The sequence below is a fragment of the Pseudomonas sp. RSB 5.4 genome (assembly GCF_037126175.1).
Classification (GTDB): Bacteria; Pseudomonadota; Gammaproteobacteria; order Pseudomonadales; family Pseudomonadaceae; genus Aquipseudomonas; species Aquipseudomonas fluorescens_H.
Genome location: NZ_CP146986.1, coordinates 1,190,877 through 1,246,662, shown reverse-complemented (window position 1 = coordinate 1,246,662; position 55,786 = coordinate 1,190,877). Strand labels below are relative to the sequence as shown.

57 protein-coding genes, 1 tRNA gene and 1 pseudogene (2 of these 59 only partly in view) are annotated in these 55,786 nt (G+C 60.2%); 19 read left to right on the top strand and 40 right to left on the bottom strand.

Going from position 1 to position 55,786, the window contains the following annotated elements; translation table 11 throughout:
• From V9L13_RS05555 to V9L13_RS05545, 3 genes are all read left to right on the top strand, one after another.
• Positions 1–770: the 3' portion of an HAD family hydrolase gene (locus V9L13_RS05555; protein WP_338801779.1), read on the top strand. Its footprint begins 253 nt before the window's first position; 770 of the gene's 1,023 nt are visible here — the last part of the coding sequence; its start codon lies beyond the left edge, outside the window; its stop codon occupies positions 768–770.
• Positions 771–841: 71 nt separating this feature from the next.
• Positions 842–2,431, top strand: a complete 1,590-nt coding sequence (locus tag V9L13_RS05550; protein ID WP_338801778.1) for an arylsulfatase — start codon at positions 842–844, stop codon at positions 2,429–2,431.
• Between the two features lie 193 nt (positions 2,432–2,624).
• The gene (locus V9L13_RS05545; protein ID WP_338801777.1) at positions 2,625–5,129 is read left to right on the top strand and encodes a fused MFS/spermidine synthase; all 2,505 of its coding nucleotides are present in this window, start codon (positions 2,625–2,627) and stop codon (positions 5,127–5,129) included.
• Positions 5,130–5,264: 135 nt separating this feature from the next.
• Here the strand turns inward: V9L13_RS05545 and V9L13_RS05540 are convergent, their stop codons facing one another.
• On the bottom strand, positions 5,265–5,942 hold the full coding sequence (locus V9L13_RS05540) for a DUF3313 domain-containing protein (RefSeq protein ID WP_338801776.1): 678 nt from the start codon (positions 5,940–5,942) through the stop codon (positions 5,265–5,267).
• Positions 5,943–6,158: 216 nt separating this feature from the next.
• On the opposite strand from V9L13_RS05540, the gene V9L13_RS05535 reads away from it, so the two are divergent.
• Positions 6,159–8,528 carry a tetratricopeptide repeat protein gene (locus V9L13_RS05535; protein ID WP_338801775.1) on the top strand — a complete coding sequence of 790 codons (2,370 nt, stop codon included), beginning with the start codon at positions 6,159–6,161 and terminating at the stop codon, positions 8,526–8,528.
• A 145-nt stretch (positions 8,529–8,673) separates the two neighbouring features.
• On the opposite strand, the gene V9L13_RS05530 is transcribed toward V9L13_RS05535, so the two are convergent.
• The 4 genes and pseudogenes from V9L13_RS05530 to V9L13_RS05515 form a co-directional block, all read right to left on the bottom strand.
• Positions 8,674–9,648: a hypothetical protein gene (locus tag V9L13_RS05530; protein ID WP_226501365.1), complete on the bottom strand. Its 975-nt coding sequence runs from the start codon at positions 9,646–9,648 to the stop codon at positions 8,674–8,676.
• 284 nt (positions 9,649–9,932) lie between these two features.
• Positions 9,933–10,412, bottom strand: coding sequence for a DUF934 domain-containing protein (locus V9L13_RS05525; RefSeq protein ID WP_338801773.1), 480 nt, complete (start codon positions 10,410–10,412; stop codon positions 9,933–9,935).
• Entirely contained in the window at positions 10,409–12,082 is a 1,674-nt protein-coding gene (locus V9L13_RS05520) for a nitrite/sulfite reductase (protein WP_338801772.1), read from the bottom strand. Before V9L13_RS05520 ends, V9L13_RS05525 begins: the two co-directional genes overlap by 4 nt.
• A 39-nt stretch (positions 12,083–12,121) precedes the next feature.
• Positions 12,122–12,211 (bottom strand): annotated as a pseudogene (locus tag V9L13_RS05515) (metal ABC transporter ATP-binding protein); the annotation flags it as partial.
• A gap of 225 nt (positions 12,212–12,436) precedes the next feature.
• On the opposite strand from V9L13_RS05515, the gene ccoN reads away from it, so the two are divergent.
• Positions 12,437–13,864, top strand: a complete 1,428-nt coding sequence (gene ccoN / locus V9L13_RS05510) for a cytochrome-c oxidase, cbb3-type subunit I (protein WP_262142636.1) — start codon at positions 12,437–12,439, stop codon at positions 13,862–13,864.
• A 15-nt stretch (positions 13,865–13,879) separates the two neighbouring features.
• On the top strand, positions 13,880–14,101 hold the full coding sequence (locus V9L13_RS05505) for a cbb3-type cytochrome c oxidase subunit 3 (protein WP_338801771.1): 222 nt from the start codon (positions 13,880–13,882) through the stop codon (positions 14,099–14,101).
• 132 nt (positions 14,102–14,233) lie between these two features.
• On the opposite strand, the gene V9L13_RS05500 is transcribed toward V9L13_RS05505, so the two are convergent.
• A complete protein-coding gene (locus V9L13_RS05500; RefSeq protein ID WP_103485599.1) occupies positions 14,234–14,725 on the bottom strand; it encodes a hypothetical protein in 492 nt (163 codons plus the stop codon).
• Positions 14,726–14,930: 205 nt separating this feature from the next.
• Here V9L13_RS05500 and V9L13_RS05495 point away from each other — a divergent pair, with 205 nt between their 5' ends.
• Positions 14,931–15,623 carry an aspartate/glutamate racemase family protein gene (locus V9L13_RS05495; protein WP_338801770.1) on the top strand — a complete coding sequence of 231 codons (693 nt, stop codon included), beginning with the start codon at positions 14,931–14,933 and terminating at the stop codon, positions 15,621–15,623.
• A 19-nt stretch (positions 15,624–15,642) separates the two neighbouring features.
• On the opposite strand, the gene V9L13_RS05490 is transcribed toward V9L13_RS05495, so the two are convergent.
• The 15 genes from V9L13_RS05490 to V9L13_RS05420 form a co-directional block, all read right to left on the bottom strand.
• A complete protein-coding gene (locus V9L13_RS05490; RefSeq protein ID WP_338801769.1) occupies positions 15,643–16,152 on the bottom strand; it encodes a GNAT family N-acetyltransferase in 510 nt (169 codons plus the stop codon).
• Positions 16,153–16,344: 192 nt separating this feature from the next.
• The gene (locus V9L13_RS05485) at positions 16,345–17,325 is read right to left on the bottom strand and encodes a LysR family transcriptional regulator (protein WP_338801768.1); all 981 of its coding nucleotides are present in this window, start codon (positions 17,323–17,325) and stop codon (positions 16,345–16,347) included.
• 160 nt (positions 17,326–17,485) lie between these two features.
• On the bottom strand, positions 17,486–18,433 hold the full coding sequence (locus tag V9L13_RS05480) for a peptidylprolyl isomerase (protein ID WP_338801767.1): 948 nt from the start codon (positions 18,431–18,433) through the stop codon (positions 17,486–17,488).
• Positions 18,430–18,900 carry a YbjN domain-containing protein gene (locus V9L13_RS05475; protein WP_003224470.1) on the bottom strand — a complete coding sequence of 157 codons (471 nt, stop codon included), beginning with the start codon at positions 18,898–18,900 and terminating at the stop codon, positions 18,430–18,432. The genes V9L13_RS05480 and V9L13_RS05475 overlap by 4 nt, the downstream gene beginning before the upstream one ends.
• A 21-nt stretch (positions 18,901–18,921) precedes the next feature.
• Positions 18,922–19,551 (bottom strand): DNA repair protein, encoded by a 630-nt coding sequence (locus tag V9L13_RS05470; RefSeq protein WP_338801766.1) that lies wholly within the window; start codon positions 19,549–19,551, stop codon positions 18,922–18,924.
• 18 nt (positions 19,552–19,569) lie between these two features.
• Positions 19,570–21,267 carry a putative porin gene (locus V9L13_RS05465; protein ID WP_338801765.1) on the bottom strand — a complete coding sequence of 566 codons (1,698 nt, stop codon included), beginning with the start codon at positions 21,265–21,267 and terminating at the stop codon, positions 19,570–19,572.
• Positions 21,268–21,320: 53 nt separating this feature from the next.
• Positions 21,321–22,025 carry an energy transducer TonB gene (locus tag V9L13_RS05460; RefSeq protein WP_103522227.1) on the bottom strand — a complete coding sequence of 235 codons (705 nt, stop codon included), beginning with the start codon at positions 22,023–22,025 and terminating at the stop codon, positions 21,321–21,323.
• A gap of 3 nt (positions 22,026–22,028) precedes the next feature.
• The gene (locus tag V9L13_RS05455) at positions 22,029–22,454 is read right to left on the bottom strand and encodes a biopolymer transporter ExbD (protein ID WP_003224462.1); all 426 of its coding nucleotides are present in this window, start codon (positions 22,452–22,454) and stop codon (positions 22,029–22,031) included.
• 11 nt (positions 22,455–22,465) lie between these two features.
• Positions 22,466–24,265: a DUF2341 domain-containing protein gene (locus tag V9L13_RS05450; protein ID WP_338801764.1), complete on the bottom strand. Its 1,800-nt coding sequence runs from the start codon at positions 24,263–24,265 to the stop codon at positions 22,466–22,468.
• Between the two features lie 12 nt (positions 24,266–24,277).
• The gene (locus V9L13_RS05445) at positions 24,278–25,876 is read right to left on the bottom strand and encodes a ShlB/FhaC/HecB family hemolysin secretion/activation protein (RefSeq protein WP_338801763.1); all 1,599 of its coding nucleotides are present in this window, start codon (positions 25,874–25,876) and stop codon (positions 24,278–24,280) included.
• 74 nt (positions 25,877–25,950) lie between these two features.
• Positions 25,951–26,562 (bottom strand): transposase, encoded by a 612-nt coding sequence (locus V9L13_RS05440; protein WP_338801762.1) that lies wholly within the window; start codon positions 26,560–26,562, stop codon positions 25,951–25,953.
• 245 nt (positions 26,563–26,807) lie between these two features.
• Complete coding sequence (locus tag V9L13_RS05435; RefSeq protein WP_338801761.1) at positions 26,808–27,242, bottom strand: hypothetical protein; 435 nt, start codon at positions 27,240–27,242, stop codon at positions 26,808–26,810.
• Positions 27,243–27,416: 174 nt separating this feature from the next.
• Complete coding sequence (locus tag V9L13_RS05430; RefSeq protein ID WP_338802834.1) at positions 27,417–28,625, bottom strand: DSD1 family PLP-dependent enzyme; 1,209 nt, start codon at positions 28,623–28,625, stop codon at positions 27,417–27,419.
• 74 nt (positions 28,626–28,699) lie between these two features.
• Positions 28,700–30,028, bottom strand: a complete 1,329-nt coding sequence (locus V9L13_RS05425; RefSeq protein WP_226501519.1) for a D-arabinono-1,4-lactone oxidase — start codon at positions 30,026–30,028, stop codon at positions 28,700–28,702.
• Positions 30,029–30,104: 76 nt separating this feature from the next.
• Positions 30,105–30,467 carry a c-type cytochrome gene (locus V9L13_RS05420; RefSeq protein WP_103522074.1) on the bottom strand — a complete coding sequence of 121 codons (363 nt, stop codon included), beginning with the start codon at positions 30,465–30,467 and terminating at the stop codon, positions 30,105–30,107.
• 372 nt (positions 30,468–30,839) lie between these two features.
• Between V9L13_RS05420 and V9L13_RS05415 the strand changes: the two genes are divergently transcribed.
• From V9L13_RS05415 to V9L13_RS05405, 3 genes are all read left to right on the top strand, one after another.
• Positions 30,840–32,465, top strand: a complete 1,626-nt coding sequence (locus V9L13_RS05415) for an NADP-dependent glyceraldehyde-3-phosphate dehydrogenase (RefSeq protein WP_338801760.1) — start codon at positions 30,840–30,842, stop codon at positions 32,463–32,465.
• 46 nt (positions 32,466–32,511) lie between these two features.
• A complete protein-coding gene (locus V9L13_RS05410) occupies positions 32,512–33,552 on the top strand; it encodes an FUSC family protein (protein WP_338802833.1) in 1,041 nt (346 codons plus the stop codon).
• A gap of 80 nt (positions 33,553–33,632) precedes the next feature.
• Positions 33,633–35,522, top strand: coding sequence for an acyltransferase family protein (locus tag V9L13_RS05405; RefSeq protein WP_338801759.1), 1,890 nt, complete (start codon positions 33,633–33,635; stop codon positions 35,520–35,522).
• Here the strand turns inward: V9L13_RS05405 and V9L13_RS05400 are convergent.
• A complete protein-coding gene (locus tag V9L13_RS05400) occupies positions 35,509–36,405 on the bottom strand; it encodes a DMT family transporter (protein WP_338801758.1) in 897 nt (298 codons plus the stop codon). The two genes, V9L13_RS05405 and V9L13_RS05400, sit on opposite strands and share 14 nt — an antisense overlap.
• Positions 36,406–36,555: 150 nt before the next feature.
• Between V9L13_RS05400 and V9L13_RS05395 the strand changes: the two genes are divergently transcribed.
• Together V9L13_RS05395 and V9L13_RS05390 are read left to right on the top strand one after the other, a co-directional pair.
• Positions 36,556–36,993: an Lrp/AsnC family transcriptional regulator gene (locus V9L13_RS05395; protein WP_201137806.1), complete on the top strand. Its 438-nt coding sequence runs from the start codon at positions 36,556–36,558 to the stop codon at positions 36,991–36,993.
• 58 nt (positions 36,994–37,051) lie between these two features.
• Entirely contained in the window at positions 37,052–37,378 is a 327-nt protein-coding gene (locus V9L13_RS05390; RefSeq protein WP_338801757.1) for a YceK/YidQ family lipoprotein, read from the top strand.
• A gap of 72 nt (positions 37,379–37,450) precedes the next feature.
• Here the strand turns inward: V9L13_RS05390 and V9L13_RS05385 are convergent, their stop codons facing one another.
• Entirely contained in the window at positions 37,451–38,122 is a 672-nt protein-coding gene (locus V9L13_RS05385; RefSeq protein WP_003224442.1) for a Bax inhibitor-1/YccA family protein, read from the bottom strand.
• Positions 38,123–38,244: 122 nt separating this feature from the next.
• On the opposite strand from V9L13_RS05385, the gene V9L13_RS05380 reads away from it, so the two are divergent.
• Positions 38,245–38,332 (top strand) — tRNA-Ser (locus tag V9L13_RS05380).
• Between the two features lie 200 nt (positions 38,333–38,532).
• Complete coding sequence (locus V9L13_RS05375) at positions 38,533–38,742, top strand: hypothetical protein (RefSeq protein ID WP_064587351.1); 210 nt, start codon at positions 38,533–38,535, stop codon at positions 38,740–38,742.
• Between the two features lie 61 nt (positions 38,743–38,803).
• Here the strand turns inward: V9L13_RS05375 and V9L13_RS05370 are convergent, their stop codons facing one another.
• A complete protein-coding gene (locus V9L13_RS05370) occupies positions 38,804–39,043 on the bottom strand; it encodes a hypothetical protein (protein ID WP_338801756.1) in 240 nt (79 codons plus the stop codon).
• A 162-nt stretch (positions 39,044–39,205) separates the two neighbouring features.
• Here V9L13_RS05370 and V9L13_RS05365 point away from each other — a divergent pair, with 162 nt between their 5' ends.
• Together V9L13_RS05365 and V9L13_RS05360 are read left to right on the top strand one after the other, a co-directional pair.
• A complete protein-coding gene (locus V9L13_RS05365; RefSeq protein WP_338801755.1) occupies positions 39,206–39,931 on the top strand; it encodes a hypothetical protein in 726 nt (241 codons plus the stop codon).
• A 23-nt stretch (positions 39,932–39,954) separates the two neighbouring features.
• Positions 39,955–40,635, top strand: coding sequence for an SOS response-associated peptidase family protein (locus V9L13_RS05360; protein ID WP_338801754.1), 681 nt, complete (start codon positions 39,955–39,957; stop codon positions 40,633–40,635).
• Here V9L13_RS05360 and V9L13_RS05355 read toward each other — a convergent pair whose 3' ends face one another.
• Positions 40,636–40,866, bottom strand: coding sequence for a hypothetical protein (locus V9L13_RS05355; RefSeq protein ID WP_338802832.1), 231 nt, complete (start codon positions 40,864–40,866; stop codon positions 40,636–40,638).
• Positions 40,867–41,256: 390 nt separating this feature from the next.
• Between V9L13_RS05355 and V9L13_RS05350 the strand changes: the two genes are divergently transcribed.
• A complete protein-coding gene (locus V9L13_RS05350; protein ID WP_338801753.1) occupies positions 41,257–41,583 on the top strand; it encodes a hypothetical protein in 327 nt (108 codons plus the stop codon).
• A 126-nt stretch (positions 41,584–41,709) separates the two neighbouring features.
• Here V9L13_RS05350 and V9L13_RS05345 read toward each other — a convergent pair whose 3' ends face one another.
• The 11 genes from V9L13_RS05345 to V9L13_RS05295 all read right to left on the bottom strand — a co-directional run bounded on the left by V9L13_RS05345 (position 41,710) and on the right by V9L13_RS05295 (position 50,210).
• Positions 41,710–42,219, bottom strand: coding sequence for a lysis system i-spanin subunit Rz (locus V9L13_RS05345; protein WP_338802831.1), 510 nt, complete (start codon positions 42,217–42,219; stop codon positions 41,710–41,712).
• Entirely contained in the window at positions 42,219–42,767 is a 549-nt protein-coding gene (locus V9L13_RS05340) for a glycoside hydrolase family 19 protein (RefSeq protein WP_338801752.1), read from the bottom strand. Before V9L13_RS05340 ends, V9L13_RS05345 begins: the two co-directional genes overlap by 1 nt.
• A gap of 58 nt (positions 42,768–42,825) precedes the next feature.
• The gene (locus tag V9L13_RS05335; protein WP_338802830.1) at positions 42,826–43,155 is read right to left on the bottom strand and encodes a phage tail protein; all 330 of its coding nucleotides are present in this window, start codon (positions 43,153–43,155) and stop codon (positions 42,826–42,828) included.
• Between the two features lie 386 nt (positions 43,156–43,541).
• On the bottom strand, positions 43,542–44,126 hold the full coding sequence (locus V9L13_RS05330) for a hypothetical protein (RefSeq protein WP_338801751.1): 585 nt from the start codon (positions 44,124–44,126) through the stop codon (positions 43,542–43,544).
• A 37-nt stretch (positions 44,127–44,163) separates the two neighbouring features.
• Positions 44,164–44,847, bottom strand: a complete 684-nt coding sequence (locus V9L13_RS05325) for a hypothetical protein (RefSeq protein ID WP_338802829.1) — start codon at positions 44,845–44,847, stop codon at positions 44,164–44,166.
• Positions 44,844–45,149: a hypothetical protein gene (locus tag V9L13_RS05320; RefSeq protein ID WP_338801750.1), complete on the bottom strand. Its 306-nt coding sequence runs from the start codon at positions 45,147–45,149 to the stop codon at positions 44,844–44,846. Before V9L13_RS05320 ends, V9L13_RS05325 begins: the two co-directional genes overlap by 4 nt.
• A gap of 15 nt (positions 45,150–45,164) precedes the next feature.
• The gene (locus tag V9L13_RS05315) at positions 45,165–48,437 is read right to left on the bottom strand and encodes a host specificity protein J (protein WP_338801749.1); all 3,273 of its coding nucleotides are present in this window, start codon (positions 48,435–48,437) and stop codon (positions 45,165–45,167) included.
• 58 nt (positions 48,438–48,495) lie between these two features.
• Positions 48,496–49,056 carry a tail assembly protein gene (locus V9L13_RS05310; protein WP_047297557.1) on the bottom strand — a complete coding sequence of 187 codons (561 nt, stop codon included), beginning with the start codon at positions 49,054–49,056 and terminating at the stop codon, positions 48,496–48,498.
• A gap of 71 nt (positions 49,057–49,127) precedes the next feature.
• Positions 49,128–49,526 carry a hypothetical protein gene (locus V9L13_RS05305; RefSeq protein WP_338801748.1) on the bottom strand — a complete coding sequence of 133 codons (399 nt, stop codon included), beginning with the start codon at positions 49,524–49,526 and terminating at the stop codon, positions 49,128–49,130.
• Between the two features lie 57 nt (positions 49,527–49,583).
• On the bottom strand, positions 49,584–49,925 hold the full coding sequence (locus V9L13_RS05300) for a hypothetical protein (RefSeq protein ID WP_226501396.1): 342 nt from the start codon (positions 49,923–49,925) through the stop codon (positions 49,584–49,586).
• Between the two features lie 96 nt (positions 49,926–50,021).
• Positions 50,022–50,210 (bottom strand): hypothetical protein, encoded by a 189-nt coding sequence (locus V9L13_RS05295; protein ID WP_177434780.1) that lies wholly within the window; start codon positions 50,208–50,210, stop codon positions 50,022–50,024.
• A gap of 204 nt (positions 50,211–50,414) precedes the next feature.
• Here V9L13_RS05295 and V9L13_RS05290 point away from each other — a divergent pair, with 204 nt between their 5' ends.
• Positions 50,415–50,675 (top strand): protein L, encoded by a 261-nt coding sequence (locus V9L13_RS05290; protein WP_338801747.1) that lies wholly within the window; start codon positions 50,415–50,417, stop codon positions 50,673–50,675.
• A gap of 131 nt (positions 50,676–50,806) precedes the next feature.
• On the top strand, positions 50,807–51,382 hold the full coding sequence (locus tag V9L13_RS05285; protein WP_338801746.1) for a hypothetical protein: 576 nt from the start codon (positions 50,807–50,809) through the stop codon (positions 51,380–51,382).
• Between the two features lie 219 nt (positions 51,383–51,601).
• On the opposite strand, the gene V9L13_RS05280 is transcribed toward V9L13_RS05285, so the two are convergent.
• The 4 genes in view from V9L13_RS05280 to V9L13_RS05265 are tightly spaced (at most 9 nt apart) and all read right to left on the bottom strand, a layout consistent with a single transcriptional unit that may run on beyond the window.
• A complete protein-coding gene (locus tag V9L13_RS05280) occupies positions 51,602–52,357 on the bottom strand; it encodes a C40 family peptidase (RefSeq protein ID WP_338801745.1) in 756 nt (251 codons plus the stop codon).
• Between the two features lies 1 nt (position 52,358).
• Positions 52,359–53,108: a phage minor tail protein L gene (locus V9L13_RS05275; RefSeq protein ID WP_338801744.1), complete on the bottom strand. Its 750-nt coding sequence runs from the start codon at positions 53,106–53,108 to the stop codon at positions 52,359–52,361.
• A gap of 9 nt (positions 53,109–53,117) precedes the next feature.
• Complete coding sequence (locus V9L13_RS05270) at positions 53,118–53,456, bottom strand: phage tail protein (RefSeq protein ID WP_338801743.1); 339 nt, start codon at positions 53,454–53,456, stop codon at positions 53,118–53,120.
• Positions 53,456–55,786: the 3' portion of a phage tail tape measure protein gene (locus V9L13_RS05265; RefSeq protein WP_338801742.1), read on the bottom strand. It continues 999 nt past the right edge of the window; the window shows 2,331 of its 3,330 coding nt (coding positions 1,000–3,330); its start codon lies beyond the right edge, outside the window; its stop codon occupies positions 53,456–53,458. The genes V9L13_RS05270 and V9L13_RS05265 overlap by 1 nt, the downstream gene beginning before the upstream one ends.

The following is a 55,786-nucleotide window of genomic DNA, read 5'->3' as shown; positions in this document are numbered from 1 at the left end:
TGTTCGCCCTCGACGAGGTCAAGCGCAATTCGCCGCAGCACCCGGAATGGAAAACCACCCAGCCATTCAAAGCCGTGCTGGAAAACGACCACAACGCACTGGCCGCCAGCGGCATGGACGGCATCCTGAAGATCTTCGGCGCCACCCACACCGGCATGACCACCGAGGCTTTCGACGACTACGCCAAGACCTGGCTGAGCCAGGCGCGGCATCCGAAAACCGGCAAGCCCTACACCGAAATGATCTTCCAGCCGATGCTGGAAATGCTCGACTACCTGCGCAGCCAGGACTTCAAGACCTACATCGTTTCCGGCGGCGACACCGCGTTCATGCGCGCCTTCGCCGAGAAGGTCTACGGCATCCCGCCGGAGCAGGTGATCGGCACCACGTTCGTCACCGCGTTCCAGTTCAAGGATGGCAAGGCTTCCATTCTGCGTACGCAAAAACTGGCGCACAACGACGATGGCCCGGGCAAACCGGAGAGCATCGACGCAGTGATCGGCAAGCGCCCGATCCTCGCGTTCGGCAACTCCGACGGCGACCTGCAAATGCTGCAGTGGACCGCCGCCGGCCCCGGCAAACGCTTCATGGGGCTGGTGCACCACACCGATGCGAAGCGCGAGTGGGCCTATGACCGAAAATCCGATATCGGGCGGCTGGACAAAGCCCTCGACGAAGCGAATTCCCGTGGCTGGACCGTGGTGGACATGGCGACCGAATGGCGCCGGATCTACCCGTTCGATCCACCGGCAACCGGGCAGGTGCAATAAGAAAAAGCGTGATGCAGGACTGCAAGAAACGTAAGTCGCAACAACGACCCCCGCGATAAGGAGCAAGTCAGATGACTCGCATACGCAAGTGGCTACCGAAACTCGCCCTGGTGGCAACCTCGGTGATGGCGCTGTCGGCAACTGCCACAGCGGCTGAGAAACCCAACATTCTGGTGATCTTTGGCGATGACATCGGCCAGACCAACATCAGCGCCTATTCCATGGGCGTGGTTGGCTACAAGACCCCGAACATCGACCGGATTGCCAAAGAAGGCATGATGTTCACCGACTACTACGCGGAGAACAGCTGCACCGCCGGACGATCCTCGTTCATCACCGGTCAGACGCCACTGCGCACGGGCCTGTCGAAAGTCGGCATTCCGGGTGCACCGGTTGGCCTGCAGAAACGCGACATCACCATCGCCCAGGCGCTCAAGGGCCTGGGCTATGCCACCGGGCAGTTCGGCAAGAACCACTTGGGCGACAAGGATGAATACCTGCCGACCAACCATGGTTTCGACGAATTCTTCGGCAACCTGTATCACCTCAACGCGGAAGAAGAGCCTGAGCGTCCGTATTGGCCGAAAGACGATGCCGAATTCGTCAAGGCCAACACCCCGCGCGGGGTGATTCACAGCTTCGCCGACGGCAAGATCGAAGACACCGGTGCCTTGACCACCAAGCGCATGGAAACCATCGACGACGAAACCACTGCCGCCGCGCAAGCGTTCATCGAGAAACAGGCCAAGGCCGACAAACCGTTTTTCGTCTGGATGAACACCACCCGCATGCACGTGTTCACCCACGTGCGTGATTCGATGAAGGGCCAGAGCGGGATGCCCGGCAACGAATACGCGGACGGCATGCTCGAGCACGACGCCGACGTCGGCAAACTGCTGAAAACCATCGACGACCTGAAAATCGCCGACAACACGATTGTCGTCTACACCACCGACAACGGCCCGAACCAGTTCTCCTGGCCGGACGCGGCGACCACGCCGTTCCGCAACGAGAAGAACTCCAACTGGGAAGGCGCGTATCGCGTTCCGGCCATGATTCGCTGGCCGGGCAAGATCAAACCGGGTGAGGTGTCCAACGAACTGTTCTCGGGCATGGACTGGTTCCCGACCCTGCTCGCCGCTGCCGGCGATACTGACGTCAAGGAAAAACTGCTCAAGGGCTGGGCACCGACTTCCGGCGGCACCAACTTCAAAGTGCATCTGGATGGCTTCAATCAGCTGCCCTACCTGACCGGCCAACAGCCTAAAGGCGAGCGCAAGGAGTTCTACTACTTCAACGACGACGGCGTGCTGGTGTCGATGCGCTTCGATAACTGGAAAGTGGTGTTCTGTGAGCAGCGCGAGCCGGGTGGCTTCAGAGTGTGGAGCGAACCGTTCGTATGCCTGCGCGTGCCGAAAATCCTCAACCTGAGGATGGACCCGTACGAACGTGCCGACGTGGTTTCCGATCAGTATTACGACTGGCAGACCAAAAACGTTTACCTGGCGGCGCAAGCGGTGCAGAAGTCAGCAGCGTTCCTGCAGACCTTCATCGAATACCCGCCAAGCCAGAAACCGGCGAGTTTCAGCATCGACCAGATCCGTGCTGCAGTTGACGCAAAAATCGCTGAAAAAATGAAAGCGGCACCGGCTGCTCAGTAACACCGTTGAACCGCCGCCCGCCCTCATCGGCGGGCGGCCCTGTTTCCAACTTGGAACCGTGTCGGCCCATTCGCGAGCAAGCCCGCTCCCACAGGGGATTTGTGGAGGACACAAGTCCACTGTGGGAGCGGGCTTGCTCGCGAAGAGGCCAGCACCGTCACAGCACTTTCTGAACTGAAATAAGGCAAACCGCATGTCCTCACGTATCGCCAGCAAGCCGTCGGCCATACCCACCGTGCAAGCCGCCACCCCGGCGCGGCTGATCCCCGCCCTGCTGTTGTGCCTCTCCGGCGCTGCCGCGCTGGTCTATCAGGTGCTGTGGATCAAGCAGCTGTCGCTGGTGGTCGGCGTCGAGGTCTATGCCATCACTGCCGGCATCAGCGCGTTTTTTGCCGGGCTGGCCATCGGCGGCTGGCTGTTCGGGCGTTGGGCCGATCGCTTGCAGCAACCGGTGTTACTCTATGCCGGGCTGGAAGTGCTGGTGGCGATACTCGGTGTTGGCGCGACGGTTGCGATGAGCCTGGCGGCGAGCCCGTTTGCCTGGCTACAAGGCCATGTCGGCATTCTCGCCTGGTTATTGCCGTTCACGCTGGTGGGGATTCCGGCGGTGTTGATGGGCGGCACGCTTCCGGTACTGGTGCGCTCGCTGGCGGCTGACCCGGGCAAGGCCGGCGGTCAGCTGTATGCGGCCAACACCCTCGGCGCGATTGTTGGCACCCTGCTCGCCGCGTTCGTGCTCATTGCCACCCTCGGTGTGCGTGGCAGTGCGTTGTTTGCGGCGATGCTCAATCTGCTGGCCGCAGCGGGTGCGCTGTGGTTGCAGCGTCAGGTTCCGACGCCGATTACGGCTGCGGTCAAACATCACACCGAGAAAGCTGCGGACCATACCGCACTGTGGCTGTACTCCATCGCCGGCGGCGTGGCGCTGGGTTATGAAGTGGTCTGGTCGCAGTCGATCGTGCAGTTCATGAGCACCCGCACCTACGCGTTTGCCGTGGTGCTCGCCACTTATCTGACCGGGCTGTTCATCGGCAGCGCTCTGCTCGCCCGTCGCGTCGAGCGCATCCGTGATCCCTGGGGCGTGTTCGGTCTGTTGATTGCCGGTGCCGGGCTGATCGCCTTGCTGGAAATCGCCCTGCTCGGTCGCTGGCTGGTGTTGGCCCAGAGTCATGCCGAGAGCTGGGTGCTGGCCTTGGGCGCCAGCGAGCTGGCCGGCATGAGCGCACGTTTTGCAGTGGCGGCACTGAGCATCGTATTCGTGCCGACGCTGTTGCTCGGCGCGGCGTTTCCGCTGGCGCTGCGCTTGAGTGTGGGGCGTGAGCGCGTCGGTCGCGACGTCGGTGCCGTGGTCGCGTTCAATACCCTGGGCGGCATCGTCGGGGTGATGCTCTGCGGTTTTCTACTGATCCCGCTGTTGGGGCTGGTGCGCACGCTGGGCTTGCTGGCGGTGATCGCTGCCAGCATCGGCTACGTGGCCGTACGCAAGGGCCACCACGTCAAGAAAGGTCGGCGTCAAGCCGTGGTCGCGCTAGGGCTGGTGTCGGTCGCACTTGCGCTGCTGACCCCGGTGGACAAACTCGCGAGCCTGCTGCCCGGGGCGCGCAACGGCACGCTGGCGTTCTACGAAGAAGGCCGTGGCGGCACCGTGGCCGTGGTCGCTCAGGGTCGTGGTGAAAACACGTTCCACCGTTTGTACATTCAGGGCGTGTCCAATACCGGCGATGCCATGCCATCGCTGCGCTACATGCGCATCCAGGCGCTGCTGCCACTGCTGATCCACAATGGCGAGCCGCGTTCGACGCTGGTGATCGGTTTCGGCACCGGGATCACTGCCGGCGCCATGCTGCGCTATCCGGGGCTGGAACATCGGGTGGTCGCCGAGCTGCTGCCATCGGTGGTCAGGGCAGCACCCCTGTTCAAAGGCAACTTCAACGCCGCCAGCGATCCCGGCGTCGATGTGCGCTTGCGCGATGGCCGTCAGGAACTGCTGCGCAGCCCGCAAACCTACGACCTGATCACCCTCGAACCGCCCCCGCCGTCGGCGGCCGGTGTGGTCAATCTGTACTCGCGGGACTTCTATCAGTTGGCCGCCAGTCGGTTGCAGCAGCAAGGGATCGTCGCGCAATGGCTACCGTTGCCGACCCAGAATATCGATGACTCGCGCTCATTGGTGCGCAGCTTCCTCGACGTGTTCCCGTATGCCTCGCTGTGGACCAGCGAGTTCCACGAGATGCTGCTGGTCGGTTCGCTGCAGCCGATGGAACTGGACGCGACGAAAATCACCGAGCGCTTCCAGCAGGCCAGCGTACGCAGCGCTTTGCAGGATGTCGGGATTGGCTCGGCGCCAGCGTTGCTCGCGACCTGGGTCACCGACCGCGCAGGCCTTGAGCGCTTCGCGGCAAACGCCCCGGCGGTGACTGACGATCAGCCCCGGATCGAGTACGCGCCGTGGGTGCGCAGCAAGGAAATTACCCGGGTGCTGCCGGCGCTGCTGGATTTGTATGTGCCGCCGCCGCTGGTGAATGCCGATACCGGGTTCACTGAGCGAATGGAGACCCACCGCCAGCGTCTGATGCAGTTCTACCGCGCGAGCCTGCATGCGTATGACGGGGATCGGGATGCCTGGGGGCGGGATATGCGTGACGTGATGCGTTGGGATGGCGGCAACCCGTACTTCCGTTGGTTTACCGGGCAGTAATGGGGTGCCTGAAAGACCGCTTTCGCGAGCAAGCCCGCTCCCACAGGGGATCTACAGTGGACACAGGCTGAGTGTCCGGCGCAGATCTCAAGGTGGGAGCGGGCTTGCTCGCGAATGGGCCCACGCCTCGCTGGATTATTTGGAGCTGGCCTTGAGCTTCAGGTACATCTGATGCATGTCATTCGCCCAGCCATCAATCACCGGTTTGACGTCGGTGGCCTTCATCGCCTGGGTGTCATTTTCCAGTGGTTTGCCAGTGCCTTTGCGCACCACTTGCGCCACGACCTTGTTGTTGCCGCCATCGAGGAACACCGCTTCGGTGGCCAGGGTGGTTTCCTGATCGCGGATACCGCTGGCGGTGCTGACTGCTGCCGCCACCAGGGCGACCGGGATCACTTCATACGCGTGCAGGCCTTCGGTCTTGCTGCTCACGGCGGTAATCGCCGCGCGCACCACAATCACGCCTGGGCCGGGGCCGTTCGCCAATGGCAGATCCTTGCTGATTTCACGCTTGAGGGCTTGATCGTAGTAGGAGGTGATGCCGTTGAGGGTCTGCTGGGAAATCTTCGCGGTCGGCTGCGGCTTTGGATAGAGCTGGGTCGGTTCGACGTACACGCTGGTGAACTTGCTGATGTCGACCTTCGGATCAATCCAGCGCATCACTTCTGCACCGGAAGGCGATTTGGCCTCCCTGAGCTGGCTGTAGTCCTTGAGAAAGCCGGAATACTCATCGGGAGCGACGGTTTTGCTGGAGCAGCCCACCACGCCGAGAGTGGCAATGCAGAGGGTGCCCATCATTACTGCTAGCTTCATGCTGTAACTCCTGTCAGAAGGCCTGAATATATTGCGTAGGGAGGAGTTACAGGTATAGCTAAAACCCCGGCGATTGCGATTGAAAAACCACAAAATTCACACAGCACCGGGCACTGCTTCACAAGCGTCAATTGACAGATGCCGGGCATCCGGCAAAGCTGCACCGAGCTTGAACGCACGCCAGCAGGCAAATGCACCTGGACCACGGAAGTCTTAATGCCCAAGCATAAAAATAAAGTCGTACAGCCTGATCCTGATTCGTCCCGACCGTCCCTTTCACGTTATCTGTTCCCCATCACCATCGGCGTGCTGCTGGCGGCAGTGGCGGGCATTGGCTGGTTTCTGTTCAGTCCCGCGCCCGCGCCGCAGAAGCCGCCGCTGATCAGCGCACCTGCAGCCGCCGCACCGGTTGCCAGCAAACCGCAGTCGCTGGCGCAGAAGCCCGCGACCATGGTCGATGAGCAACAATGCCAGGGCTGTCACACCGAGCAGGTCAAGGACTGGCAAGGCTCGCATCACCAATTGGCGATGCAGGCAGCGAATGCCGAAACCGTGCTCGGCGACTTCAACATCGTCAGCTTCAAGGCCGAAAACGAGACCACCCGGTTCTCGCGCAAGGGCGACGAATTCTGGGTCAATACGCCGGGCATCGATGGCCAGAGCGCTGACTTCAAAGTCGCCTACACCTTCGGCATCGCCCCGTTGCAGCAATACCTGATCGAGGTCGGCGAAGGCCGTTTGCAGGCGCTTGGCGTGGCGTGGGATACCGAGAAACACCGCTGGTTTCACCTCTACCCCGGCCAGGGCGTGAACTTCAAGAATCCACTGCACTGGAGCAAACCCAGCCAGAACGCCAACTTCATGTGCGTCGAGTGCCACACCACAGGCTTCAAGCGCAATTTCGATGCGGCCAGCAACACCTTCAACAGCCAATGGAACAGCCTCGGCGTCGGCTGTCAGGCTTGCCACGGTCCGGCGTCGAATCACCTGGAGTGGACGCAGAAAAAAGACGACCTGATCCACAAGGGTTTTGCCGTCGACCTCAAGGACAAGAACGCCACCGTCGAAATCGAGACCTGTGCCCGCTGCCACGCGCGCCGTGCGCCATTGGGCGATGGCTACACCGTCGGCAAACGGCTGATGGACGACTACCTGCCGAGCACCCTCACCCGCGAACTGTATGCACTGGACGGCAAGATCAAAGATGAAGTGTTCGAGCACGGCTCGTTTCTGCAGAGCAAGATGTTCGACAAGGGCGTGCGTTGCAGCAATTGCCATAACCCGCACAGTACCGAACTCAAGGCACCGGGCAACGCGGTGTGTCTGCAATGCCACAACACCGCTGGCAAGACTTCGGTCGCAGGCGTCGACGGCAAGGGCCTGCAAGCGAAAAACTACGATTCCATCGAACACACCCGCCACACCATGGGCCAGCCCGGCTCGCAGTGCGTGGATTGCCACATGCCCGGCAAGTTTTATATGGGCAACGACTTCCGCCATGACCACAGCTTCAGCATTCCCGACCCGGAGCGCGCGCAGAAACTCGGTACGCCGGACGCTTGCCTGAGCTGTCACCAGGGCAAGGCCGGCGACAAGGTCACCGCGCAGTTCAAGTTGTGGAAGGCTTCCGCGACTGCAGCGCAGGCGCCACGTTATGACGAAAGTTTGTGGCTGATCCGCAACGGCCAGCCGGGCGCGGCGGACGCTTTGCATGAGCAATTACAGCGCAGCAATCTGCCGGCGATTCAACGGGCGACGTTGCTGGCCGAACTGCCGCTTTACCCAAGCGATCAATCCCTGAAGCTGGCGACGCAGGACCTGAAAAATCCAGCGCCGCAGGTACGCGAAAGTGCGGTGCGGGCGATCAGTGCCTTCCTGCCGTCCGCGGAGCGCGCAGCGTTGCTGACGCCGATGCTCAATGATCCGGTGAAAGCCGTGCGCATTGTCGCGGCGCGGGATCTGCTCGGCGTTGCGCGCAACAACGGCCTCGGCGCCGCGCAGGACAATTGGGACGCGGCGATTGCCGAGTATGAGGCGGTGCAGAAAAGTCTCGCAGAACGGGCCGAGGCCAACCTGAACCTGGCGATGTTGTATCAAGCCAGTGGCCGCGCTGCCGAGGTCGAAGGATTGCTGCGCACGGCACTCAAGCGCGATCCGGACTTCTACCCGGCGCTGGTGACGCTGGTGCAATGGCTGGAGGCCAATGGTCGCGGTCAGGAAGCCCAGACCCTGCTGGACAACAGCCTCAAGGCGCACCCGGAGGCAGCGCTGTTGCAACACACCCGTGGCCTGTCATTGATCCGCGCCGGCAAGACCGCCGAAGCCATGAGCGCCCTGCACAAAGCCGCGCAACTGGAGCCGCAGAACGCGCAGTACGGTTATGTGCTGGCGGTAGCGTTGCACGACAGTGGCAAGGTAACCGAGGCGTGTGACGAGCTGGAGCGTTTGCTCAAGGCGCAACCGGCGAACCGCAATGCGCGGCTGTCACTGATCCAGTACTACCTGGAGAACGGCCAGGAGCCGAAGGCGCAGGTGCTGTTGCAGGGGTGGAAGAAGATGAACATGGGTGATCCGGCGCTGAAGTGACCGGTAAGGAATGACGCGGATCCCTTGTGGGAGCGGGCTTGCTCGCGAATGCATTCCCTCAGCCAACATCAAGGGTGACTGATGTACCGCATTCGCGAGCAAGCCCGCTCCCACAGGGTCAGTGATTGGACTCAAACACTGAGTGTTACCAGGAAGACGTCGCCCCACTCTTCAACGCCATCTCGCGCCGGCTGTTGGCGCGCATCGCCTTGATCAGCGACACCGAACCCACCAGCAGAATCGCCGCGCCGAACAGGAAGTCGATGTTGTACAGCTGGAAGTCCTGCACCGGCCCCACCAGCAGCACCCGCACCACGGCAATCGCCACCAGCGTCGCGAGGAAGTCGATCCCCGGCTCATCGCGATAGAACACGTGTAGCAACGGCAGGCACAGCACCAGCAGCAACAACAGCACCACGACCTTGAACGAGCCTTTGCGCTCGACGCTGAACGCGCATTCGTGCGGGCCGTAGGCCTTGTAGTCCTCGTCGCGAATCATCGAGTTTTTCTCGTTGATGTACTCGACGCGGTTGTACTTCTGGATCGGCGTGAAGGTGTTGGACAGGTCCATCAGCGTGGTGATGTTCTTGAAGCGCAGGTCGATGCGCTCGCTGCCCTTGAGATAATACAGCACCGGCTTGTAGCCGTAGCGATAGGTGTCGAACGGAAAGTCGGTGACCTGGCCCTGCACGCCGATCGGGCGAGGTTCAAGCTCGGCGTAGGCGCTTTTGGTCGGTGAGGCGAGGTTGCGGCTCAGCGGCTGGACCTTGACCTGTTCGAGGAAGATCGGCGTGACGCCGTACGACCACTGCAACGGTTCCAGGCGCAGACGCAGTTCGTTGCGGCCCAGATCGTAGCGGTTGAAGGTGCGTTCGGAGACCACCAGCGAGCCACTGAGCATGAACTCGCCGCGCAGGTTGTTGGTGACGCGCAAGGTCAATTGATCCTTGCCCAACAGCGCCGCTTCGGTGGACGGCGGCGCGCCGCACCACGCGGTGCTTTCACCGGCGCCGCCCAACTGGCCGTCGCGGTTTTCCTTGAAAACATAGAAGTAACTGGCCCACAGCGTCAGCATCAACAGCAACGCCGTGAGGCCCAAAATTTTTTTGCCCGCACTCACTACCCAGACTCCCTTCTTCGTTCCGTCGTCCAGCCGAAAACCCGCTGGCGACGGGGACTCTACCAAAAGGCCAGCATCGACCCAAGGAAAAATCCGGGAATGCTGCGGGATGTAAGGGTTTCCCTTGCATGTCACCGCAAAACACCTGTGGCGAGGGAGCTTGCTCCCGCTGGGTGGCGAAGCCGCCCCAAACCAGACAACGCGATTTATCTGACGGATCGCATCATGCCTGTTTGGGAGTGCTGCGCACTCCAGCGGGAGCAAGCTCCCTCGCCACAGAGTCTTCAGCGTCTACGGAACAAGGGGCGAGGTTCTATGACCGAGCGGCCATACAGCACGCTCATCCCCGCCAAGCCCTTGAGCGCATCTTCGGCCGATTTGTCCTCGCGCACCGCAAAGCTGTCGAACCCGCACTGACGCATATGGCTGAGCTGATCGCGCAACACATCGCCAATCGCCCGCAACTCGCCGGCCCAGCCAAACCGGCTGCGCAGCAGATACGCCTGACTGTAGGCGCGACCGTCGCGAAAGCTCGGGAAGTCCAGGGCAATCAACGGCAACGAGGCCAGCCACGGCACCACGCTTTCGACCTCGTCATCCGGCCCCAGCCACACCGCGTGGGTCGAGGGCGATTGCAGCCAGTGCGCCAGCGGCAGGATCAGCAACCCCGCAGGCCTGCCCTGCTCCGGCTCGCGAACCAGCGTCCACGGATCATCCTCGATCAGCCGCGCAACACCTTGTTCCAAGCGCAGCAAATTGTTCATGCCGACACCTCCAGCACTTTCGGGTAAACCCGTTCCTTGAACGGCTCCAGGCCAATGCGCGCCACGGTGTCGACAAACAATTCCTCGCTTTCGCGGTAACGCACAAAAGTGCCGATGATCCGTTCGATCACCTGCGGCACTTCGGTTGCGCTGAACGACGGGCCGATGACTTTGCCCAGTGAGCTGTTTTTGCCTTGCGCGCCGCCGAGGGTAATCTGGTACCACTCGCTGCCGTTTTTATCGACACCCAGAATGCCGATATTGCCGATGTGGTGATGGCCGCAGGCGTTCATGCAACCGGAGATGTTCAGGCTGATGTCGCCCAGATCGTGCAGGTAATCGAGGTTGTCGAAACGCGCCTGAATCGCCTGGGCAATCGGGATCGACTTGGCGTTGGCCAGCGCGCAGAAATCGCCGCCCGGGCAGGCAATGATGTCGGTCAGCAGGCCAACGTTGGCGCTGCCCAGATTGCGCTCGCAGGCAAGCTGCCAGAGTTCGTACAGGTCAGACTTTCGTACATCGGGCAGGACGATGTTCTGCTCGTGGGCAATGCGAATCTCGCCAAAACCGAAACGCTCCGACCAGTCGGCCACCGCCAGCATCTGCAACCCGGTGACATCACCCGGCGGCGCGGACGGCCCCGGTTTGGTCGACAGCACCACGCTGGTGTAACCAGGTTTCTTGTGCGGCTGCACGTTGCGCGCGACCCAACGGGCGAACGCCGGGCTTTCGGCCAGACGCGTGCCGAAGTCCAGATCGGTGTCGGCCAGGGTGTGATAGATCGGCGGCACGAACGCTCGGGCGACCCGCTCATACTCGGCCTCGGTCAACTGCGCAGGGCCGTCCTTGAGGTGCTGCCACTCCTCTTCGACTTCCTTGGCGAACGCCTCGATGCCGAGCGCCTTGACCAGAATCTTGATCCGCGCCTTGTATTTGTTGTCGCGCCGGCCATGCCGGTTGTAGACCCGCAGTACCGCCTCGACGTAGGACAGCAGATGCTGCCACGGCAAACCGTCGCGGATCTGCAAACCCAGAATCGGCGTGCGCCCCAACCCGCCACCGACGATCACCCGCAGGAGCATTTGCCCGTCGCGCCCCGGATAAAGATACAGGCCGATGTCATGCATCATGATCGCCGCACGATCCTGCTTCGCCGAGCAGATGGCGATCTTGAACTTGCGTGGCAGAAACAGGAATTCCGGGTTGATCGTCGACCATTGGCGGAGGATTTCTGCCAGTGGGCGCGGGTCGATCATTTCGTCCGCCGCGACCCCGGCGAAGGCTTCAGTGGTGATGTTGCGCACGCAGTTGCCGGAGGTCTGGATCGCATGCATGTTGACCTGTGCCAGGCGCTCGAGGATGTCCGGTACCTGCGCCAGTTCGATCCAGTTGAATTGCAGGTTCTGCCGTGTGGTGAAGTGGCCGTAACCGCGATCGTAATCGGCGGCGATGCTCGCCAGCGTGCGCATCTGTTCGGCACTCAGGGTCCCGTAGGGAATCGCTACCCGCAGCATGTACGCGTGCTTCTGCAGGTACAGGCCGTTTTGCAGGCGCAGCGGCAGGAACTCTTCCTCGCTCAACTCTCCGGCCATGAAGCGCTCGACCTGATCGCGAAACTGCGCAACGCGCTCGAACACCAGTGCGCGGTCGTAATCGTCGTATTGATACATGCAGCAGCCACCTCATCAGGTTTGAACACAAATTCAAAACTGTGGGAGCGGGCTTGCTCGCGAAAGCGGTGTGTCAGGCAACTGACTTGTTGACTGACACACCGCTTTCGCGAGCAAGCCCGCTCCCACAGGATTTTCCCCTGACTATGGACGAGCAGCGCAGCACGCAATAGATTCACCTGAAACGATAAAAACCGTATCAGGGCGCGGCAGATGGCCGCAGGCAGCACTTCAATCTGATCCGTACAAATGAAATATTCCTGAGCCTGTTTTGTTTCCTGTGCTGTTCCTACAGTGCAGCTCGTGCCAGACCGGGTGGCCTGGCAAGACTTTGCAACCGTGGAAGAACTGACCATGAGCACAGCAACAATCGGACAGGCTTATAACTACAAGGTCGTCCGCCAATTCGTTATCGCGACGGTTTTCTGGGGTGTCGTGGGCATGGCGATGGGGGTATTGATCGCCTCGCAACTGGTGTGGCCGGACATGAACCTCGACCTGCCCTGGACCACCTTCGGCCGCTTGCGGCCACTGCACACCAGCCTGGTGATTTTCGGGTTTGCCGGCAGCGCGCAATTCGCCGCCAGTTACTACGCGGTGCAGCGCACCTGCCAGGTGCGGCTGTATTCGGACAAGCTCGCGGCCTTCACTTTCTGGGGCTGGCAATCGGTGATCGTGATCATGCTGATCACCCTGCCAATGGGCTACACCACCACCAAGGAATACGCCGAGATCGAATTCTCCGGCGCGGTGTGGATGGCGGTGGTCTGGGTCGCGTATGCCATCGTGTTTTTCACTACGGTGGTGCAGCGCAAGACCAAACACATCTACGTCGGCAACTGGTTCTTCGGTGCGTTCATTCTGGTGATCGCCATGCTGCACGTAGTCAATCACCTGTCGATCCCGGTGGACTGGTTCAAATCCTATCCGGTGTATTCCGGCGCCACCGATGCCATGGTGCAGTGGTGGTACGGGCATAACGCGGTGGGTTTCTTCCTGACCACCGGGTTCCTCGGGATGATGTATTACTTCGTGCCGAAACAGGTCAACCGCCCGGTGTATTCGTACCGGTTGTCGATCGTACATTTCTGGGCGCTGATCACCCTGTACATCTGGGCCGGCCCGCACCATTTGCACTACACCGCGCTGCCGGACTGGGCGCAGTCGCTGGGCATGGCAATGTCACTGATCCTGCTGGCGCCGAGCTGGGGCGGGATGATCAACGGCATGATGACCTTGTCCGGTGCCTGGCATAAGTTGCGCACCGACCCGATTCTGCGGTTCCTGGTGCTGTCGCTGGCCTTCTACGGCATGTCGACTTTCGAAGGCCCGATGATGGCGATCAAGACCGTCAACGCCCTGTCCCACTACACCGACTGGACCATCGGCCACGTTCACGCCGGGGCCTTGGGCTGGGTGGCGATGATCACCTTTGGCGCGACTTATCACATGGTGCCGAAAGTCTTTGGCCGCGAGCAGATGTACAGCACGCCGCTGATCAACCTGCACTTCTGGCTGGCGACCATCGGCACGGTGTTGTACATCGCCTCGATGTGGGTCAACGGCATCACTCAGGGCCTGATGTGGCGGGCGATCAACGAGGACGGCACGCTGACCTACTCCTTCGTCGAAGCACTGCAGGCCAGTCATCCGGGGTTCATCGTGCGCTTTGCCGGCGGGGTGTTCTTCCTCAGCGGCATGCTGCTGATGGCCTATAACGTCTGGCGCACGGTGCGGGTTGCCGACGTGTCGCTGGCGCGCAGCCAGGCACAGATCGCCTGAGGCAAGGAGCCGACGATGTTCGACATTTTCTTGAATGTGCTGGGCGTGGTGTTTCTGTGGCTGGCGGTGGAGTACTGCCTGCGCCACCAGACGGAGGAAAGCCTCGACGATGCGAGCATGGTGCCGTTTGCCGATGATCCGGAGGTGGCACGGCGAGTGGAGCTGGCGACGGGGAAACCCGTGAAGGCGGTGGCACCGGAAGAGGCGAAACCGGGCTGGGTCAACCTCGAGATGTAGGATCGACCTCAATCCACTGTGGGAGCGGGCTTGCTCGCGAAAGCGGTATGTCAGTCACCATCAATGTTGAATGGGCTGCCGCCTTCGCGAGCAAGCCCGCTCCCACAATGGGAAATGGGTGAAGCCCTGATATCAGCTGCGATCGCGCGGAATCAGGCTCTGCAGCTGCTGCGCCAGAAAGTCCGCATCAAACACAAACGTGTCCGGATCCTTCAGGCCATTGGTCTTGCGCCATTGCCACTCGCCACTGGGCAAACCCACCAGCGAAATGCTGCCATAGCGCGCCGCCGTCAGCCCCATCACCGCCAGGGAAATCTGCCCGGCACTGCCCATCACGTCCGGCACGAACTCCACCGGTTTGCCGGCGATCACGATGCTGAGTTTTTCCGTCTTGAAGGTCGAGGTTTCCACCGGTGTGCTCGGGCCGAACGCGACGTAAGCCTCGCGGCTCACCTCCAGCAGATTCGGTGCCTGTACCGGCTCCAGCCATTGCTGGATATGGCCGAACAGTTCGGTGATGCGGCTGGCCCACGCCTGGGACTGCGTTTCGAACAGTTGCTTCTTGTGTGCTTCACTCTCGGCATAGTGACGAAGCATTTCGCCCAGTTGTTGTACGTCGTTCATCGGTACGTTCCTCGGGGAGAGCCTGCGATAGTCGATAGTGACAGATCGACGCGCCGGCGTACGTTAAACCTCGGGCGTCGGCACCGTGACACTTGGCAAAAGGATCAACGGTACAGTTGCTTTGTACTGGCATACGCCCCTGAACCGATGGACACTCGGCCCGGGCCCGACTTTTTCGCTACGGGCCATCGTTCGAGGAATTTCAATGCGCACTATCGGGCTGATCGGCGGCATGAGCTGGGAATCCAGCGCTGAATATTATCGTCTCATCAATCAACAGGTCCGCGACCGCCTCGGCCCGCTACGCTCGGCGCAAATCCTGATGTACAGCGTCGACTTCGGCCCGGTCGAACAGGCCCAGCACGCCGGGCGCTGGGACGCTGCGGCGGCGATTCTGGTGGATGCTGCACGCAGGCTCGAGGCCGGCGGCGCCGAATGCGTGGTGCTGTGTACCAACACCATGCACAAGGTCGCGGCGCAGATTCAGGCGGCTATCAGCATTCCGTTCCTGCACATTGCCGAACCGGCGGCGCAGGCGGCATTGGATATAGAGGCGCACACGGTCGGCCTGCTCGGCACGGCGTTCACCATGGAACAGGACTTTCTCAAGCAGCGCCTGATTGCGCAGGGTTTGACGGTACTGGTGCCGGACGACGCCGAGCGCAAGGACGTGCACCGGATCATTTATGACGAACTGTGCGTCGGGGTGATCAGCGACGAGTCGCGCCAGATCTATCAACGGGTGATCGAAGCGCTGACCGCGCGCGGCGCTCAGGCGATCATCCTCGGCTGCACGGAAATCGGCCTGCTGCTCAAACCCGAACACAGCGCCCTGCCCCTGCTCGACACCACCGAGCTGCATGCGCAGTCGGCGGTGGCGTTCGCCTTGGACGATTGACTCCACAGAACTTTTTGGCTTATCGACGACGCAGACGGGCCATGCTCAGGGTGTCGACCCATTGCCCGTCTCGCACGGCGTAGTCACGGAACAGGCCTTCGTTCTCGAAACCGAACTTGCGATACAGGGCGATGGCCGCCTCGTTGTCGGCGTACACCGAGAGTTCGACCCGGTGCAGGTTCATCCAGTTGTCGGCGATGTCCAGCGCCGCCGCCAGCAGTTTCGACCCGACACCCTTGCCCTGCCACGCCACAGCGACGGCCATGCCGACACTGCCGGCGTGCGCGCGGCGAATCCGCGAATAGTTTTCCAGCCCGAGATGACCGACCACCGCGCCCTGGTGCAGCGCCACCAGTTTGACCATCCGCTCGTTCTCCGCCAGCAGCCGTTGACGCCAGATATCGGTGGACTGAAACGGCATCTGCAACACCTGCCGGGTCACGGCCGGATCGTTGTACAGCGCGGTAACGGCCTCGATGTGGGATTCGTTGAAGCGTTCGAGGGTGATAGCGGGGTTGTGGTCGGGCATGGCAGATCCTTCCTGGATCGATGTGTGGCTGATCACTCTAAACTGCCGGTTATCAATTTGGCGAGGTTTCAAACTGTGGGAGCGGGCTTGCTCGCGAAAGCGGTGTGCCAGGTGTCGCGGATATTGAATGTGCTGACGCCTTCGCGAGCAAGCCCGCTCCCACAGGGGATTGGGGGTGTTGGATGGATTGGCTCAGGTCTGGAACCACTCCTGGCGCTCATCGAAGGTGTGCTGGATCAGCTCGACCAGGGTTTGCACCTCGGCGACGTTCAGGGATTCAGCATTCACCGCCAGCCACGCCTGTAGCTGCATCGGCTCATCAAACAGCCCCGGCAACGCCACCAGCCCCCGGTCGAAACGACTCATGTACGCCGGCAATAAACCAATGCAAGCGCTGCAACGGATCATTTCCAGCATCAGTTCATAAGACTGCATCTGCACCACGCCCGCCAGACGCTGTTCGACCAACTCATTCCACGGCCGGAAACTGTCGATCTGCCGGTCGTGTTGCCATTGCACCAGCATGAAATCGCTGAGATCTTCGGCACTCTCCGGGCGTGCGGTGACGCGGGAATAGCGTTTGGCGATGTGCGGCAGGTAATCCAGACGCGCCAGGGCCTGCGGCTGACTGGTGGCGAAGGTCGGGCCGGGGCTGGGGGTTTCGCCGTGAGCCAGCCACAGCACCACGTCGGCGCTGACTGCGCGCAAGGCCAACTCGCTGTCCAGCGCAATGATCTCGAGGCGCACGCTGGCATTGCGGCGCAGCAACGCGATCAGGTCGCGACCGAGAATGTCATGCAGGATCGATTCGGCAACCGCCAGGCGGATCAACGGTTGCTCGACCACCGGCAGTTTGCGCTCGTGGGCCAGCGCGACCAGTTGCGCCTGCAGCTGCTGGCCTTCACGGGTCAGGCTCAGGGCGCTGCCCTGAAAGCTGAACAGCGAGTGCTGCAGTTCCTGCTCGAGCTGCGCCAGTTGTTTGCGCAGCAGAGTCGAACGCACGTTGAGACTGCGCGCCGCCTGCATGAAGCAGCCACAGCGGGCACTGACCAGAAAGTATTGCGCGACGTCGGCATCGATGGTCGCGGCTTGCGCCAGCCATGGCTCGCGCTCGCCCTGTGCCCAGCGATAGTCGGGGCTACCCTGTCGTCCTGCGGGTTCGGTGAATGACATCGATGACTCCCTGTCGATCTTTGTATTTTGGAAAACGCCACGGTTCTAATGTGGGAGCGGGCTTGCTCGCGAAGGGGCCATGCCAGCCAACTTGTTTGTTGAATGACCCACCGCTTTCGCGAGCAAGCCCGCTCCCACCCGGATCTGCGGAGAATCACGATCAGTGCTTCTCTTCCAGGACCTTGTTCAGCTCAGCCCCATCAATACTCAACGTCGCGGTATTGAGCATCCCGTCCAGATACGCCTGGGCAATCTGCTCCTGACGTTGCGCACGCAAGGCCTGGGTCAGTTGATCGCGCAGTTCGTCGAGGGTCGCGGTACGTGCCGGTTGCTGTTCGGTGAGTTTGATCACATGGAAACCCGCCGCGCTCTGCACCGGCTCGGACACCGCACCAACCTTCAACTTCGCCACCGCACCCCGCACCTCCGGCACCAGTTGCTGCAACGGTTGCAGCCCGCTATCACCGCCCCGCTCGGCGGTCAGGCGATCCTGCGAATACTGGGTCGCCAGCGCGGCAAAATCCCCCGGCGCGCCTTGGGCTTTCTTGCTCAGCTCAGACGCCTGTTTGCGCACGTTTTCCAGACTCTGGGCATCTGGCACCGCGAGGAAAATCTGGCTGACCCGATACAGCGCCGGAGTCTGCCAGTTGGCCTTGCCGGCGTCATACGCCTGCTGCAACTCGGCCGTACTCGGATAGTCCGCCGGGACTGTACTGACCGAGCGCAGGTAATCGCGAAAGACGATCTGCTCGGTGGCCGCGCGGGTTTGCCGCACCACGTCCGGACGCTGCGCCCAGCCCTGAGCGTCGGCCTGCTCCAGCACGGCTTTCTCCGCTAACCGCGCACGAATCCAGCGCTCCAGCGCTTCACGGTTGCCGCGCAATTGCTCACGAGTCGCCGGCGGGACGGTCGCCAGCAACGCCTGCAACTCCTGCGGCGTCACTTGCTGATTGCCCAACCGCGCCACCGCAGGCCCCGCTGCAACCGCCGCCAACGGCGACGATTGCTGGGCGGCAACCGGGTCAGTGCCCGGTCGCAGCACCAGCGCCACGGCTACCACCAACAGCGCCACTGCCCCGGCGCCGATCACCATGGCAGGCTTTTTCACAGCGCGACTTCCTCTTGCTCAGCGGTGGCGACTTTTGCCGTCGAAGCTTGTGCGGCCTGGCTGAAATCACGCAGGTAGACGATGAACTCCTGCAACAGGCGATCCCACAATTCCAGATTGCCGCGCAGGTGATCGTGGCTCACACCGGCCGCCAGCACCACGTCCATTTCCATCACCAGAAACTCGCCCTGCAACGACAACCGCGCAAAACGCCGGGTGGCGTTCCACTGTTCGGCCACGCCCTGTGGCAACTCACCTTGCACCCGCAGCGCACAGCTGAAAGTGAAATCGACGTAGCTGCCCTGCTCCACCGCCGGGTTGCCGAAACGCACGGCATAGCCGATGCCCTGACTGGCGCTGAGCAACTGCACGATGCCGTTCTGTTCGGTCTGGTTGACGCGATAACCGGCCGCTTGCAGGACTTCGGTCAGGGATTGTGGGGACACATGGCTGATCAATTGGGTCATGACTTCTTCCTTGTTGGTAAATCAGTGTGCGAGCGCGGCTTGCGGCGCGTCGAATTGAGTCTTGTACAGCTCGTCACCGAACCCCTGGGCCAGCTCATCGAACTTGACCCGGGCACTGCCCGCAAAGGGCTGGCGGATCTTCATCACCTCGGCCACATCGATGTTTTCGTAGGCGCTGAGGATCTGCTTGGCGACGCCATACATCTGCTGATTCTTGACTGAACATTGCTGCACTTGTGTGTCACGTTCAGCCAATTGCGCCTGAAGCTTAGACCGTTCTGCCTCTTTGGCACGGGCCATGACCAACAACTCGTCGTAGGCTTTCTTGAACTTGCCGACCTGTTCGCTGCTGGCGGCGATTTGCGCCTGCGCCTGGCTGTGCAGGTTCTGCTGCTGGCCGGCCAACTGCTCGGCCACGCCTTTGGCCTTGGCCAGTTCGGCGGTCAATTGCTTGATCTGCGCCTGCGCAGCCTTGGCCTCGTTCTGCGCCGCCAATTGCGCGGCGCTGGCCTGGGCCTGCTGGCTCTGCAGGGCCTGCAACTGCTGGGTGGTGCTGCGCAACTGGGTGCGCAGACGTTCCTCCATGCCTTCGGCGTGCGCGCCTTGTGCGATGAAAAAACTCAGCCCCAACAGAAAAACTCGTGCGTGCATGACCGTACTCCCGGCGCCTTAGAAGCGCGTGTTGATCTCAAGCTGCAAGACGTCGATGTCGAACGGCGCGCCGTACACCGCCTCGGTGCTCAGCCAGCGGCCAGTGGCGTAGACGTTCTTCGCCAGACCGTAATTGCCGCCGAGGAAGTAGCCCTTGGCGTTGGTGCCGCCGAGGTGGAACGAGGAATCGTTGAAGCCGTCAGGCAAGGCATCTGGCTGGATGTACTTGTAGCCGGCGAACAGGTTCCAGTCGCCCTGCTTCTTCAGGTCCAGCGCGTTGCCGAGGGTGAACTGCACCATCCACGCATTGGCGCCGCTTTCGATGTCGCCGCTGCTGTTGAGGTTGTTGACGATCTGCCCCTCGGAGCGTTTGCGCATGTCGCCTTCGTCGTATCCGAGGTTGTGAATGTAGTTGCCCTGGCTGCGCAATTTGAAGTCTTGCGGCAGGTCGGCGTCCCACACCAGGTTCAGGTCGAGCAGGTTGAACTCCGATGCCAGGCCGACGAATTGCGGCTGCGGCGTGGTGGTAGGGTTGGCCGGGTTCGGCGTGATGTCGCGCAGCAGGAATACGCTGTTGCCCTTCTGCATGAACGCCGCACGGGTGCCATCGGTGTCGCAGCCCGGGGCGCCGGCCCACGGTTCGCAAGGGCTGGAGCGTTGGCCTTGAATGTCGTCGAAACGGTAATAGGCCAACGCACCCTTGAGGCGGTTATTGCTGTTGATCGCCCACTTGGCGCCGATCTGCGCGCCGTACAGCCACTTGTTGTCGCTTTCTTCCTTGTCGAAACCGTTGCTGGTGGTGGTGTCGTTGGTGTAATCCACCGGGAACGCACCAACGGTGCCGAACACGCCCCAGTCGCGGTTGAGCTTGTGGTCGAATATCGCCGCCACGCCGTCGAAATTCAGGTCGTTGGAATACAGCATGTCGGTGGACATGAACGGGTTGGCGAAGCGCCCGCCGGTCAGGGTCAGCTCATCGGTGGGTTTCCAGTTCAGGTAACCCTGATCGAGCCAGATGTCCTTCTTGGCAAAACCGCCGCCGAGGGTCTGGGTGGTCGACACCGGGTTGTTGTCCGAGCCGGTGCCGATGCGGATGCCGGCGGTCCACTCCGGCGAGATCACCGCTTTCATGCCCAACCGCGCACGCAGGCGGAACAGGTTGCTGCGGTCTTCACGGGTGTTGAGCAGCGGCGGCAGGCTGGTGCTGCTGTTGGGGTTCACGTCGTACGGGCCGTTGTTGTTGAGCTTGGCGAAGTCGACGATTTCGTTGCTGTTGCTGCCCGAGTAGTAGCGCGATTCGTCGCGCAGGCGGATGTCACCATCGAAGCTGATACGCGAAGCCCAGTCCGGGAAGGTGTTGGGCGCCGCCCAGTTTTCCTGCTTGGCGGTGGCCATGACCTCGGCCTTGACCTGATCGCGGATCTGGTCGCGCACCGCGGCCGGTACGTACTGCACGCGCACATCGCCCGGCGCTGCGACCGGACCTGCCGCCACCGCAGTCGATGCCGCTGCCTGCCTGGCCTGGGCAGCTTCGTTCTGCGCCTGGGCGATCAGCGCGTCGGCCTTGTCCTGTTTCAAAATGCCCTGCTCGACCAGCAAGCGGATCAGATTGATCGTGGCGTTCTCCGAGGGCGCAGGCGCTGCCGCGGCCTGACCGACCAGGGTCGCGATGACCATGCCGACCGCCAGGGACAATCGATTCACGTTGGAAATCATCTGCACACAACTCCTTTTGGCAAAGCTTGAATGCTTGGCAATGAATAAGTGGGTTAACCCGGACGCCGCCCTTGCAGGGACAGGCGCACAGGCAAAGTCATGGAGGCCGGTGGCCGTTCGCTCAGGTGCGGCGCGTTACGCAGCGCCGCCAGTACCTGGGTGTCGATCTCGGGATTGCCGCTGGACTTGACCAGCTCGACCCGGGTGATTTCGCCGACGCTGCTCAGCCACACATCGGCCTGCAGCGAAAATGCGAGGTTGCGCAGGTCGGGGTTCTCGCGTAGCAAGCGCTGAAACGTGAACGCGAGGAACTGGCTGTAGGTGCCGGTGCCCAGGCGTCCGCCACCCGCACCGGCCATGCCGCCACCCTTGCCGGCGCCGATGTTGAAAGCGTCATTGCCACTCTGCGCATCGCCGTCCATTTGCATCGGGTTGGCCAGATCGTCCGCCGGTGATGGCGGCGCCTCTTCCTCGGGCTTGACCTCCTGCGGCTCGGGCGTTGGCTCAGGCTCGACGACCTTTTCTTCCACCGGGGTTTCCGGCTCCGGCGGTTTTTCCGGTGGTGGCGGCGGCGGTGGCGGCAACGGAATGATCGTCGGCACCTTCGGCGCTTCACGGCGCACGCCGCTCATGTCATTGGCCCACTGCCACAGGAACCACGCGGCGAGCGCGCCGAGCAGCAGCCCGGCGCCCCACTTCAGGTAACGCAATGGCGAACGCTTCACCGGCAGCGGCTCGATCGGGAGTTGTGCGGTCATCACTCAGCCCTGCGTCGGTTTGCCGGTCACCAGACCGACCTGAGACAGTTCGAGCCGGCGCAACAGATCCAGCACTTCGATGACCTTCTGGTACTGCACGGTCGCGTCGCCGCGCACGATCACCGGGAAGTCCGGGCTCTGCGCCTTCTCGATGCGCAGGCGTTCTTCCAGCTCGGCCAGGGTCACCGGGTAGGCGTCGAGGAACACCTGACCGCCGTCGTTGACCGAAATCGCCTTGGTCTTGGCCTCCGACAGCGACACCGAGGCGCTGGCCTTGGGCAGGTTGATCTGGATCCCGGAGACCTGCGCGGTGGCGGTGAGGATGAACATCACCAGCACCACCATCAGCACGTCGACCAATGGGGTGATGTTGATGCTGTCCACCGCTGCATCTTCGTCATCGTCGTGGGAGGCATTTACGGACGCCATGGCAGTGCTCCTCAGGCCGGTACGGAGTGGTTGGCGTGATGACCGCGCTGATGCGACGCCTCACTGAACTGGCTCTCGCCGTGCATCTCCGCCAGACGCGTGATGAACTCGTCGACGAACACGCGCATGTCGGCGCTGACTTCCTTGTTGCGGGTGATCAGGCGGTTGTAGCCAAACAGCGCCGGGATCGCGACGAACAGGCCCATGGCGGTGGCGAGCAATGCGGCGGCCATGCCCGGCGCGATGGCGTTGATGTTGACGTCGCCGGCCATGGCGGTGCCGAGGAACACCACCATGATCCCCAGCACGGTGCCGAGCAGGCCGATGTACGGGCCACCGGCGATGGCGTTGGACAGGGTCGAGAGTTTCGAGCTGAGGGCCTGGTTCTCGCGGGTGCGCACGCCGTCCATCGAGCAACGGATGGCTTCGATGGTGGCGGCGGAAACCGAGGAGGTATCGGCGCCCTGCTCGCGGCGGGTGCGGATTTCCTTGACCGCCACCGAGTACAGGCGCCACAGCGGCGAATGCTGCAGACGCTGAGCGAGTTGCGCGTCGTCAGCGAACATTTCCAGGCGGGTGCCGACCTTGGCGAATTGCTCGCGGAAATCCTCGTTGGCCTTGCTCACGCGGCTGAGGGTGCGGTTCTTGCGCAGCATGATGATCCACGACTGGAACATCATCAGCACCAGTACGGCGATGATTACCCAGGCATCGACCGGCACCGCGTTGAGCAGGAAACCGAGGCTGCCGAAGCCGAAACCGGACTGTTCTTCGTCGACGCCGTAGGCCACCAGTTTCGACTCGGCGCCTTGGGAGGTCGCATCAGCCAGCAGCAACGGCGCCGGACGCGCGACTTTCGACAGGCGCAGTTCGTCGATGGCGCCCACGAATGGCTGGTACGGGCCTGCGGCCAGATCGCCGCCAATCGCCATCACCGAATTGAACGCCGGCATCGCCTGAGCGAGAGTCGCACTCTCACGACCATTGATGTACAGGCTGACTTTCGAACCTTCGGCGGTCAGCGCGACGTGCTGCCATTGGCCGGGATTCAGCGGCTGAGTGGCCACGGCGCGCTGGCCCTCGATCTCCACAAACGGCACACCCTGATTGACCCCGACCAGCAGACTGTTGGCGCCTTCACGGCGGGCCAGAATCAGTTGCTCGCCATTGGCCTGATCCAGACGCAGCCAGGCACTGAAGGTGAACGCGCTGCCAGCGCTGTGCTGCAACGATGGACTGGCCGGCAGCAGCAGCGGCTGACCGCTGAACTGCAAGGCGCGCCCGATCACACCGTCAATCGCCGCGCCAGTGGCGCTTTGCGCGGTGTTGCCGTAAGCGGTGGTGTCTTTGGCCGGGGTGCCGGTGGCACCGTCGAAGTGGTACAGCGCGGTGTAATTCGGATCGAAGGTCAGCTGGCCGTTGCCGGTGGCCGGCGCCTTCTGGTTGCCGTAGTACATCCAGATGTCCTGACGCTGACCGCCCTCGACATTCGGTACATCGACCCAGATCAGCGCCATGCCCATCAGTGCATCGAAGCTTTCGATCTGGTGGTTGAGTACGGTCTTGTCATCGGCGGCGACGAAGCGCAAATCCGCGCCATCTTCCTTGACCCCATCGAAGGTGAAGTTGCCGGTGTGCAGGCGCACCAGCAACGCGGTGCGGCCCAGCGCCTGATTGATCCCGGCGCCCTGCGGCGTGGTGTCGACGGCGATCTGTTTGCGGTAATGCCAGTCGTCCTGCCACCAGGCCTGAGCCGTGGCCGGGAGCACGAAGCCCAGGCAGATCAACAACGAAAGAATGAGGCGCTGCATGAACGTGCTCCTTTAAAAAGTGGCTTGAAGGTTGAAGTGCAGGCGCGATTCCTGCTTCGAGGTGTTCGGCCCTTCGAGTAGCGGGTAGCCCCAGTCGAGGCTGCCGGACAGCCATTTGCTCAGGCTGGCGCGGGTGCCGAGGCCGACACTGGCCAGGGCGTAACTGGCGTCCTGGTCCGGCAGTTCGTCGCGCAGGTACAGTTGCGCGCCTTCGGCGAAGGCGTAGAAGCGCCATTCCTGCATCCAGCTGCCGGCGTATTTCGCCAGCGACGGCGTGCGCAGCTCCTGACTGAGCAGTACGCCGTCATCGCCGGTGCGCTCGGCCGCCAGATAGCCGCGTACCGAAGTCGCGCCGCCGGCGGAAAACTGTTCGTTGGAGACCAGTGGCCCCGACGCCAGCTGGAACGCGCCTTTGCTCGCGCTCTGCCAGTCGTTGTCGAAGGTCCAGGTGAAGTTGCTGTCGCCCTTGAGCACGGCGAAACTCGGGTTGGCCCGGTAGCGTTTGTAGTCGAAGTCTTCGTCGGAACTGCCGTAACCGAAAATGCTGCGGGTGGCTGCGACCAGGCTCAGGCCGAGTCCAAGCTGACTTTTTTCGGTGTAGCGGAAGCCGTTGTAGGCGAAGGTGAACGGCGCGTATTTCAGCGGCACCTTGTCGCTCTCGCCGGACAGGGTCAGGCGTTCGTCGAAGTCCTTGAAGTCGATACCGGCCGACAGCGAGTTCGACCAACTGCCACTGGACGGCAGCGTGTAGATCGCCGACACCCCGTAGGAATGGCCCTTGCCCAGCACGTTGCTGCCGCCGATGGTGGCGACGTTGCTGTCGGACTGATAACCGGAGAACTGCACACTCCAGCGCTCGGTCAATGGCGCGGTGTAGGAGCCCGACCAGACCTTGGCGTTGTCAGTGTCTTGCGGCGCGGTGAAGAATGTCAGGTTGATGCTGTGGCCGAGCTGCCACAGGTTGTTGTAGCCGAGGCTGGTCACGGCGCGGAGCTTTTCGGTGTCGGCGCTGTAGTCGTTGTTGAGGCCGATGCTGCCGGTCCAGGGGTTCTGGTCTTCGACCTGCAAATCGACGTCCATGGTGCCGGGGCGTTGACCTTCGCGCACCAGCGGCATGACCTGGCGGCCCGGGGTTTTATTGAGCTGCGCCAGTTCGCCCTGAACCTTGGCGAAGTCCGGCACTTCGCCTTCTTTCAGGGCCGGGACGTTGTCGCGGATGTCCAGCGGCGAATAGTGTTTGGCGCCGACCACGCGCACCCGGCCGACCTTGGTTTCGCTGACTTGCAGATAGACGATGCCGTCCGCCACCGCTTGCTCCGGCAGTTCGACGAACACCGATTGGTAGCCGCGCTCCTGATAGGCCTTCTGCAAGGCATCGCGGGCGCCTTCGATGTCGCTCATGGCTTTCTGCGGGCCGAGAAACGGGTACACCGCTTCTTCGATGGCCCTGGCGTCGAGCACGGTGTTGCCGCGCACGAAGTATTCGTTGACGTCCACCAGACGTTGCGGCGCAGCAGCTTCGGCAATCTCTTCGGCGAATGCCGGTTGCGCGCCGGCCGTCACCAGCAGCCAGCCCCACAGCGCCAGCCGTGACGTGAAAATCTGATCCACACTACCCCCTGAATTCGCGATGACCTGTTGGCGCTGTTGCACGCCTTGTGTGTTGCATCCAATGGCTGGCGCGGCTAATTGCTGACGTGCGCGGCACCGCTGTGCTTGCCGAGCCAGGTATGCAACAACGCGAAGTTCAAGGAGAACTCGGGCATTTGCAGCAAGGCACCGCAGAACACTTCGCCGATGATTTTCTGAATGAGCTGCACCGCACGCCGGTTGTTGAGGAGCGTGGCGATGTCGCGACTGAGGACGTTGAAGCTCCAGACTTTCTGGTTCAGGCCAAGACCGACGAACCAGCGGAACAGCAGGTTGTAATTGAGCTGTTCATACAGTTGCTGCTCGCTGGGCACCGAATACAGCAGTTGCAGGAGCAGAATGTGCATGACGGTTTGCGCGGGGATGAGCATGCCGGGCTCGGCATTGAGTTCGTGCAGCAGGTCTTGATGGGCATCGAGCAAGTCGTCGATCTGCGGGCGCAGCAATACCAGCGAATGGCCTGGCGGAATGTAGCTGGAGACCTCTTTCAAGGCACCCTGCCAGTCATCCTGCGACACGATCCAGACCCACGGCGCACCGTAGCGATACACCGAAACCGGCTTCTTGCGCGCCGCTTCGACGATCTTCGACAGGCGCTGATCGAGTTCCTGCATGCCCACTTTCGAGTAGCGTTCCATAGTCCCCATTGCCTCACTCCCGGCGTCCCGCCTCGGCTTGTGAAAAGCGCCCCATTGGGCCCCTCAAGCGCGTTACATAGGCATGACCGGACTGGCTATGTGCTACCGAACTTTTGTCATAAAAGCTTCATTAAAGGCGGAGTCAAAAGCGAAAAATCAAACACCCAGGCATCTTTTTTTTGAAACTGAACAGCTGCAAGGCGGGAGCGAGCAAAGTCACTCCCACACAGGCATGCATGTCAAGAAGTGCTCGCTTATTGGTTGATCAAATCAAAATTACCAAAAACTTCAATATTCGCAGGACCATGAGGCTCGCCAATATTTTTCATCTTCATGGTAAACAGGCCGTACGCTCGCTGCGGTGATTCGTGGAAAACAATAGAAATCCATCCTGACTCGGGAATGTACTTGAAGGAATGCATGTCCGAATAATCGACCAATGAGGCTTCCAAAATATTCTTGACATCGTAATGACCAGTAGGCGTTCCGGGCGCGAACTCAAACGTCAGACGCTTCCGAGGCCGCATGGTACCGCCAGTCGCGCCCTCGTATGCAAAAATCTGAATACGTTGATTGTTTTTATCAAACGAAATCTGATCGTGAACAAACTCGGTAAGACCACCGACGATTTCAATTTTAAAAGTTCCTGTGGTTCTTTCATTCCGCTTAACTTCAACTTTATTTTTCATTTCACACACTCCATTTTTCGAACATTTTCAATCAAGAAGGACACTTAAAAATCCAGACATAACTCAAAACAATGAGAATAATGCCGTCACTATTACCCCATATAAATACATGCTTGCCCACTGTCAGAGTTGACAGTGGGCAAGCATAGGAAAAAAGATTACGTTGAATATTTTTTAGTCGTAAACCGGCCAAGTCTGGATGATTTTGCCGCTGCGCACGGCGAGCAGATCACCGAACTGCAACAACACCGCTTCGGTCTGGGTGGGGCGCAGGAAGACTTGATCTTCGATGGTCAAGCCAACGGCGTTGGAGCCGTTGACCATCTCCTGATTCGAGCTGCGTCCGTACACACCATTGCTCTGTAAACCCGGCGGCGATTCGAACTCGGCCATCCAGTTGCCGCCGTAAATGAAAAAGGTCTGGCGCTGGTTGGTGTCCCACCAGGAGAACAGCCGCGACTTGTCATCCAGCGCCGGAATGTTGACCGCCCCCGTACTCTTCAACACAGGCGTGGCGATGTAGGTCGCCGGCACGTGATCGACCAGCGACGGCAGGTCGTAGTGCGTCGGTTTGAGCATCGCCGTGCCCACCGAAACCTCGGTGCTCAGCCGCTCGTTTTCATGGATGCGGTAACTCGGGCTGCCGGCGGTGTTCAGGCACAGGTTGTCATTCCACAACGTCGGATACTGCTGGCGGGTGAAATCGACGCAGCGCTGATAAATCACCATGACTTTGGCGAACAGTTCCTCGGGCGAACCGAGAATCCCCGGTACGCCCATGCCCACGAACGGGTCGTAACCCATGAACCCGGCGAACTGCAGATGCTGCGGATTGGCGCTGATCAGCGTGAGCATCTGCCCCAACACATTCACATCACTGACCCCGCCGCGATGCAGGCCGACATCCAGCTCGATGTTGATGCGCATCCGCGTGCCCAGCCCCTGCGCCAGCGCGAGGTATTGCTGCAGGCGCTCAGGCCCGTCGAGCAGCCATTGCAGTTGCCTGGAAGGATCGAACGAGCCTTTGTGGTTTTGATAAAACAGCTCGGCTGAACGCACCGGCAACGGCTTGCCGAGCAGAATGTCGGACTGCGGAAACGTGACCGCATCGTGATTGAGAAACGGCTGGTGAAACGACATGAGTTTTTGCGTCCCGGCCCGTTGCGCGATGTAGCTCAACAGCCCCGGCGACGGCAGGGACTTTTCCACCAGACGCAATTGCTTGCCGCCGCGTTTGGCCGACTGCATCACCACGTCGATGTTGTGATCGAGGCGATCCAGATCGATCAACAGCACCGGGCGCATCGGGCCTTTGTCTTTCAGTTCATTGTTCAGCGCGCGGAAATATTCACAGTACGGCGCACCTCGATCACCCGGTCGCAGCCAGGCGCCCACGCCCACCAGTAAAGCGCCGACACCCAATGTGCCGAGCATGAAATTGCGTCGATTGAGCGCCATCAGCTCACCCCCAGAATTGACGACAGATGCGCATTGAGAAAGCGTCCGCTCGGATCCAGCGCCTGACGCACCTCGACAAACTCGCGCCAGCGCGGATACAGCGGCTGTAACGTGCGGGCGTTGAGCGTGTGCAACTTGCCCCAGTGCGGGCGACCGTTGTACTTCCAGAAAATCGGCTCGACCGCCGCGAAAAAGTTGTGGTGATCCATCTGATAGTGCTGATGCACCGAGATCGAACAGCTGTCGCGGCCCTCGAACATGCTCAGCGGAATATCGTCGGCTTTCACGTAGCGATACTCGATGGGAAACCAGGTGCGCAGGTCTTTGTCGCGAATCAGTTTGAGGATCTCGCGCAGGCACGCCGGGCCGTGTTCGGCAGGCACCGAGTATTCCATTTCGTTGAAGCGCACGGTGCGCACGTTGGCGTAGATGTCGAACGAGTCACCGACCCGATCATCAAAATTCGCCAGATGCCGCAGGCTGTTGAGCAGCGTGCTGCGCAGCTCAGGGAAATCGCTGCCGTACTTGTCGATCTTCTCGATCAGGGTCACGAACTCGTTGCCGCCCTCCTCTTCGGGCGGGATTGGCGGGGTGGCCGGGTCGCTGGTTTCGTTGAGGGCGATAGACAAGGCGTAATCGGAATGGGTGACCACGAGCATTTCCCAGTGCTGATTTTCGCGGGTGTTTTTGTCGAGGTCTTCCAGCAGCTCTTCGGTCCTGGCGATCCACTGGCGTTCGCGCAGGCGATAGGCCGGGCGATTTTGCAGGCGGATTTTCGTCGCCACGCCCAGTGCGCCCAAGGACACCCGCGCAGCGTTGAACACCTCGGGATGGCGCTGGCTGTCACAGTCCAGCACCTCACCATTGGCCGTCACCAATTGCATGCCGCAGACGTGGGCGGAATAGGACTGAAAGGTTTTGCCGGTGCCGTGGGTCGAGGTGGAAATCGCCCCGGCGAGGGTCTGATAGTCGATGTCGGCCATGTTTTGCAGCGCCTGGCCAACGTCCTTCAGCGGCACGCCCATGCGCGACATCGGTGTGCCGGCAGCGAATTCGGCCTGCAGGGTTTTCGGGTCGTGATCGAGCAGCCCGGTGAAATAACTCAGCGACAGCAGCGTGCCGTCGGTGGGCACCAGCGCACTGAACGAATGCGCCGAACCGACCGGGCGGATTTTGCCTTGGGCCTGGCGAATCGCAGCGCTCAGTTCATCGAGATTCTTCGGCGCCAACCGCGCCGCCGGCAGGCAACTCTGCCCGCCCGACCAGTTGCGCCAGGGAATCAGTCGCGGTGCGCGCATCAATTGCCCCAGCGCGGGATTGGCCGCCAGTGCAGTGAACGCGCCGACGATGCTTGCCCGCTGCAACAACTGCCGGCGTGTCAGATCCATGCTCATGCGCGCACCCTTATTGTGGGAGGGGCTGGTCGGCCATGAAGCCGATCAGTTGCAGGAATTGTTCTTCCGAACACTCGACGCACTGGCCCATCGGCGGCATACCGTTGTAGCCGTTGATGGCGTGGTCGAGCAGCGTGTCGGCGCCCTGCTGGATACGCGGTTCCCAGGCTTTACGGTCACCGGTTAATGGTGCGTTGGCGGCCGGATTGGCGTGACACAGCTGGCAGCTGTTGGCGTAGATCTGCGCCAGTGCCGGGTCGGAGGGGGTGGCGTTGCTCGCAACGCGATGGGTGGCTGGAGGTTTGGCGTCATCGCCGCAGCCAGGCAGCGCAATCGCCAGCGCCAGCAAAAAGGTCAATCGCAATGCCCGCATAACGATCCTCGCGTGGGATGCCGTTTATTGTTGTGAGCCCACCTTAAGGCAGCGGCGCCAGAGGGTTGAGGGCATTGCGGGACAGTGAGGGGAACTTCGGGGGCCAGCAGAAAATGTTCAAACCATACAATTCAACTGTGGGAGCGGGCTTGCTCGCGAATGCGGTGTGTCAGCCATGAGGATGTCAGTTGAAAGGACGCATTCGCGAGCAAGCCCGCTCCCACATTGGATTTCATAAACCAGTCAGAGCTCTGTTCCGCATCTCTGCGTGACATTCGCGTGACATTGGCGGGTTTAAATGTCGGCGCATTCAGGCGTATAACCTGTAAAGACTTTTTGATCTGTATACGGACATCAACACGGGGTAGCGACATGACCACAGCAAACATCCTTGGCAATCTGTTCCCTTCTGTCAGCGACATCCCGGAAAAATACCGCCTCGACGGTCAGGTCGAGCAACGCGAATACCTCGTCGATGGCGAACTGCGGCGCTGGGACGGCCCGCTCGCACAAGTGCGTAGCCCGGTCTATATCCATGGCGAAAGCGGGGATGAACAAGTGATCCTCGGCAGCACGCCACTGCTCGACGCCGACACCGCCCTCACCGCCCTCGATGCCGCCGTGCGCGCCTACGATCGCGGTCAGGGCCAGTGGCCGACCATGCGCGTGGCCGAACGGATCCAGCACGTCGAAGCGTTCCTCGGGCGTATGCGCCAGCAGCGCGAAGCCGTGGTCAAGCTGCTGATGTGGGAGATCGGCAAGAACCTCAAGGACTCGGAAAAAGAGTTCGACCGCACCTGCGACTACATCGTCGACACCATCAACGCGCTGAAGGAACTCGACCGCCGCTCCAGCCGTTTCGAACTGGAGCAGGACACCCTCGGCCAGATCCGTCGCGTGCCGCTCGGTGTCGCACTGTGCATGGGCCCTTACAACTATCCGCTGAACGAAACCTTCACCACGCTGATTCCGGCGCTGATCATGGGCAACACCGTGGTGTTCAAACCGGCCAAGCTCGGCGTGCTGCTGATCCGCCCACTGCTCGAGGCGTTCCGCGACAGCTTCCCGACTGGCGTGATCAACGTGATCTACGGCAGCGGCCGCGAGACGGTCAGCGCGCTGATGGCCAGCGGCAAGATCGACATCTTCGCCTTCATCGGCACCAACAAGGCTGCCAGCGACCTGAAGAAACTGCACCCGAAACCGCACCGTTTGCGCGCCGCGCTGGGTCTGGATGCGAAGAACCCCGGCATCGTCCTGCCGAAAGTCGATCTGGACAACGCAGTCAGCGAAGCGGTCACCGGTTCGCTGTCGTTCAACGGCCAGCGCTGCACCGCGCTGAAGATCCTGTTTGTGCACGAGGACGTGGTCGACGCCTTCATCGAAAAATTCAACGCCAAACTCGCCACGCTCAAGCCGGGCATGCCGTGGGACAGCGGCGTGGCGCTGACGCCGCTGCCGGAGTCGGGCAAGGTCGACTACCTGCACGGCCTGGTGGCCGATGCGCAGAGCAAGGGCGCACAAGTGGTCAACCCGAACGGCGGCGAGAGTCGTGAGTCGTTCTTTTACCCAGCCGTGCTGTACCCGGTGACGCCGCAGATGCGCGTGTACAACGAAGAACAATTCGGCCCGGTGGTGCCAATCGTTCCGTATCGTCATCTCGATACCGTGATCGATTACGTGCTGGAGTCGGATTTCGGCCAGCAACTAAGCCTGTTCGGCACCAACCCGGTGGCGATCGGCCGACTGGTCGACACTTTCGCCAACCAGGTCGGGCGGATCAACCTCAACGCCCAGTGCCAGCGCGGGCCGGACACCTACCCGTTCAACGGGCGCAAGAACTCCGCCGAAGGCACGCTGTCGGTACACGATGCGCTGCGGGTGTTTTCGATCCGCACACTGGTGGCGACCAAGTTCCAGGACAGCAACAAGGATCTGATCAGCGAAATCATTCGCGGCCGCGATTCGAGCTTCCTGACCACCGACTACATCTTCTGACGAGGACTTTGCACTGAGCACCTTCAGCACCCACCGACTGCCACCGCTGCTGCGGCGAATCCTGCGTCCGTTGCTGGACCCGTACCGCCGCTACCAGCACGCCCGAGTGATTCACGCGGTGCGGGTAGCACTGGGGCTGCTGGCGACCATTCTGCTGACCACCGGCATCAACCTGCCCCACGGCGAGTGGGCTTCGGTGACCATGCTGGTGGTGATCGGCGGCCTGCAACACCACGGCAACATCGGCAAGAAAGCCGCCGAACGCGCCACCGGCACCCTGATCGGTGCCGGCGTCGGTCTGCTGCTGGTGGCCCAACAGGCATGGCTCGGCATGCCGTGGCTGACCTACTTTGCGATGGCCGTGGTCTGCGGATTCTTCTCCTATCACGCCATCGGCAAGGGCGGTTACACCGCCCTGCTTTCGGCAATTACCGTGTTCATCGTCGCCGGACATGGCGACAACCCGATCACCGACGGCTTGTGGCGCGGCGTCGACATCCTGATCGGCATCGCCCTGGCCCTGGCGTTTTCCTTCGCCCTGCCGCTGTACGCGGTGTATTCGTGGCGCTACAACCTCGCCGATGCCTTGCGCGACTGCGCCACGTTGTACGGGCGGATCATCAGCGGCCAACCGGTCAGCGCCGATGAACATCTGAAGCTGATGGGCCGGGTGACTACGGTTATGGTGCAACTGCGCTCGCTGATGCCTTCAGTGTCCAAGGAAGTGAAGATTTCCATGACCGAACTGGACGCGATTCAGCGCAACCTGCGAATGTGCGTCAGTACCCTGGAAATCCTCGGCAACACCCGCCCGGATGCCAACGACCCCGACGCCATGGCGCATCTGCAATCGGCGCTGCGGGCCGAGCACCGGGTGATCCGCGTGCAACTGATCGGCATGGCCCGGGCCTTGAAGTCCGGCGCCACGCAACGTCTGCAGCGCCCGCTGGAGTTGCCGGACGCCAGCCTCGACACACCGGTCTACAGCACGCTGGACGGTTACCGCTTGCTGACCCGACAACTGGCGGCGAACATCGGCGAATTGCGTCAACGCCTGGCAATGACCGCGCCGCGCTGGAACATCTGAGTCGTCGGAAAAAACCCATGTAACAAAGCTGACATCATCACTACAATGCGCCGCACAACGGATGTGACATGGACGCATAAATGCAATTCAGGAAAAGTATCAACGCCCTGCGGGCACTGGCTGTGCTCGCGGTCGTGCTGTTTCATTTCAAGGTGCCAGGGTTTGAAGGCGGATTCGCCGGGGTAGACGTGTTCTTCGTCATTTCCGGGTTCCTGATGACCGGCATCATCTTCAATGGCGTGCAACAACAGAACTTTTCCCTCCTCGGTTTCTACGCCTCCCGCGCCCGACGCATCATTCCTGCCTTGCTGACCCTGTGCGTTGCGTTGCTGGTCTTTGGCTACGCCTATCTGCCGCTGGACGATTTGCGCGAAACCATCCGCACGATCAAGAGCAGCCTGCTGTTCAGCTCGAACTTCAGCTTCGCCCAAAGCGGCAATTACTTCGCTGCGCCGCTGCATGAAAACTGGCTGCTGCACACCTGGTCGCTGTCGGTCGAGTGGCAGTTCTACATGCTCTATCCCGTGTTGATCATGGGATTGCACAGATTCTTCGGTACCGGCAAGACCCGCTTGGCCCTGGTCGCCCTGGCACTGATCTCACTCGCGGCGTCCGTCGTTATGACACGCCTCAACCCGACGTTTGCGTTCTACATGTTGCCCACCCGCGCGTGGGAAATGATCGCTGGCGGGCTGGTCTTTCTGTTTCCCTTGCGGCTCAGCCAGCGCGGCGGCGCGATTTGTGAAGGACTCGGACTGTTGGCGATTGGCATCAGCGTGCTGTTTTTTTCTGAAGCTGATGTGTGGCCGGGCTACCTTGCACTGGTGCCGGTACTGGGGACGATGCTGGTGATTCACGGCAACACCCGGTCCGCGTTCAGCAGCCATCCTGCGCTGCAATTTGTCGGGAGCATTTCCTACTCGGTGTACCTGTGGCATTGGCCGCTGGTGGTGCTGTTGTACCTGTGCGGACTGTTGAACAGTTGGCCGCACGTGATCGGCGCAATGATTGCGTCGTTCGCAATGGGCGCCCTGTCCTACTACCTGGTTGAATCCAGGGTGAAGAACGGTACGACCGCCACACGAACGGTGATCAGGTTCGCGTCGCTGACAGTGGCCGTGGTTGCCGTGTCTGCGGTGACGTCTTCGCTGGTCAAGGACCACCCCGACTGGCGCCCGGCGCTGGTCGAGCTCGGCCAGCCGGAATACACCAGCAAGCTGTATCCGCAGGAGTGCTACCCGAACGAATTCGGGGCGGCGGATTGCAAACTGGGTACCGGCGAGGTTTCGGTGATTCTGTATGGCGACAGTCATGCGCAATCGACTGCAGCGGCGGTGCAAATGGAAAACCCGCAGGCGGCGCTGTCCTGGTCCCGGGGCGGTTGCCCGACCCTGGCCCACTTCGCCATGCACGACAAGACCGTCGAAAGCCAGTGCCGGGGCTTCAATCAGGAAAAGCTGCAACAACTGAAAACCGCGTACGCCGGCGTGCCGGTGGTGCTGTTCAGCCGTGCGGCGCTGTATGCGGATTCGGGCCGGGAAAACAGCTACCGGATTTCCTTTCCCGAGCGGCAGGCCTCGTTTGCCGACGCCTATACCGAAGAGTACGTCAGCACGGTGTGTTCGATCGCTGAAAACCATCCGGTGTATATCGTCAAACCGATCCCGGAAATGCCCTTCAGCGTCTACAAGGGCCTGAATCTGAACCGGCGATTGTTCCGGCAAACCACGGATATTTCCCTGCCATTACAGACATATGAGAAGCGCAACCGCATCGCCATCGCGACGATCGAAGCCGCCGCCAGCCGCTGCAACGCGACGGTGATCGACCCGACGCCGTACCTGTGCCCCAACGGCAACTGCATGGGGTCCAGGGACGGCGTGCCGTTTTACTTCGATGACAATCATCTGGTGGATGCCGGCAATCAGCAGCTAAAAGGCCTGTTCAAGGATCTGATCAAACCGATTTGAGCTGACGCCGGGTTTTCAGCCCCCAGCCCTGCTGCATGCCGGCGGCGGCCAGCAGAATTGCCGCCACACCGAGCCATTGCAGGGTTTCCAGGCGATGGCCGAAGGCGAACCAATCGACGAAAATCGCCGCAATCGGGTAGATGAACGACAGCGCGCCCGTCAGTGCCGTTGGAAGTTTCTGGATCGCACCGTACAGCAGGACATACATCAGGCCCGTGTGGACAATGCCCAGCGTCACCAGACTGGCCCATGCACCGCTGGTTTGCGGCAGGCCGTTGAAGTGCGCGAACGGCGCGAGCAGCAGCACCCCGGTGCAGACCTGGATCAGGGCGATCAGATGCGGCGGTGTGCCGGTCAAACGCTTGATGATCAGCGCCGCTATCGCGTAGAGCAACGCCGCGCCCAACGCCAGTGCAATGCCCAGCAGATATTCGCCACCGCCCTCACCCTGCCCGCCATGGGCGCTGACGATCGCCAACATGCCGAGAAAGGAAATCGCCAGCCAGAACAGTTTCTGCAGGGTGATTTTCTCGCCGAGAAACAACGCCGCCAAGCCGACCAGCATGAACGGCTGCACGTTGTAGACCGCCGTCCCGATGGCAATCGATGCCCGGGAATACGAGCCGAACAACAACACCCAGTTGCCGACAATCGCCACACCGCTGAGTACCGCGAGGAGGAACGTGGTGCGGGTCAGAATACCCGGGCGCAAGAAGCCGAACGCTGCGCAAATCAACAGCAAGGTGCCGGCGCCGAACACGCAGCGCCAGAACACCACGTCCAGCACCGGCTGCCCGGATACCAGCACGAACCAGCCGATGGTTCCGGAAATCAGCATCGCGGCGGTCATCTCCAACGAGCCGCGACGGGTTGTTGTGTCCATCATTAATCTCCCTTGGCATTTGACGAAAGCGTGGCAAAAGTATGCCAAGTCGACACCGCGTGCCTCCAGCGCAAAAAGCAGGCTAAACTCGGTTTCTACCTTTTTTATCGCGGGTGGATAGCGGTAATTGCCTAATGTGGGAGTTGCACCATGACCGACGACATCGACCAGATGCTGATCAGTGCCCTGATGGAGGATTCGCGCCGCTCGCTCAAGGCGTTGGCGCAGATCAGTGGCCTGTCGTCCCCTAGTGTGGCAGAACGTTTGCGCCGCCTCGAGGAACGCGGCGTGCTCAAGGGTTATACCGTCGAGATCGATCCCAAATGCTTCGGCTATCAACTCCAGGCCATCGTCCGGGTGCGGCCACTCCCTGGCCAATTGCAGGAGGTTGAACGGCAGATCATGGCGATCCCCGAGTTCACCGAGTGCGACAAGGTGACAGGCGAGGACTGCTTCATCGCCCGCCTGCACGTGCGTTCGATGGAACAGTTGGATACTTTGCTCGACCGTCTCAATACGCTGGCCGAAACCAATACCGCGATCGTCAAGAAAACCCCGGTCAAACGCCGCTTGCCACCGATGGCGTGAGTGCCTTTTCGGCATGCTCGGCGTAGATTGACGTTTTTCCGACGAAGGATTGGCGGTAATGAGAATTCAGGCAGTGATGCTGACGGTGTTGATGCTTGGCGGGTGCGGAACGGTGCAGACCGTTGCACTCAGCGACAAGGCTTCCGTGGATCAACTGAAAACCCAGAAAAGCTACTGCGGCGCTGTTCCGCGCATTTACAGCGGTGTGACCTACGACTTCTGCATGCTGCACGCCGAAAAGCCGGATGACGTCGACGCGTTCAATTACAACAACGCCTCCCTTGGCCTGGTGGTCGATGCGGCGGTTTCGGGTGTGCTGGATACATTTCTGCTGCCCTACACCATTTACAAGCAACAGGCCGATGGCAGCATCGTCATCAACTGATCCGGTTTACGCTTTTCCCCAGACAACAAAAAACCCGCCTAAGCGGGTTTTTTGTTGATTCACAAACAGCGATCAGTCGTCGCGGCTCATGATGCCGAAGATCTGCAACAGGCTGATGAACAGGTTGTAGATCGATACATACAGGCTGATGGTCGCCATGATGTAGTTGCGCTCGCCACCGTGGATGATCGCGCTGGTCTGGAACAGAATGCAGACCGACGAGAACAGCACGAAACCGGCGCTGATCGCCAGTTGCAAACCGCTGATCTGGAAGAACATGCCCGCCAGCGTTGCACCCAGCAACACGAAGAAACCGGCGGTGATGAAGCCACCGAGGAAGCTCATGTCCTTGCGGGTGATCAGCACGTAGGCCGACAGACCACCAAACACCAGCGCAGTCATCGCAAATGCCGAGCTGACCACTTCAGCGCCGCCCTGCATGCCCAGGTAACGGTTGAGGATCGGGCCAAGCAGGAAACCCATGAAACCGGTCAGCGCAAATGCAGACACCAGACCCCACGCGGAATCACGGAGTTTGTTGGTAAGGAAGAACAGCCCGTAAAAGCCGATCAGCACCACGAAAATATTCGGGTAGCCGACGCGCATCTGCTGAGCCACGAAAGCCATCACACCGCTGAATGCGAGGGTGAGTGCCAGCAAGCCGTATGTGTTGCGCAGGACGCGGCTAACCTCTAGCTGCTCAGCCTGCACGCTGTTGTGAACTGCGTAATCCTGTTCGCGCATGGCGACACTCCTGTTGGTTTGAAACGTTCAGTCGCAAAGATCATAACAGACGCTCTGTAACAAGCCATGCACAGAGTTTGACAGTGTGTTTCATTCAGGTATTATGGCGCCCGCAACGCAACGGAGGTGTGGCCGAGTGGTTTAAGGCAACGGTCTTGAAAACCGTCGACTGTAACAGGTCCATGAGTTCGAATCCCATCGCCTCCGCCATATTTGATACGACAAAGCCCTGATTATTCAGGGCTTTGTCGTTTCTGGCGGTTGAGTTTTTTTTGGACTTTTCCAAGGCGTTACAAAACTTTTTGCAACGCGTTACAAAACTTTCCTCTCTTCGGCGTCCTGCCAATCGTTAAAACACTCTTCATGTAACACGGTGCTACGCTCATTCCTTGGCTGCCAAGGAGATCAAAATGCCCAACTCTGACCTGCTCCCTTCCCTGCTCTTCAAGATCAACGAAAACCAGCTCGCCCTCGAAGCCGCCATCATGGAGTTGTCCAACTGGGTCGAGCAGCGCGGATCGGCAGATGTCGCCGAGAACGTACGAGGCGCACTCTGGACGATCGACAAGAACGAGGAGTTCATCAAGATGACCTTGGCCGTTTTGATGGCGCCAGAATGACCGTTATCGGCAGAAAGCCGCCGCCCGAAAAATCCGAATAACGCGACAGCAACCCGTGTCGTCAAATCTCCCCAACAGCCTGCACTTCGATTTTAGTAATTCCTACCAGGCTGGCCTGCTCCAGGATCTCTCCAGCAGTCGAATCGGCTGTCGGCATGATCAAGCTGTTCTCGCCATCTCCAAAATGTAGCTCGAGCAGATGCATGGCGGCATCGTGAACGGCGAGCTCAGATTGGTTCAGCTCAATCTCTTGTGTACGGGGCTCGCCGTTGAACAGATAGTGGATCGTGTAGTTGCGCATGAATTGGCCTCGATGAGTGGATACCTACAATCAACCTGACTTTTTAGTCAGTTTTTAGTTCAGCCAGACGACTGACACGCAACTCGTCGCCTCACCCTCGCCCACCTGTTCGGCCTGAATTACTGTACATGCATACAGCATTTGTACAGCGAATCACCTTCCATGAATTTCGACCAAGCCAAATCTCTCCGGCTCCAGCAATGGCGCGCGACTCTCGACGACCAGGACTTTCGCATGCAAAACCCGGAGGCACACCGGGAAACGCTTCATCAAATGGCTGCTGTCCTGCACACAGAGGGACTGATCGATCAGCTTGAGCAGTTCGACATGAACGAGATGGCAGACGCCGCCTACTGGCATTCTGTCGAGGAACTTCAAAACTCGCCGGCCCAGTACCGCGGAGCATCGACCTACGATGTCGTGCAGGTCGACACCGGTAGGCTGCTTGGCAATATCAGCCGTTCCATCTTCAACTTCGAAAGCGACGAACCACGCGGCGCCTCGTTTCCCTACGACGGCAAGGTTTACTCTGGCGCGGACGGAGTGCGGCTGACCTTGGGGCTTTCCCGAAAGATCGGGACAATCTCGGGCCTGTTTCTGGAACTGAATGGGCGCCGGTACCAGCTCGTTGAAACCGAGCGGGTTGTTTGCGGGGTTGATTACAAGCCAATGGATGATCCAGACGCTTACCGCGCTCTGGTTGATGCGGCTCAAATCGCCAAAGAAGAGCGAGACCTACGCGCTTTTGAAAAGGTGCGCCCGCACATCGAGTCGGCGGCCTTCTGCATGTGTCCTGCCTGCCTCGATCAGTTTGGCGCCCGGGAAGACTGCCCAACCTGCTCCGGAAAAGGTTTTGTGACGAAGCCCGCGCCCGCGGGTCTACGCTGAAGAAACCATGCGAGGATCGGGCAATGTGCGGACGACTATCCCAGTACAGTGGCATTCACGACTTCGTGGCAGCGCTGAGCATGCCGAACGCTCTGGTCAACTCGACCGGCGAGCAACCGCTCGAGCGCTACAACGCCGCGCCGACCGCCCAGCTTGCCCTCTTTCACCAGGAAGGTCAGTTCCTGCACGCCGACATGGTTCGGTGGGGATGGCGCCCACACTGGGCAAAGGATCGTGCCGCGCCAATCAATGCACGCGTTGAGAAAGTCGCCCACGGCCCGTTCTTCCGCGCAATCTGGCCGCACCGGGCGATCATAGCCATCAACAACTGGTTCGAGTGGGTCGACGAAGGCGGGCCGAAAAAGCAGCCCTATTTGATCAGGCACCGGGACCAGTCGCCGATCCTGTGCGCCGCCATTGGCCAATACCCGAACGAAGAGCACGGCCCGGGCGAGCATGACGGCTTTGTGATCATCACAGCCGACAGCGCTGGCGGCATGGTCGATATCCACGACCGGCGGCCGGTTGCGTTATCGCCTGAACTCGCCCGGGAATGGTTGGATCCGGCCACGCCGAAAGAACGTGCCGAACAGATGGTGCTGCACCAGGGGGAACCGACAGAGGTGTTCGAGTGGTTCAAAGTTGACCGGGCGGTGGGGAATGTCCGAAACCAAGGCCCGGACCTGATCAAGCCGATCGATTGATCAACTGTGCGTCAGCGTTTTCAGCCGCTCTACCAAGGCGGCTTCGAAAATGATGTACAGCCTTTCCGCATCGCCGGCGCGCAAAGCCCCGCCGGTTTCCAGTCCAAGCACGAAACCATCCGCCCGCGCGCACGCCTTCACAGCGATGATCATCGAATCAGCCCCGACGATTTGCGCCAGCAACCGATCCGCCTCTCGTTTCTGCTTCTCGCTCAGCACCACGCCTTCCACATCAGCCACCTATTACCTTCACTACGACATCCAATAAATGACAGAAAGTACGACTGAAACCCAGATAATCGTCATCACAATTGAGTAGCCAGCCAGTTGCTTGTCCATGTGCCCGCATCATCCAGATCGAACGTAAATGATGGTTTACCGGTGTTCACCTCGCAACGATAGCGCCGAGCCATCACTCGGTGGGCAGTCTTCTGCGTTTGCCAAAGCTGCTTTGATCGCTTAGTGAGCGTGAAAACTATGACCTGCGCTGGACAAGCGCTGGCACAGGCAGGTGTCATTGAACAGCGCAAGCGCCTGCACATTCATCAAGATGTAACATTTTTGTGATCCCCGCATAGCTCAATGATATCATCGTGGACCTTTTATCATGGAGTGCTAGAAATGGATCTCAACTCAATCATGCGCCTCATCTCAATGGCCAGCTGCGCTCTGATCTCGATTTGGATGCTGTGCCTCATCACTGGCGCCTGCTACCAGCTCAATCAAATTCGCATCGACTGGATTGATCGCAAGCCCTTCAAAATTCCTACAAACCCGGTATTCGATTTTGTCCTTCGAAAATTAGGACTTGAGCAGTTCGATAGGCTGACGTGTTTTTGCGGTGTAATCGTCATGATTCTCGCGTGGCCATTGACCGTGGTATTTGCTCGCCTGATTTTTTCAACGATACGTGCCTACAACGAGCAATCTCAAATGGAAGCCCGCTGATCGGTCAACCCTCTTTAGCATTAAAAACCTGCTCGCGAAGCACTTCGCGAGCACGGCTACATTTAGCATCTGCTGCCCAATCACATAGCTCTTAATAATAATCAAGCTCCTCCGCCATCTCTTTCTTCAGCGGCGAAACACTGACCGCACATATTCTTGACACGCCTGTAGCGCGATCAATCCCCGATCACCGGTGTCGGTGATGGCGATAATTCGTTGAGCATGCGGTGGGTCAAGTCGGGCTCGTACGGCTGCATGATCCACGCCGCCGGCGCCGGCGGTGGCTGGCACCCCACAGCCTTTGGCAGCGTCGGTTGCGTCGATGAGAACTGACAACCGCAAATCAGAAGTGGCAAGGCGATCGCGCAGGTGATCTTGGTTCTTTTGAGCATCGGTCATTTTCTCGAAGTGGGTTTGCTCACTTGCCGCCAGCCGCTGCTCGAGCGCGAGGCGCTTGTCCTGCTCGGCCTGCTGAGCAGTGGCGGCAGCCTGGGTCAGTTGATTGAGGGTTTCGGCGTGCTGCTGGGCTTGCTGGGCCAACACCTTCCCGTACCGCCAGTCCTGAAACTGCCAGGCGCTGCCGGCGCCGATCAGCACCAGCGCTATCGCGCCCACCGCTTTCCACGGAACGGCAATCACGCCACCACCTTCAGCGCCTTGGCGTAAAGTGCAGCGCGATCCTCGGCGCCGTTCGGAACCCGCCCTCGCCGGCCGGTGTTGATGATGCTGCCGATATTCGCGTTGTCGCCGGCATCGGCCAAGGTGTTCAGCCCGTTGGTGGCCCAGAACCAAGCAGCCGACATGCACGCATATTGCGGCTGCTCCAGCAGCTCAGGATGACTGAGCAAGTCCAGACCCAGCGCCTCGCCGCACTTGGCGTAGTTTGCGCGCCCGGTCACCTGGATCAGGCCGCGCCCTCGGTACTTGAGGCCGTCACCGGCCACGGTGTTTCCCAAATCCTTGCGACCTTCGTATCCGCGCTGAGCGGCGGTCGGCCCCCAGATCTCGCGCACATACAGCAACTGGCCGGATTCGTGGCCGATCTGCGCGATGAACGCGGCAACGCGCTTGGTGCCAACAATCTGATAGCGCTGCATCGCCGTATTGAGGGCAGGTGCAAAAACGCCGGCTTTGGCGCCGGCGTTCGGGAGTATCTGCAGCAACTGCTGCTGAGTGATGGGCATGGCTTTCTCCAGGCGAAAAAATACCCGCTCGGCGGCGGGTGTTCGGTTTGTGCTCGAATCAGCTCTCGTCGGTCGCTCGCGCCATCGGCGAGGCTTTGATATCGGGAATGGGAGGCTCCGCCGGCCATGTCGGCGCGGTAGGCCAAGTCACTTGGCTGGTGACTTTGCCCAGCGAGAACTTGTAGGCCTTCCAGGCTTTCAGATTGATGAACAGCGCGGACTGCTCGTCTTCGTCTGCCTCGGTCGCCTCGCCGGCGTCGATGCCATAGCCCAGCGTATCGATCCGATCCTGAATCCGCAGGATCTGCGCATTGGCTGCGGTGTTTTTGGTGGCCAGCAATGCCTTCATCTGGGCGAGCTGGGCCGCCGCCGCGGTGGCCGCTTTCATCTGCGCCGTGACCAGCAGGCTCCAATCGACGGCGCCAACACCTTGCTGGTACTCGGGCGCTGGCAGCGGCGCGGCACTTTCACCGTCGACCGGGATCGGCGCCGGGAACAGCACCACACCATCTGGCACGTCCAGCAGCGGAACCGGGAAAGCCTGTTCCGGGCTGTAGTTCCATGGATTGGGTAACCACAGCGTAAGTACCAACTGACCATTGACGCGTTCCACGTCGCCGGCGAACCACTCAGAGCTGATCGCCGCCCAAGGCAAGGTATCGCCCTCGGCCACCCGGGCGAAGTCGAACACCTGGCCATTGACCGCAAGAGCGTCGCCCGTTCGAACCACATGCAGGGTGTCATCCCGGCGCTGGGGGGAAAGTTTAATCATCGTCAGAACCATCTCCCGACGCAGAGAATCTTGATATTGCCGAAGGTTTGAGCCGAGGCACCGTTGCGGAAAACGAACCCCACGGTGTTGTTGCTCAGCGAGTAGCTGGTGAGCACGCCGTAGGTGTCGTTCGAAGAGTTGGGAACTACCACCGCGCTCACGAAGAAGATGTTGCTGATGAAGTTGACCGGCGTCCCGTATGGGCCAAACGCGGCGAACGCATTGGCTGCAATACTCGGGTTGCCTTGAGGATTCATGAAGCAAATAAGCGTGCCGTCGGCGAATTTCACATACTCGCCATTCGAGTTGGAACCGCGCTCGACAATTGATCCAGTAGGCACGCCACCAGACTGGGTGACGAAACCAAGAATCGCGGCGGGTGCCAGTTTCGTTGCGGTCCCCGTGCTGTTTCCGGTGCCGCCCTGCGCGATTTGCAGCACCGCGGGAAGCGCTTGTGGTGACCCTGTCGCGCCCAGCATGGCGTAGATTTCATCCATGTTTGACTGGGCCTTTGTAAAAGCACTGCGTGGCGTATCGCCGCCCACGCCGGTAGGAGCAGTGCCGAGATTTATCGTCTGCTTGGCCATTAAAAAATCCTGATTTTGAATGAGTAATTACGCGATCTCACGCGTTCATCTTGGCAAACACAGCCGGAAGGAAAAACGCGTAAGGGTTATTGGCGGCAACAGTTACGGCGTAAAGCGTTCCCGTAGAGAAATCCCAAGTGCAATAAAGCTGCCTTGGGATCGTCCCGCCAGAAACCATGGTCATTCCAAAGTTATTGATGAGCATGAATTCGTTTTGGGGAAAGCTGAACGGTACGGAGTAGTAGTTTCGGTACAGACCCTGATCGGTCTGATCCGACTTCACGTATGTCCAATTCTGGAAAGCTCGCGTGAATGTTGCATTGGGCGTTCCGGAGTCGAAAAGCATTTTTCCAGTTCCGTCCCAAAGCCGCATGCCGTACTGCGCGACAGCTTGCGCTGCGAACGCTCCCACAAAATAGCGCCCGTTCGGCTGAGCAGTGGCGCTGCTGTAAGTGCGAACATAGAACCCAGTCCAGTTCCCGGCCGTCCCTATCATCCGCACACTGCTCAGGCCTGCAATCAGAGCGCTGTTGCCTGGGCGGACAAAAACCAGCGGCGGCTCTTGGGATGTAACAGCCCTCGCGAAGTAAGTTGTTGAGCCCATGCCGCCTTCTTCAGTCGGCGCATATCTTCCACTAGCGATCACCATCAGACGGGAAAATTCAGAATCGATAGTCACTACATCGCTGGTGTTTTTGAACTGGAGGCCATAATCCATCAGTTAAACCTCATCACGATCAGCCTCATCGTCCCTGAAGCGATCGTACTGGCGTACCCCCGCGTGTGGTTGTAGACCCTCGCCACGTTGTCGACGAGTTCAGTTTCAAACTGCTGCTGTTGGTCGGTGTACGCTCCAATTGGAACCACAATCGCGCAACCGTTCGCTGGTCCAACGCCTGGAACCGAAAAATCCTGGTTGGTCTTCGCGGCGTTGCTAAAAGTCACCAACGTCGATAGCACCACGCGGATGGTGAACGAGTTTTCGTCGACCTGGAGCGCGCCATCGGCGCCCCAGATCCGCATGCCATCTTCCATTGATCACCCCAAATAGCCGAGCCGCACACGCAACACGTTGTTAGCGTCGTAGACAGAGACGTTGAGCGAGTTGATCACCAGCCGCCCCTGACCCGGGACGATTCCGTTGATCTCAAGCGTTCCGTCTTTGTTGAGAATCCAGCCCTGCTGGCCAGCGATGTAGTTGGTCGAGCTGATGTAGCTGCCGATCTTGGCGTTCGTGATCGTCCCGTCTGCCACGAAGAGCGAGCTGATAAATGTCTGTCCGTTCTGCACTACGAACGGTGCGCTGGGACTACCGCCCAAGCCGTTCACAACAGCGAACCGATCAGCACTCACCAGGAACTGACTCTGCAGACCCGCCGGGCCGTTCTCGATACCGAGCCCAATGCCTGCCGCGATGTAACGACCGTTTGAGTCGATCTGCATTTTCACAGACCACATCGTCGACGCCTTTCCGTCGAGGGAAACTTGCGCTTGGCTGACCTCCTGGATCGCGGCGCTGTTCTTACCCATCTCGACCTGAACGGTCTCGACGAGCTTGCCAGTGGCGACGTCGCCTTCGATTACAGCAGACTGCAATGACCAGACGCCAACGAAGGCTTGAGTCGAGCCCGCATAGCCTTCAGTTTCACCCGCCAAAGGCGGATTGACCTGTGCAAACACCCCATCAACCTTTTCCGATATCGCATCCACTTCACCGGACACGACCTGGATACGGTTGTTGACCGACCCCAGCAAATCGGCAGGCCCGTCAATGAGGTTGATACGATCGCCGAGGTGCTTGCCCAGCGCAGACTCGCCGATCTGGCCGGAGAAATATTTCTCGTACTCGGTCTGATCCGAACTGGCTTGGCCGTTGACTCCGAGGCCTACCGGATACCATGGCCCGATGTTACCGATTCGATCCACTAGACGAGCCCAAAAGAAGAAACTGGCACCGGCCAGGATGTTCTGCATTTCGTACGATGCCTGCGGATAGGCGAAGTCACCGAGCTTAATCGCGTCGTCTTGAGACGTCGTCTTGCTGTACCAGACTTCTGTTCGCTGAGTGTCCTCTGCGCCTGGTGGAAAACCCCACGCCAATCTGATGCCATAGACAAGGCTTGTGGCTGTCAGGAACGACACCGCCGGCGGCAGCCCTTGCTTTCCCTTCAGGTTGGTCAGGATCGAGTTGCGCCACTGCGACGAGATGTCGAACGCACTCACCGCGCGAACCCGGGCCACGTAGGCGCCAGCGTAAATGCCGACCACGTCAACGTTGGTCATGCCGGTACGCTGGACCTTGATCCAGTTGCCGCTGTCCTTGCGCCACTCCACGTCGTAGCCGACCGCGCCATCAACGGCGGGCCAGCTGATCGTCATGGTAGCCACCGACAGGCCCTGCACCACCGACGACGTCGATGCGAGGGACACACTCGCCGGAGCCGGTACGACGGTGATCGGAATCACGCTGATCGGCCGCTCTTCCAGGCGCGCACCGGTATCGATGTGGGCAAATTTGCTCGGCTCGAACTGCAGCGCGCTGATCTCGAAGTCGCCTTCGGTGGTGCGCTTGGTGCGCAGCACGCGGTACAGCGGGATCGCCAGATCATCGGCATCAAGCGCCCATTGCAATTGCGCGACTGGTGGCTCGCTGTAGGCGACAGTCACCGTCACCGCGCGGCCATTGACGCTCTGCACGGTGCGGCCCTCGGCGCGGCCGCCCGGCAGGTTGATGATCAACCGGTCGCCGGCCTTGGCCTGGGTATCGCGATCGAGCGTGACGACGCGGCCAGCCGCTGACGAGATCCGCCCGCCGACCTCCCGCCCAGCCAGCAGCGAATCCGCCACTGGGATGATATGGCCCGGCAGCGGAATAACGCCCTCCATGCCGGTCTTGAACGACACGGTGCGGTCCTGGTTGTTGCTCAAGATCGCCCACTTGCCGCGGCGCTGGGCCTCGGATGCGCGGGTGCAGCCAATGGCGCTCAGTTCGGTCGGCCGGTCGCCGTAACGGCGCTGCAGATCCAGATCCGCAAACGGAATGACGTCGGTGTCGTAGTTGTTGGCCGGGTTGTCGTAGCTGACCAGTGCCCGGGTGTACCGGGTCTTCGCCGAGGCGCTGCCATACGAGAATTTGCCGTCGATCACGTTGGCCCGGGTGAAGACGTAGTCGAAGTCCTGCGCGCGCGGCATGTCGGCCTGCATCACCAGCTGGCCTTGCGCCCAATACGTCATGCCCCGGTAAATCGCCGAGATATCGCGCAGCAGCGACCAGGCGTCGGCCTTGCCCTGCAGGTTCATATCGCAGAGGAAGCGCGGCTCCTGACCGGCAAGCCCGTTCGGCACCAGTTGATCGCAATACTGGGCAATCCGGTAAAGCTCCCACTTGTCGACCATGAACGGCTTGATGCGTTTGCCGAGGCCGAATCGGTCTTCGGTGCAGATGCCGTAGGTGATCCACGCCGGGTTGTTGGTCCAGGCCGATTTCATCGAGCCGTCCCACGTCCCGGTGTAGGTGCGCTGAATCGGATCGTAGTTGCTCGGCACCATCCAGCGCCGGGCCTTGCACTTCACGGTCACCGCCGGGATGTTGGTGACTTGCTCGGCGTCGAACTCGATGTAGAGCAGCGCGGTGTTGGGGTAGCGCAGCTTGGCGTCGATCACCTCGGTGTAGCCGGCGATCACCATCTTGTCAGCCACCTTATTACTGTTCTGGTTCGGCGTCAGGCGGCGCACGCGGATCTGCCAGCCCGTAGTGGCAGTCGGCAGATCGATACGGCGCGAACGCTCGTAGCGCGTGGTGGTCTTGCCGTCGACAGCGTCCACCAGCACCTGCTGATAGGCGCCGCCGTCGGTGGCTAAGTCGACGGCGTACTCGATGCGGTAGCCGCCGACATTGCTCTCATCATCTGCGCGCTGTAGCGCCTCCCACGCAAAGCGCATGCGCACCGCCGACAATTGGGTGTTACTGATCGAGCGCACCCACGGCGCGTCGCTGCGCAGCTCAATGTTCAACGAGGTCTCGTTTTCCACGGACGGGATGCCCGGGATATAGGTCTGAACCACCGAGCCAGAGCGCCAGTCCCACTTCACGTTCGGGAAGTTGTAGTTGCCGCTGGCATCGCGGATCGGTGTGTTGTTCAGGTAGATGTCGTAATCGGTCGGTACGCTGTCGAACTCCCCCTCGCCCACGGCGATCAACAGTTTCGCAAGGTTGGTCGAGCGCAGGCTATCGCTGGCTTCGACCGGCGACTTCGGCTTGCTGCTGCCGCCCTTCTCGCCGTGGATCTCGATCTGTTGCGCTGCGCCCATGCTTTCCTCCAGGCATAAAAAAACCGCCTCGCGGGCGGTTGGTGTGTTGCTGTCCTGCTTACACTTTGTCTTCAGCCAGGATCGAGGCCGAGATGATCATTCCACCCCACCGGCGCTCTCCGATGCAGATCGGTACCGGATTGCCGCTGGCCGTGGTGTTCTTGGCGCTGCCGAAGGCGTAGGACGGTGCGTTTTCAGGAGATGCGCTTTGAGAAAGTCCCTTGGCCTGTGGGCTGAGCATCTGCACGACGCCGCCAGCAACGAGGGCAACCCCCATTTGGACGGCCCAGGTCTGGCCGAAATAGGTGCCGGCGACGATTAGCACAGCTCCAATTACTGTCTGTAATAGACCTGCACGCTTGCTCCCGGAAATCACTGGGACAATTCGAATCTCTTGGGCTCCGCCGAGACCGAAATCTTTTTCAGCTACGTTTTTCCGGTTTCTGAAAATGGCAAAGCGCATCCCTTTGCGCTCAAGATCTTTAATGGCGCCTTCGAATCCTTCAATAGTGCACTTCAACGCTTTGAATGCCTCGCCCACGGATTTGCTGCCAAGCTCGCGGTGATGGACACGACCAAACAGCTTGATAAGCGGCCCTGAAAGAAGAATGGTCGTCATGGCTGGGTTGTTACTTACCGTCGCTGCCACAGTTTTCTCCGGTCATAAAAAACCGCCCGTAGGCGGCTTTGTCATTGCATCGTGGGTGATAAATCCATGCTCATTGATGAGTCGATGGATATCCTGAATTTCTTGGTGGCACCAGCCTTTATGTTGGCTTCCCGCTCTTTAAGTCCGCTGCCGCATGACGATGCACCGACGATGTGCTCACCGGCGGTGACGTAGAACTTTGCAGTTTCACCAGAACCAATCTCGGCAGCTTTTCGCCCGTCGATGCTCACGGATGTGTTGCAGCCGCCACCAACAAAGCCGGAATCACGGGTAATGATCAATACAGCGTCACCGGAGGCCGGCTTCTGATATGCGAACAGGCGCGAGCTCGGCACAGGGTCAGCCTTTCCAGACGGCACCGGCGAAGTCGCACACCCCGCCAACAGCGCTACCGCCAGCGCTCCAATAAAAATCCGCATACTTGTTCCTTATGAATTTGATCGTCGGCCGATCGGACCTAATAGGCGCCTCAGCGATTATCGTTGGTCGATCTCAATTTTCTGAGTTGGATCAGGACTGTACTTCTGCCGCTTCAACTGAGGATCACCGGCTGCCAAACAGAAGAAATAGATCTCCGCTTCGCCGCAACCACCATGCAGCGCACATTCACTTGCCTGCATGTGGTCGAGGAGTATTTCACGCCCCTGTGAGGCGCAAAACACGTTCGCCTCCTTCAAGGCTTGGCCTTTCGCAGAGGCAGGTCCGCCGAAAGGCACCCGAGTCGAAATCGTGTAGGTGTCAGGCCCAACCTTTATTGGTCCGCTATCAGAGCACCCCGCCAACAGCGCTACTGCCAACGCCCCTACGATCAATTTCATGCAGGTCACTCCTGTGTAAACGGTGCACGATATCACCGGGGCATACGGAAATGAAAAAGCCCAGCGCAGACTGGGCTTTCTGTACCACTTGATAATTTATAGCGAACGAAGCTCGCTGAACGCTCGAGCGATGCAGTATGGAATCACCGCGCAGGTCAATCCCATCGCTGCCGCTGCGGCTTCTTGAGGAGCGCTTTTTGCCAACAACATCCCGCCGAACCCAACAAGTGCACCGATCAACGACATAACGATGGTGACGATCCACATAAATTTGGCCAATTTCATTCCCTTCATCTGCTGAGTTTATTCACGATCCGAGCCGGTCGCGCGTTGCAAAATCTACAGTCACACTCAAGTACGAGTCAAATTGCCATCACTCGCGCTGGCCAAGCCTGTCCAGGCATCCAGTCTGGATGGAACTCCAGTAACCACCGCCAACATGCCCGTAGTAGCGTTATGCCTCCGATAAATCCATACGAGGGATTGAAGATGGCAGAGGTAATTGCGAACACCGCTCACTATGTTAGGAAGATCGCGCCGACGATTCTTGATGAGGTAGAGAAGTGGCAATACGTTTACGGCATTGGCGCAGCTGTACCGGCTTCTGGCATTTATCGGTGCACAGGTTGCGGCGATGAAATCACCTCCAACAAGGGCGATAAGTTCCCGCCACAAAATCGGCACCAGCACGCCAACTCATCGGTTCCCGTGCAGTGGCAGCTGATAGTCAAGACTCAGACAAAAGGCTAAAGGATTCCCCAGTCCTTTGCCTGCAAGCCCAAGGACTGGGATTGCGCCAATTTCGGCGCGTTTATGACCTGGAGGTCGATGTGAGTAGTGATAGCGGGAAATGGGGATATCGGGCTGGTCCAAGTGACGCGATGAAAAAAGAAATCGGACAAATTGCGGTAAATCACGCCCTTTTTGAGTCTCCTCTGATGAGGCTGTTCCAGTACTACACCCAGGTCCCCGAGGCGAAATCGTTTATCTTGGCGAAATCACTGGGACTACGTGGCAGCGCGCTGCTTCGTGTAGTCAAGGACTTCGCCAACCACAAGACAAAAACCACGCCCCCCATTACGCCTGCACCTATCTTAGAGCGCTTAAACAGATGCTTAAAGGACTACGAGGAACTTTCGAAAATTCGTAACGAAGTTGCTCACTGGCAGTGGTATCCGTCTCCAGAAGGTGCCGAGTATGCGAATGCAGCCTGCGATATCCGCAGGGACTCGGAGGGCGGGCAGATAATAAAAGAATTTACACTGGAGAATCTAAAAGTTCTCGCGCTTAACCTGATATTCACCAGCTCCAACCTCGAGCTGGTAGCCGACGTTATTACAGGCAGGACACCAGCATCGACAGTGACAGAGCGGTTCGAACAGTTTGATGAGATTGAAATCAAGGTCAGGGAAGCGCTGCTCTCTCTACCGGAGCCTTCGGTTGATGCACTGACATGATCCTAAAGAGATCTTCCAACAAGAGAGTTGTGATGAGCGGGTCGTACAGGCTGTAAACGTACTCCATGGCAGCTTCGACCATCACATCCGTAACAATTACATTGGATATTTCAGTTGACGTGCAATCGGCGAATCTTGCTAGATTCGCCATTGCGTGCTCCTCAATCCAAGCAGATCGACTCATAAAGCCCTCCTTGCAGCTTTGGCGCGATAGCTGATTTATTTCGCATCTTTGTGCCTGAGGATCATGCGCGTCCGGTCAAGCCACGGCCCACCGAAAACGATGACCTCCGATGGTCGTCCGTACAGGTGGTGCAGCAGGAACGGCCCGGGGCCGAACGTCGTCGCGTCCTCACCCCGCAGCGCCGGGTCAGCGCCGAGGAAGATCCCAGCATGATTCGGGTAAACCGTCCGCCCTACTTCCATCACGATCATGTCGCCGCGCTGCGGCTGGTCGACCCGGTAGAACCCGGCGGCCTCGTAGTTCGCCTCGTACAGACTGGTGTTTTCCTTGTTCTCCCACCAACCATCTGCGCGCTTGAAGGCCTCGAACTCAAGCCCCCATTCGCGCTTGTACCAATCCGCGCAGACCTGCCAGCAGTCCCAGGCGCCGTGTACGAAAGGCCGCTTTAGCAGCGGCACCTCGCCGGACGGTGTGATGGTTCGCAGATCGCCCTCGGGCCAACTCAGAATGTGCCAGGGCAACGCGGTCGCTTCGCACATCGCGAGGTCGCGCGGCGAAGGCCGGCTGGTAGCGTCTGGATGCGAGTGCACCACGCCGATCACTTCGCCGACGTCTTCGGCCGCCGCGTATTCCTCTGGGTCGATTCGAAATTCCTCGTTCGGCTCGGTCGAGACGTTGCGGCACGGGTAATACTGCTGTTTGCGGCCCACGGCCAGCAGCAGCCCGCAGCACTCTTTCGGGTACTCGGCAGCTGCATGCGCTTGGATCGCATTCAAAATGTGTTTGCGCATATCAGCTCCTTGCAATCAGCGAAACGGCCGGGAAGCCGCCGAAAGGCAGCGGGTTGCCCTCGCCGAAGCGCGGGATGCAGCCCTTGCCCAGTGTGGCATCGCACTCGTCCAGTTCAGGGTTGTCGGTGACAACACCGTCCTTGGTCACGTACGGGCCGGTGTAGCCGCAGCTCGGCCCTCGGTAGCCGCCGGTAAGGCACCAGTGGCACAGCGTCGTGGCCTGCCGGCCGATGGACTCGTATCCAACGTCGCCCGGGCTGGCCAGCTCCCAACTAACGTTCTCCCCGTCTTCGTTCGTCTTCTGGTCGATGTACCAGACCTCGATCGTCTCTTGGGTTGGATCTGCCGTCGGATTGCCGGCCGGGAAGTTCGCCGCGTCGAGGTAGGTGCCCAGCGTATGACGCATGGTCAACTTGAACTCGAGCAGATCTTCGAACGCGAGGCACAGCGCCGTGATGCGCCCATTGACGTTACCCACCGATAACGTGGGCCGGACGGCAGTTCCGTCGCCGTTCGCCTCGATGCCGTCGATCTGCATCGGCCAGGCGCTGTACTCGTTGCCTTGCCAGTAGATCGCCTTCGCCGGCAGCTGGTCCGCGTTGTCGCCGGCAGCGATCAGCTCGGCCGCCGTATGGGGGATCGCGTGCCCGTGGAAGCGCAGTACGTCCGCGCCGTAGTCTGTGCCGTCCAATTCAAAGAGCAGCACTTCGCTGCCAGGCTCGAGAACCTGGATGTCACTGATCAGCGGCATGATTGCCCCTTATGGTTGGAATGCCCGCTCGAACGTGGCGGTGAGTTTGAAGACTCCGCCGCCCATGGGAGTGGGAGCGGGATTTTTGCAGGTGAACAGCCCGACCTCGCCGAGCGGCGTTGTCCAGAGAAACGCTTTCGCGCCGGCGTGCCGGTCGAGGAACTTCATGATCTCCAGCACCGTGGCCTTTTGGCCGACGCAGGTAACCGGGTAGGAGTCCTCTTTGTTGTTCGGGCCGTCGCCGACGTTCTGCGCATAGCCGTCGCCGAATTTCGAGGTGCGCACCCGATAGTTGATATCGGGTGTTTCCCCGCGCTCGGTCGGCCAGTTGAATCTCTCGATGGCCATCAGGCCCTCCCATTTGTCAGGCGCCAGATCGAACCGCCCGGCTGCAGCGCTCGGGCAATCGCAGTTTCCGCTTCGGTTTTCGCAGCCTGCTGGATGCTCTTGCCAAGTTGGTTGGTTGTCTCTTGCGAAACACCTGCCCCGTCGCTCCCAGAAGTCTGCACCGAGACCGCTACCGGAAAGTTGTACGTGTTGCCGCCACCGCCGGACATTGCGGCCAGAGCAGGCCCGCCGCCGGTGGTCAACGGCGTGACGCTGCCGCCGTTGGCACCGGTCATCAGGAACGACCGGCCGCCCTCGTTGTAGAGCTCCGGCCCCAGTTCGTTGACTTCGTACAGAGAGTTCGGCGCAACAGGCCCGCCAGCAGCCCGATATCCGGAGAGATCAAACCCTGTGTAGCCGGCCTGCGATGCTCCGAGATCTGAAGACACGGCACCGGCAGATCCAGCGGCCAATCCATTCCCGCCGCCGCCACCGAAGTAGGAGCCAGCTGCTGATGCAGTAATACCGAACAGAGCGCTGAGTCCTTGAGAAGTAGCCTGTCGAGTGGCGATCTTCGCCATATCCGCCAACACCGATTTGGTGAAGTCAGAAAACGAGAATTTGCCGTTGATGGCGAAACTGGCTAAAGCGTCCTCTGCCGAGCTGAATGCATTGGTGAGCAGGCTTTTCGTCTGTCCCGCCGCATTCTGTGCGGACTCCAGATAGTTCTGCCATGCCGACGAGGCTCCGGCACTCCAGTCGCCCTGGGCTGCCGTCATCTCGTCGTAGTTGGCTTGAACCGTATCGTGCAGATCCTGCTGAGTGGCCTTCAGTGCCGCCAGCTTCTGCGTGTACTCGTCGAGGCTCATGCCGCGCGAGCCATCGCCGTACTGGTTCGCCAGATCCAGCTTCTGCTGATTGAAGCGATCGTCGATGCCGTTCTGCTGGCTCATCAGATCACGCTGACGATCGCCGAGGCCGATGCCCGCCGCCGCACGCTGACCCTGCTCACGCAGAGTTTTGACTTGTTGCTGCAGCGCGCTGCTGTAGGTGTTGACGGCCTCAGTCTGTTTCTTCAGCCGGCCCTCCTCGTTCTTCGCCAGCACGCTCAGTTCGGTGTCAGCATCCTGCTGCACCTTGACCACGGCGGCCCGGGCGTCGGCGATTTTCTGGTCAAGCTGGATGCGCTGTGCGGCCGATGTGCCGGCTTTGCTCTTCGCCGCTTCCAGTGCGGTGATCTCAGCCTCATACGCAGCAGTGACCTCGTCGCGCTCGTTGCCGATCATGGCTTCACGCGCTTGCAGGTAGTCAGCCTGCGAGATCAGCCCAGCCTTCTGCGAAGCCTCCAACTCCTTTTGAGCATTTTTGTACTCGGCAAGCACGGCATTGAGCGCGTTTTTCGAGTCATTGAACCCGGATAGATCGACGCTGCCAGCGCCTGCCTTGGCATCCTTGTTTTGGTCGTCAATCGCCTTGCGCAGCTTGTCGTAGGCACCACCAGAGAATTTCTTTCCATCGAAATTCACGCCATCAAGCAGTGGCGACTTCTGGCTGGTCTTGTCAGCGTTCTGATAGAGCTTGGTGAACTGGTCATCGAGCTTCTTGTACGCCTCCTGACGCTTTGCGAGCGGGTTCAGGTTGTCCATCTGTTTGTCCAGATCCTTCTGGACAGCGATCAATTCCTTGTTCGCCCGAGTCGCTTCGCCGGTCGCGGCAGTGTTGCTTTCGCTCGCTGATAAGCGCGCCTTCAATCCTACAAGCTTGGCCTCCAGTGCCGGCGTCGAGTCGTCGTTCTCGCCGCCGTTTAGCCCCAGAAAGGAATTGAGTGAGCTCAGCCCATTCGATATCGCACCTGTGACCCCGCCCCCTTTCCGAGTATCCAGCACGCGCTGGGTGATCTCGATCTGCTTTGCCAAGTCAGGGAAAATCTCTGACCGGACTTCAGCGTAGGCGCCCTTGATGGCCACCTTCACTCGATCCCAATCCCGTTCGATATCGGATAGCGATTCGCGGTAGTTCTTCAAGCGCTCCTGGGCCGACTGATTGAGATCTTCACTCAGGGTGTCCAGCGCTCGCTGATGGTCTCCCTGATCATCAATCGCCTTGATCGTCTGGTACTGCTCGTAGGTGAGCAGCCCATACTGGTCGCTGATCTTCTCCGCTGCTTCTGTGGCGGTGCCACCGGCATTCGCGAGCGACTTGGCGATATCTCCAGCGCCCTTCCCGGTCACTTCACCTATTGCTGCGGCGGCCTGAGCCAAGTTCTGCATTTGGACGCCGCTGGTAGCGGCACCGGAAGCCAGTGCAATCACCGCCTCGCGAGCGCCTGCAAAGTTCTCAGTGATCGCCCC

What these genes read in the sequence shown, in the direction of transcription:
- V9L13_RS05270 (WP_338801743.1), bottom strand. Translation starts at nt 53,456, where the DNA reads ATGGCCATCGAGAGATTCAACTGGCCGACCGAGCGCGGGGAAACACCC.
- V9L13_RS05360 (WP_338801754.1), top strand. Translation starts at nt 39,955, where the DNA reads ATGTGCGGACGACTATCCCAGTACAGTGGCATTCACGACTTCGTGGCA.
- V9L13_RS05375 (WP_064587351.1), top strand. Translation starts at nt 38,533, where the DNA reads ATGCCCAACTCTGACCTGCTCCCTTCCCTGCTCTTCAAGATCAACGAA.
- V9L13_RS05420 (WP_103522074.1), bottom strand. Translation starts at nt 30,467, where the DNA reads ATGCGGGCATTGCGATTGACCTTTTTGCTGGCGCTGGCGATTGCGCTG.
- V9L13_RS05500 (WP_103485599.1), bottom strand. Translation starts at nt 14,725, where the DNA reads ATGAACGACGTACAACAACTGGGCGAAATGCTTCGTCACTATGCCGAG.
- V9L13_RS05330 (WP_338801751.1), bottom strand. Translation starts at nt 44,126, where the DNA reads ATGGCCAAGCAGACGATAAATCTCGGCACTGCTCCTACCGGCGTGGGC.
- V9L13_RS05485 (WP_338801768.1), bottom strand. Translation starts at nt 17,325, where the DNA reads ATGTCATTCACCGAACCCGCAGGACGACAGGGTAGCCCCGACTATCGC.
- V9L13_RS05315 (WP_338801749.1), bottom strand. Translation starts at nt 48,437, where the DNA reads ATGGGCGCAGCGCAACAGATCGAGATCCACGGCGAGAAGGGCGGCAGC.
- V9L13_RS05310 (WP_047297557.1), bottom strand. Translation starts at nt 49,056, where the DNA reads ATGACGACCATTCTTCTTTCAGGGCCGCTTATCAAGCTGTTTGGTCGT.
- V9L13_RS05370 (WP_338801756.1), bottom strand. Translation starts at nt 39,043, where the DNA reads ATGCGCAACTACACGATCCACTATCTGTTCAACGGCGAGCCCCGTACA.
- V9L13_RS05275 (WP_338801744.1), bottom strand. Translation starts at nt 53,108, where the DNA reads ATGCCGCTGATCAGTGACATCCAGGTTCTCGAGCCTGGCAGCGAAGTG.
- V9L13_RS05365 (WP_338801755.1), top strand. Translation starts at nt 39,206, where the DNA reads ATGAATTTCGACCAAGCCAAATCTCTCCGGCTCCAGCAATGGCGCGCG.
- V9L13_RS05400 (WP_338801758.1), bottom strand. Translation starts at nt 36,405, where the DNA reads ATGGACACAACAACCCGTCGCGGCTCGTTGGAGATGACCGCCGCGATG.
- V9L13_RS05395 (WP_201137806.1), top strand. Translation starts at nt 36,556, where the DNA reads ATGACCGACGACATCGACCAGATGCTGATCAGTGCCCTGATGGAGGAT.
- V9L13_RS05450 (WP_338801764.1), bottom strand. Translation starts at nt 24,265, where the DNA reads ATGCAGCGCCTCATTCTTTCGTTGTTGATCTGCCTGGGCTTCGTGCTC.
- V9L13_RS05405 (WP_338801759.1), top strand. Translation starts at nt 33,633, where the DNA reads ATGCAATTCAGGAAAAGTATCAACGCCCTGCGGGCACTGGCTGTGCTC.
- V9L13_RS05545 (WP_338801777.1), top strand. Translation starts at nt 2,625, where the DNA reads ATGTCCTCACGTATCGCCAGCAAGCCGTCGGCCATACCCACCGTGCAA.
- V9L13_RS05295 (WP_177434780.1), bottom strand. Translation starts at nt 50,210, where the DNA reads ATGAAATTGGCCAAATTTATGTGGATCGTCACCATCGTTATGTCGTTG.
- V9L13_RS05320 (WP_338801750.1), bottom strand. Translation starts at nt 45,149, where the DNA reads ATGCGGATCTGGGGCGCCGATGGCGCGCTCCAGGTCGACGAAAACTCG.
- V9L13_RS05280 (WP_338801745.1), bottom strand. Translation starts at nt 52,357, where the DNA reads ATGCGCAAACACATTTTGAATGCGATCCAAGCGCATGCAGCTGCCGAG.
- V9L13_RS05350 (WP_338801753.1), top strand. Translation starts at nt 41,257, where the DNA reads ATGGATCTCAACTCAATCATGCGCCTCATCTCAATGGCCAGCTGCGCT.
- V9L13_RS05435 (WP_338801761.1), bottom strand. Translation starts at nt 27,242, where the DNA reads ATGAAAAATAAAGTTGAAGTTAAGCGGAATGAAAGAACCACAGGAACT.
- V9L13_RS05465 (WP_338801765.1), bottom strand. Translation starts at nt 21,267, where the DNA reads ATGATTTCCAACGTGAATCGATTGTCCCTGGCGGTCGGCATGGTCATC.
- V9L13_RS05440 (WP_338801762.1), bottom strand. Translation starts at nt 26,562, where the DNA reads ATGGGGACTATGGAACGCTACTCGAAAGTGGGCATGCAGGAACTCGAT.
- V9L13_RS05385 (WP_003224442.1), bottom strand. Translation starts at nt 38,122, where the DNA reads ATGCGCGAACAGGATTACGCAGTTCACAACAGCGTGCAGGCTGAGCAG.
- V9L13_RS05300 (WP_226501396.1), bottom strand. Translation starts at nt 49,925, where the DNA reads ATGAAATTGATCGTAGGGGCGTTGGCAGTAGCGCTGTTGGCGGGGTGC.
- V9L13_RS05505 (WP_338801771.1), top strand. Translation starts at nt 13,880, where the DNA reads ATGTTCGACATTTTCTTGAATGTGCTGGGCGTGGTGTTTCTGTGGCTG.
- V9L13_RS05550 (WP_338801778.1), top strand. Translation starts at nt 842, where the DNA reads ATGACTCGCATACGCAAGTGGCTACCGAAACTCGCCCTGGTGGCAACC.
- V9L13_RS05305 (WP_338801748.1), bottom strand. Translation starts at nt 49,526, where the DNA reads ATGCGGATTTTTATTGGAGCGCTGGCGGTAGCGCTGTTGGCGGGGTGT.
- V9L13_RS05475 (WP_003224470.1), bottom strand. Translation starts at nt 18,900, where the DNA reads ATGACCCAATTGATCAGCCATGTGTCCCCACAATCCCTGACCGAAGTC.
- V9L13_RS05540 (WP_338801776.1), bottom strand. Translation starts at nt 5,942, where the DNA reads ATGAAGCTAGCAGTAATGATGGGCACCCTCTGCATTGCCACTCTCGGC.
- V9L13_RS05495 (WP_338801770.1), top strand. Translation starts at nt 14,931, where the DNA reads ATGCGCACTATCGGGCTGATCGGCGGCATGAGCTGGGAATCCAGCGCT.
- V9L13_RS05535 (WP_338801775.1), top strand. Translation starts at nt 6,159, where the DNA reads ATGCCCAAGCATAAAAATAAAGTCGTACAGCCTGATCCTGATTCGTCC.
- V9L13_RS05285 (WP_338801746.1), top strand. Translation starts at nt 50,807, where the DNA reads ATGAAAAAAGAAATCGGACAAATTGCGGTAAATCACGCCCTTTTTGAG.
- V9L13_RS05525 (WP_338801773.1), bottom strand. Translation starts at nt 10,412, where the DNA reads ATGAACAATTTGCTGCGCTTGGAACAAGGTGTTGCGCGGCTGATCGAG.
- ccoN (WP_262142636.1), top strand. Translation starts at nt 12,437, where the DNA reads ATGAGCACAGCAACAATCGGACAGGCTTATAACTACAAGGTCGTCCGC.
- V9L13_RS05520 (WP_338801772.1), bottom strand. Translation starts at nt 12,082, where the DNA reads ATGTATCAATACGACGATTACGACCGCGCACTGGTGTTCGAGCGCGTT.
- V9L13_RS05390 (WP_338801757.1), top strand. Translation starts at nt 37,052, where the DNA reads ATGAGAATTCAGGCAGTGATGCTGACGGTGTTGATGCTTGGCGGGTGC.
- V9L13_RS05335 (WP_338802830.1), bottom strand. Translation starts at nt 43,155, where the DNA reads ATGAAAGCGGCCACCGCGGCGGCGGCCCAGCTCGCCCAGATGAAGGCA.
- V9L13_RS05455 (WP_003224462.1), bottom strand. Translation starts at nt 22,454, where the DNA reads ATGGCGTCCGTAAATGCCTCCCACGACGATGACGAAGATGCAGCGGTG.
- V9L13_RS05470 (WP_338801766.1), bottom strand. Translation starts at nt 19,551, where the DNA reads ATGCACGCACGAGTTTTTCTGTTGGGGCTGAGTTTTTTCATCGCACAA.
- V9L13_RS05340 (WP_338801752.1), bottom strand. Translation starts at nt 42,767, where the DNA reads ATGCCCATCACTCAGCAGCAGTTGCTGCAGATACTCCCGAACGCCGGC.
- V9L13_RS05460 (WP_103522227.1), bottom strand. Translation starts at nt 22,025, where the DNA reads ATGACCGCACAACTCCCGATCGAGCCGCTGCCGGTGAAGCGTTCGCCA.
- V9L13_RS05490 (WP_338801769.1), bottom strand. Translation starts at nt 16,152, where the DNA reads ATGCCCGACCACAACCCCGCTATCACCCTCGAACGCTTCAACGAATCC.
- V9L13_RS05415 (WP_338801760.1), top strand. Translation starts at nt 30,840, where the DNA reads ATGACCACAGCAAACATCCTTGGCAATCTGTTCCCTTCTGTCAGCGAC.
- V9L13_RS05290 (WP_338801747.1), top strand. Translation starts at nt 50,415, where the DNA reads ATGGCAGAGGTAATTGCGAACACCGCTCACTATGTTAGGAAGATCGCG.